46 protein-coding genes and 2 pseudogenes (2 of these 48 running past the window's edge) are annotated in these 57671 nt (G+C 51.3%); 36 read left to right on the top strand and 12 right to left on the bottom strand.

The features are described 5' to 3' along the window. Positions 1 to 271, top strand: partial view of an FISUMP domain-containing protein gene (locus BUC02_RS10880; protein ID WP_073322484.1) — the final stretch only. The gene continues 1928 nt to the left of window position 1, outside the view; 271 of the gene's 2199 nt are visible here — the last part of the coding sequence; the start codon falls outside the window, past its left edge; it ends in the stop codon at positions 269 to 271. Between the two features lie 5 nt (positions 272 to 276). Here the strand turns inward: BUC02_RS10880 and BUC02_RS10875 are convergent, their stop codons facing one another. Beyond that, on the bottom strand, positions 277 to 1830 hold the full coding sequence (locus BUC02_RS10875) for an NfeD family protein (protein ID WP_073322482.1): 1554 nt from the start codon (positions 1828 to 1830) through the stop codon (positions 277 to 279). Between the two features lie 437 nt (positions 1831 to 2267). Here BUC02_RS10875 and BUC02_RS10870 point away from each other — a divergent pair, with 437 nt between their 5' ends. Beyond that, positions 2268 to 4394, top strand: coding sequence for a pectate lyase family protein (locus BUC02_RS10870; RefSeq protein WP_254794201.1), 2127 nt, complete (start codon positions 2268 to 2270; stop codon positions 4392 to 4394). Positions 4395 to 4572: 178 nt separating this feature from the next. Here BUC02_RS10870 and rhuM read toward each other — a convergent pair. After that, positions 4573 to 4815 (bottom strand): annotated as a pseudogene (rhuM, locus tag BUC02_RS16755) (RhuM family protein); the annotation flags it as partial. A 544-nt stretch (positions 4816 to 5359) separates the two neighbouring features. Here rhuM and BUC02_RS10855 point away from each other — a divergent pair. The 5 genes from BUC02_RS10855 (at position 5360) to BUC02_RS10835 (ending at position 11938) form a co-directional block, all read left to right on the top strand. Further along, on the top strand, positions 5360 to 6253 hold the full coding sequence (locus BUC02_RS10855) for an Abi family protein (RefSeq protein ID WP_139261117.1): 894 nt from the start codon (positions 5360 to 5362) through the stop codon (positions 6251 to 6253). A 298-nt stretch (positions 6254 to 6551) separates the two neighbouring features. Continuing rightward, a complete protein-coding gene (leuA2, locus tag BUC02_RS10850) occupies positions 6552 to 8117 on the top strand; it encodes a 2-isopropylmalate synthase LeuA2 (RefSeq protein WP_073322475.1) in 1566 nt (521 codons plus the stop codon). 41 nt (positions 8118 to 8158) lie between these two features. After that, positions 8159 to 10258 (top strand): hypothetical protein, encoded by a 2100-nt coding sequence (locus BUC02_RS10845; RefSeq protein ID WP_175549841.1) that lies wholly within the window; start codon positions 8159 to 8161, stop codon positions 10256 to 10258. A 25-nt stretch (positions 10259 to 10283) separates the two neighbouring features. Then, positions 10284 to 10643: a hypothetical protein gene (locus tag BUC02_RS10840; protein ID WP_073322472.1), complete on the top strand. Its 360-nt coding sequence runs from the start codon at positions 10284 to 10286 to the stop codon at positions 10641 to 10643. Then, the gene (locus BUC02_RS10835; protein WP_073322471.1) at positions 10643 to 11938 is read left to right on the top strand and encodes a pyridoxal phosphate-dependent aminotransferase; all 1296 of its coding nucleotides are present in this window, start codon (positions 10643 to 10645) and stop codon (positions 11936 to 11938) included. Before BUC02_RS10840 ends, BUC02_RS10835 begins: the two co-directional genes overlap by 1 nt. A gap of 15 nt (positions 11939 to 11953) precedes the next feature. Here the strand turns inward: BUC02_RS10835 and BUC02_RS10830 are convergent, their stop codons facing one another. Beyond that, a complete protein-coding gene (locus tag BUC02_RS10830) occupies positions 11954 to 13093 on the bottom strand; it encodes a DegT/DnrJ/EryC1/StrS family aminotransferase (RefSeq protein WP_073322470.1) in 1140 nt (379 codons plus the stop codon). A gap of 102 nt (positions 13094 to 13195) precedes the next feature. Here BUC02_RS10830 and rpsT point away from each other — a divergent pair, with 102 nt between their 5' ends. The 7 genes and pseudogenes from rpsT (at position 13196) to BUC02_RS10795 (ending at position 20692) form a co-directional block, all read left to right on the top strand. Next, the gene (rpsT, locus tag BUC02_RS10825; RefSeq protein WP_073054952.1) at positions 13196 to 13456 is read left to right on the top strand and encodes a 30S ribosomal protein S20; all 261 of its coding nucleotides are present in this window, start codon (positions 13196 to 13198) and stop codon (positions 13454 to 13456) included. A gap of 140 nt (positions 13457 to 13596) precedes the next feature. Continuing rightward, positions 13597 to 14388 (top strand): mechanosensitive ion channel family protein, encoded by a 792-nt coding sequence (locus BUC02_RS10820; protein ID WP_254794200.1) that lies wholly within the window; start codon positions 13597 to 13599, stop codon positions 14386 to 14388. Positions 14389 to 14484: 96 nt separating this feature from the next. Further along, positions 14485 to 15048, top strand: a pseudogene (locus BUC02_RS16750) (ATP/GTP-binding protein); the annotation flags it as partial. Positions 15049 to 15467: 419 nt separating this feature from the next. After that, on the top strand, positions 15468 to 15887 hold the full coding sequence (locus tag BUC02_RS10810) for a roadblock/LC7 domain-containing protein (RefSeq protein WP_073322465.1): 420 nt from the start codon (positions 15468 to 15470) through the stop codon (positions 15885 to 15887). 22 nt (positions 15888 to 15909) lie between these two features. Further along, the gene (locus tag BUC02_RS10805; RefSeq protein ID WP_249268835.1) at positions 15910 to 16371 is read left to right on the top strand and encodes a hypothetical protein; all 462 of its coding nucleotides are present in this window, start codon (positions 15910 to 15912) and stop codon (positions 16369 to 16371) included. Positions 16372 to 16430: 59 nt separating this feature from the next. Then, a complete protein-coding gene (locus BUC02_RS10800; protein WP_254794199.1) occupies positions 16431 to 19265 on the top strand; it encodes a hypothetical protein in 2835 nt (944 codons plus the stop codon). A gap of 83 nt (positions 19266 to 19348) precedes the next feature. Next, positions 19349 to 20692: a BamA/TamA family outer membrane protein gene (locus BUC02_RS10795; protein WP_170930528.1), complete on the top strand. Its 1344-nt coding sequence runs from the start codon at positions 19349 to 19351 to the stop codon at positions 20690 to 20692. Between the two features lie 139 nt (positions 20693 to 20831). Here the strand turns inward: BUC02_RS10795 and BUC02_RS10790 are convergent, their stop codons facing one another. Beyond that, the gene (locus tag BUC02_RS10790; protein ID WP_073322462.1) at positions 20832 to 21806 is read right to left on the bottom strand and encodes a KamA family radical SAM protein; all 975 of its coding nucleotides are present in this window, start codon (positions 21804 to 21806) and stop codon (positions 20832 to 20834) included. A 41-nt stretch (positions 21807 to 21847) separates the two neighbouring features. Here BUC02_RS10790 and efp point away from each other — a divergent pair, with 41 nt between their 5' ends. Then, positions 21848 to 22432: an elongation factor P gene (efp, locus tag BUC02_RS10785; protein WP_073054959.1), complete on the top strand. Its 585-nt coding sequence runs from the start codon at positions 21848 to 21850 to the stop codon at positions 22430 to 22432. A gap of 349 nt (positions 22433 to 22781) precedes the next feature. Beyond that, positions 22782 to 24362, top strand: a complete 1581-nt coding sequence (locus BUC02_RS10780) for a carbohydrate-binding protein (protein ID WP_073322461.1) — start codon at positions 22782 to 22784, stop codon at positions 24360 to 24362. 19 nt (positions 24363 to 24381) lie between these two features. Here the strand turns inward: BUC02_RS10780 and BUC02_RS10775 are convergent, their stop codons facing one another. Next, positions 24382 to 25359, bottom strand: coding sequence for a hypothetical protein (locus BUC02_RS10775; RefSeq protein WP_073322459.1), 978 nt, complete (start codon positions 25357 to 25359; stop codon positions 24382 to 24384). 98 nt (positions 25360 to 25457) lie between these two features. Further along, the gene (locus BUC02_RS10770) at positions 25458 to 25880 is read right to left on the bottom strand and encodes a hypothetical protein (RefSeq protein ID WP_072797422.1); all 423 of its coding nucleotides are present in this window, start codon (positions 25878 to 25880) and stop codon (positions 25458 to 25460) included. Positions 25881 to 26162: 282 nt separating this feature from the next. Here BUC02_RS10770 and thiL point away from each other — a divergent pair, with 282 nt between their 5' ends. The 15 genes from thiL (at position 26163) to BUC02_RS10695 (ending at position 41416) form a co-directional block, all read left to right on the top strand. Further along, the gene (gene thiL / locus BUC02_RS10765) at positions 26163 to 27158 is read left to right on the top strand and encodes a thiamine-phosphate kinase (RefSeq protein WP_073322457.1); all 996 of its coding nucleotides are present in this window, start codon (positions 26163 to 26165) and stop codon (positions 27156 to 27158) included. Then, entirely contained in the window at positions 27155 to 29089 is a 1935-nt protein-coding gene (locus BUC02_RS10760; protein ID WP_233247879.1) for a GspE/PulE family protein, read from the top strand. Before thiL ends, BUC02_RS10760 begins: the two co-directional genes overlap by 4 nt. A 92-nt stretch (positions 29090 to 29181) precedes the next feature. Beyond that, positions 29182 to 31689, top strand: a complete 2508-nt coding sequence (locus BUC02_RS10755) for an ATP-dependent helicase (RefSeq protein WP_073322455.1) — start codon at positions 29182 to 29184, stop codon at positions 31687 to 31689. Between the two features lie 149 nt (positions 31690 to 31838). After that, positions 31839 to 32126: an Asp-tRNA(Asn)/Glu-tRNA(Gln) amidotransferase subunit GatC gene (gene gatC / locus BUC02_RS10750; protein WP_073054966.1), complete on the top strand. Its 288-nt coding sequence runs from the start codon at positions 31839 to 31841 to the stop codon at positions 32124 to 32126. Between the two features lie 24 nt (positions 32127 to 32150). Continuing rightward, entirely contained in the window at positions 32151 to 32861 is a 711-nt protein-coding gene (locus BUC02_RS10745; protein WP_073322453.1) for a 3-deoxy-manno-octulosonate cytidylyltransferase, read from the top strand. An 18-nt stretch (positions 32862 to 32879) separates the two neighbouring features. Next, a complete protein-coding gene (locus BUC02_RS10740; RefSeq protein WP_073322451.1) occupies positions 32880 to 33329 on the top strand; it encodes a ComEA family DNA-binding protein in 450 nt (149 codons plus the stop codon). A 38-nt stretch (positions 33330 to 33367) separates the two neighbouring features. Then, positions 33368 to 34282, top strand: coding sequence for a type IV pilus biogenesis protein PilM (locus BUC02_RS10735; protein ID WP_073322449.1), 915 nt, complete (start codon positions 33368 to 33370; stop codon positions 34280 to 34282). Further along, entirely contained in the window at positions 34279 to 35292 is a 1014-nt protein-coding gene (locus BUC02_RS10730) for a hypothetical protein (RefSeq protein ID WP_073322447.1), read from the top strand. Before BUC02_RS10735 ends, BUC02_RS10730 begins: the two co-directional genes overlap by 4 nt. Positions 35293 to 35298: 6 nt before the next feature. After that, positions 35299 to 35847 carry a 16S rRNA (guanine(966)-N(2))-methyltransferase RsmD gene (rsmD, locus tag BUC02_RS10725; protein WP_073322445.1) on the top strand — a complete coding sequence of 183 codons (549 nt, stop codon included), beginning with the start codon at positions 35299 to 35301 and terminating at the stop codon, positions 35845 to 35847. An 87-nt stretch (positions 35848 to 35934) separates the two neighbouring features. Next, on the top strand, positions 35935 to 36435 hold the full coding sequence (gene coaD, locus BUC02_RS10720) for a pantetheine-phosphate adenylyltransferase (RefSeq protein ID WP_073322443.1): 501 nt from the start codon (positions 35935 to 35937) through the stop codon (positions 36433 to 36435). 59 nt (positions 36436 to 36494) lie between these two features. Beyond that, entirely contained in the window at positions 36495 to 37337 is an 843-nt protein-coding gene (locus BUC02_RS10715) for a rhomboid family protein (RefSeq protein ID WP_254794198.1), read from the top strand. Continuing rightward, entirely contained in the window at positions 37337 to 38299 is a 963-nt protein-coding gene (locus BUC02_RS10710; protein WP_073322438.1) for an adenosine kinase, read from the top strand. The genes BUC02_RS10715 and BUC02_RS10710 overlap by 1 nt, the downstream gene beginning before the upstream one ends. Before the next feature lie 33 nt (positions 38300 to 38332). Then, a complete protein-coding gene (locus tag BUC02_RS10705) occupies positions 38333 to 39340 on the top strand; it encodes a hypothetical protein (RefSeq protein WP_073322431.1) in 1008 nt (335 codons plus the stop codon). A gap of 83 nt (positions 39341 to 39423) precedes the next feature. Then, a complete protein-coding gene (locus tag BUC02_RS10700) occupies positions 39424 to 39843 on the top strand; it encodes a hypothetical protein (RefSeq protein WP_139261116.1) in 420 nt (139 codons plus the stop codon). Positions 39844 to 39865: 22 nt separating this feature from the next. Further along, positions 39866 to 41416, top strand: coding sequence for a choice-of-anchor I family protein (locus BUC02_RS10695; RefSeq protein WP_073322428.1), 1551 nt, complete (start codon positions 39866 to 39868; stop codon positions 41414 to 41416). Positions 41417 to 41471: 55 nt separating this feature from the next. Here the strand turns inward: BUC02_RS10695 and BUC02_RS10690 are convergent, their stop codons facing one another. Together BUC02_RS10690 and BUC02_RS10685 are read right to left on the bottom strand one after the other, a co-directional pair. Further along, a complete protein-coding gene (locus BUC02_RS10690) occupies positions 41472 to 44126 on the bottom strand; it encodes an ATP-dependent helicase C-terminal domain-containing protein (protein WP_073322427.1) in 2655 nt (884 codons plus the stop codon). A gap of 54 nt (positions 44127 to 44180) precedes the next feature. After that, positions 44181 to 44645, bottom strand: coding sequence for a hypothetical protein (locus BUC02_RS10685; protein WP_072978211.1), 465 nt, complete (start codon positions 44643 to 44645; stop codon positions 44181 to 44183). A 128-nt stretch (positions 44646 to 44773) separates the two neighbouring features. On the opposite strand from BUC02_RS10685, the gene BUC02_RS10680 reads away from it, so the two are divergent. After that, complete coding sequence (locus BUC02_RS10680) at positions 44774 to 46069, top strand: POTRA domain-containing protein (RefSeq protein WP_254794197.1); 1296 nt, start codon at positions 44774 to 44776, stop codon at positions 46067 to 46069. Positions 46070 to 46188: 119 nt separating this feature from the next. Continuing rightward, positions 46189 to 46779, top strand: a complete 591-nt coding sequence (locus tag BUC02_RS10675; RefSeq protein WP_073054984.1) for an inorganic diphosphatase — start codon at positions 46189 to 46191, stop codon at positions 46777 to 46779. Between the two features lie 10 nt (positions 46780 to 46789). Here BUC02_RS10675 and BUC02_RS10670 read toward each other — a convergent pair whose 3' ends face one another. Further along, positions 46790 to 47665: a radical SAM protein gene (locus BUC02_RS10670; protein ID WP_073322423.1), complete on the bottom strand. Its 876-nt coding sequence runs from the start codon at positions 47663 to 47665 to the stop codon at positions 46790 to 46792. 118 nt (positions 47666 to 47783) lie between these two features. Here BUC02_RS10670 and BUC02_RS10665 point away from each other — a divergent pair, with 118 nt between their 5' ends. Together BUC02_RS10665 and BUC02_RS10660 are read left to right on the top strand one after the other, a co-directional pair. Further along, positions 47784 to 49010, top strand: a complete 1227-nt coding sequence (locus BUC02_RS10665) for a hypothetical protein (protein ID WP_073322421.1) — start codon at positions 47784 to 47786, stop codon at positions 49008 to 49010. Positions 49011 to 49021: 11 nt separating this feature from the next. Beyond that, a complete protein-coding gene (locus tag BUC02_RS10660) occupies positions 49022 to 49381 on the top strand; it encodes a hypothetical protein (RefSeq protein ID WP_139261115.1) in 360 nt (119 codons plus the stop codon). 3 nt (positions 49382 to 49384) lie between these two features. Here BUC02_RS10660 and BUC02_RS10655 read toward each other — a convergent pair whose 3' ends face one another. Both BUC02_RS10655 and BUC02_RS10650 read right to left on the bottom strand, forming a co-directional pair. Next, a complete protein-coding gene (locus BUC02_RS10655; protein ID WP_163414881.1) occupies positions 49385 to 50764 on the bottom strand; it encodes a putative bifunctional diguanylate cyclase/phosphodiesterase in 1380 nt (459 codons plus the stop codon). A 182-nt stretch (positions 50765 to 50946) separates the two neighbouring features. Continuing rightward, positions 50947 to 53247: an EAL domain-containing protein gene (locus BUC02_RS10650; protein WP_073322415.1), complete on the bottom strand. Its 2301-nt coding sequence runs from the start codon at positions 53245 to 53247 to the stop codon at positions 50947 to 50949. A 172-nt stretch (positions 53248 to 53419) separates the two neighbouring features. On the opposite strand from BUC02_RS10650, the gene smc reads away from it, so the two are divergent. After that, positions 53420 to 56974, top strand: coding sequence for a chromosome segregation protein SMC (smc, locus tag BUC02_RS10645; RefSeq protein ID WP_073322513.1), 3555 nt, complete (start codon positions 53420 to 53422; stop codon positions 56972 to 56974). Between the two features lie 177 nt (positions 56975 to 57151). Here smc and BUC02_RS10640 read toward each other — a convergent pair whose 3' ends face one another. Beyond that, positions 57152 to 57671: the final stretch of a hypothetical protein gene (locus BUC02_RS10640; protein ID WP_254794196.1), read on the bottom strand. 3248 nt of this gene lie beyond the right edge of the window; the window shows 520 of its 3768 coding nt (coding positions 3249-3768); its start codon lies off the right edge, out of view; it ends in the stop codon at positions 57152 to 57154.

The raw sequence follows: 57671 nt of genomic DNA, 5'->3' as shown, positions 1-57671 counted from the left end.
ATCTTCCCGGGATTGGGTGTCCCGCGGAGGTGGATTTGATTATTATGGTTTTACGGTTTTGCCTTCGAATATTGCAGATTGGCGTCAAGATTATACCAAGGAATGGTTCTTTGAATCGGTTCGAACTGCCCGCAATAACGCCCAAATTTGGCTGTCAAATGAATCGGAGAAAGACGCGGCGATGGTTGCTGAATTCACTATTTACAAATTTGTCCGTTTTTCGAAAACCCGGAAAAAATACGGGGCGTCAGTCCGCTGCGTGAAGGATTGACGAAACTAGCCTTCCATTTCAGCTTTAGCAACCGTCACCCAGATGTGGCCTTCTTGTACGGCGGTCACCTTGATGCGGGTGCTGGCTTCGATGATTTCGCCGTGGGTCTGCACGTCAAAAAGTTTTCCGTTAATAAGGGCCTGGCCGACCGGACGTAAGAATGTCTTTGCGATACCTTCGTCGCCGACAGAAACTTCTTGCACGGCTTCGGTAGGCGAGGCTGCGGTTTCAAGGTCGGTCTTGAGCATAGGAGTCCAGCCTTCGGGGAGTAGCGGAATCAGGTACTTGCTTGCGGCAATGGGGAACACGAGCGCTATCGCCGCGCAGGTTAGCATGTAAAGTAATCCGAACAGCCAGGGGGTGGCGTCAAAGGATTCTTCGACAGCTTCGGGAACGTAATCGGGAATGTCGGCGGGGGAGTACGACAGCGCAAGTGCCAAGATCATGCACGCGATGCCGCCTACGCCGAACAGGAACGTTCCGGGCATCACGAAGATTTCAACCAGGAACAGCGCTACGCCCGCGACGAGCAGGATGGCCGGGATGTAGCCGTCGAGCTGCGGTGCGAACTGCCCGAGGAACACGATGCCGATGAGGATGATGCCGATGATGCCGAACAGGCCGAATCCCGGCGTCTTGAATTCGATGTAGAGCGCGCCGAAACCGAGAATCAAAAGGATTCCCGCGATAGCCGCGATGGCCGAGGCGATATCTTCGCCCAAGGTGGTCTCGACTTCGCTACGGCTTTCGATGGCGAGTGCGGTCTCGAATTCGTCGCGGCTCTTGAAGGTGCCCTGCGAAAATCCGAGTTCCTGCGCTTCCTTGTCGGTCATGGTCAGGAGTTCGCCTTCCTTCACCAAGATCTTGGGTGCGCCCCAGAAGGCCTTGGCGGCGCTGTCCAAAACGGAGTACTTCTCGCCCTCGATAATGAGCATGGTGTCGCGTTCGGTCTTTTTGCCCTTGTCGAGTTTTGCGGTGAGTTCAAGGACTTCAAGTTCCGGCGTCACGAAAGAAGAACTTAGCAGCTCCGGGTAGCCGTTGCGCTGGGCAAGGTTCCTGAATTTGGCGCGCAAGGGCGACTGGATTTTTTCGCCGACGATTTGCGGAGTGCCGTCGCCGCCCTGCACGATGGGGGCGCAGTCGCCGATCGTGGTGGCTTCGAGCATGTAGAGTTTTTGGCAGGCGAGCGCGATAAGGCTACCTGCACTAATAGCCTTCTTTTTCACGAGCGCGATGGTGGTCGGGCCCTTGACGGCCATGATGGTATCGACAATGTCAAAGGCGGCATCGAGACGGCCACCGAAGGTGTTGATTTCAAAGACGATGTAGTCCGGATTTTCCTGGAGAGCGTTGTCGATGGCGCGTGCGCAAAATTCAAACATGGACGGTTCTACGTCGCCTTCGAGCTTGATCCAAACCGCATGCTTTTTAGTTTCTTGGGTGATGACCGAGTCGGTTGCCGTCTTTGTAGAATCGACCGGAGTGATTGATGTGGTGTCGGCAAAACAGAATGCTGCAAGCACCGTAAGGATTGAAAAAATACGCTCAAACAACTTCATACCTTCAATATATGAAGATTTTGGCCTAAAAAGTGCAAAATTTCGCGAAAAACTCTTTAAAATGAGTGAGGGGGAGGTTTCCCCCTGGTTCGCACTACGTTGCTCTCCACTCCCTCGCCTAGGGGCTTCGCCCTAAAACCCCAATTGTCACACGGATTGGGAATCACTAACGTGATTCCTGTTATGATAACCCAAAAGAGATAAAAATGCCGTTAGGCATTTCGAATCAGTGTGACAGTCAAGTTTTCTTTTTCAGATCGAAAAAGTCTGTAGATCGCTTGTATTGTCAAAAAATTAAGGACTTTTATATTTTTGAGAACATTCTAAATTGTAAAATCTTTAAAAATATCAAATAAATATTGAATTTTGTATTGCTTTTGTTGGGCTTTGAGTGTATATTTTGAGAAGAAATTTGAGAACATTTCCAAAAGGGATGGATGAATATGGTTTCGACAGGTTCCAAAATGGTTTCTAGAGTGGCGCTCGGTGTGGCGCTTCTCGGATTTGCCGGGGCTTATGCCCAGGTGTCGATCAACAAGGCCGAAGGCTGGCTTGAATCTGCTTTTGCCGAATGGGCTTCCGATGGTTCGGACAGCTACAATGTCTATTATACGGGCGCCGGCGCAAGCAACGTCAAGGTGGACGGTCAGCTCATTCGCAAGTACGGTTCCAAGTACCGCGTCGATGTGGTCGGGCTCAAGGCTGGTAGCTACACGCTCAAGGTGGCTTCGGTCAAGGGCGGCAAGGAAGGCGCTTCGACAACTTCGAAGTCGCTTACGGTCAAGGCTCATGATCGTGCGGGTTTCGCGTTCAGCAACAATCACGTTCCCGGCGCCTACAAGGCCGACGGTACGCTCAAGAGTGGAGCTGTTGTTCTCTACATTACGGAATCGACCAAGAATACGGTCAAGCTCGATGTAGTGACTAGCAGCAAGGGTGCTGTAACGGAATGCGTCGGCTGGCAGAATATCTTGACTGCTTACAAGAAAGGCTACGACACGCGTCCGCTGGATTTCCGCCTGATTGGTAACGTGACTGACCCCGAAGTAACCGACAAAGGCGATATCTTGGTTGACATGGGCAAAAAAGAAGGTATGTCCATGACGATTGAAGGAATCGGTAACGACGCCACGGCGAACGGCTGGGGCATCCGTGTCAAGAACGCTTTCGATGTCGAAATCCGTAACCTCGGTATCATGAACGTGAATTCCGACGAAGGCGACAACATCGGCTTGCAGCAGGACAACCAGTACGTTTGGGTGCACAACTGCGACTTTTTCTACGGTCATGCGGGTAGCGACAAGGACCAAGTCAAGGGCGACGGTGCCTTGGATTGCAAAAAATCAACCTACGTGACCTTCAGCTACAACCATTTCTGGGATAACGGCAAGTCCAATTTGCTCGGACTTTCCGAAGGCACGACCGACGGTCTCTACATTACTTATCACCACAACTGGTACGACCATTCCGACAGTCGCCATCCGCGCGTGCGCTTCTACAGCGCCCATGTGTACAATAACTACTACGATGGCGTGGCCAAATACGGCGCCGGTTCTACGAAGGGCTCTTCCGTGTTTATGGAAGCGAACTACTTCCGTAATTGCAAGTACCCGATGATGACATCTATGCAGGGAAGCGACGTGTATGCTGGCGGCACCACTCGCGATACCAAGAACAATCCGACATTCAGCAGCGAAGATGGCGGCTCTATCAAGGCTTATAACAACCACATGGAAGGTTCTTACACGTTCATTCCGTATGGTGCAAGCAAGTATGTGCTCAAGGGCTCTGAAACGGCTGCTGGCTCCATCGATACCAAGGCCGACTTTGACGCTTACGTGGTTTCTAGCCGCAACGACAAGGTTCCGAATACGGTCAAGTCTTATGCCGGTGCGAATACCTACAACAACTTCGATACCGACAATTCCGTGATGTACAGCTACACGGCGGATTCTCCGGCGCAGGCCATGGCGAATGTGCGTGCCTATGCAGGCCGCGTGCAGGGAGGTGATTTCAAGTGGACCTTTGACAACTCGGTGGATGATGCCGCCTACGAAGTGAACCAGAAGTTGAAAGATGCTCTGATGGCTTACAAGGGGAGCAACGGCGAAGTCATGGAATATGCAAGCTCCAGTTCTGTGGCGCCGGTATCCAGCAGTTCCGTGGAATCGAGCTCGTCGGAGCAGTCTTCCAGCTCTGAGGCGAAGTCTTCAAGTTCCGAAGCCAAGTCCTCTAGCTCCGAAGAGGTTTCGTCTAGTTCCGAGGCAAAGTCCTCCAGCTCTCAGGAAGAAGTGGAAAGTTCTTCGAGCGAACAATCCCAGGCGATTGCCATTAAGATGCAGGTTGCTTCTCCGATGCGCTACATTGCTAGCGAAAGCCGTCTTGAAATCAATGCGGATGTGCGCCGCCTGAACATTTTCGATGTGAATGGTCACATCGTAAAGATGTCGACCGAGGCGGTGTCGCAGTCCAGTGTGGATTTGTCCAGCCTTAAGCCTGGTGTTTACCTGGTGCGTCTAGTGGCGGGCGGCAAGGTCTACCAGCAGAAAATTGTGAAACGGTAGAGTGTCATCCTGAGCGGAGCCCATAAGGGCGAAGTCTCTTTGATCACTTAGCGCTTTAGCGCTTATGTGAGCATGATCCCCCTTGTGGGGAGAAGGATCTAAGAGTCGCATAGTTCTTGCCGCATTTTCTGAGGTGTTCGGGACGGCGAGAACTTTGTGTGGAGAGGCGCGCGGATACGTATGTGTCCGTGCGCTTTTGTATGACTCGATAACCGACAGAAATGATTACGTCAAGGTTATAGAACTTTAGTAATCTTGTTACATTTCGGCTTCCTTCATGGGCAACTTGTAAATATTCCTTACAAGTTGAGCCTTTGTCTAATTCGCCTTCTTTATATATGTTTTTGATGTGAATTGTGATGTTCTGGGGGACTTTGCCGAACAATTCCGCCATCTGTGCTTGCGTGAGCCAGACCGTCTCAAAAATTTGAAGATGTTGCTAAAAGAATGAACATAAAATCCATTTGGACTAAGCATCCGTCACGAGGTGGTTGGCACAAACCGGTAATTGGCGGAAAGAAATCTAATCAAATTTTCGTAGAATTTCTTGAAGAAAATTGGATGAAGTAATTTCTTGGAAAATTTGGGCGGACTTTTAGCCCGCCCTTTTGCGTTAGGGGGCGTCGCACCTTTGTGGCGAGACGCGTAGCGGCTCGATGAGCCGAGTGTGCTCGGCGAGCAGCACCCGACCCGGCGAGTCGGGGAACGCCCACAAAATGAACCTTGCCTTTGTAAAAAATTGAGCTTTTTGCAAACAATAGATTGCAAAATGAACGGCAAACAGCTTTATTGCTTCTAAGGCTTCTTTCAAGAATGTAGTTTTGGGAGAAAATAGGGACAACAAAGCAGCAGAGGCTCTTGACAAATGTTTTATGTTTGGCTAGATTTATTGGCAACAGTTCCCACCTCGCCTCTTAACAATGCGTACCACGGTGGGACTTCGTTTTTTATGCCGTGGAGTAAGTATGGAATACTCTAAACGGCCCATCGACATTCCTGAACAAATATCAATTTTGACTAGCCGGGGATTAGTTATTGATAGCGAATCCTTTGCACGACTGCAGTTTTCAAATATCAGCTATTTTCGATTGGCGTCTTATTGGAAACCTTTTGAAGTTGACTCAGACACGCATGATTTGGAAAAGGGAACCTCGTTAAATGACGTGCTATCCTTATACGTCTTTGATCGCGAACTGCGCGGTATCATTTTCGCGGCTATTCAAGATGTTGAAATTGCTCTCCGCACTAGGATTATTCACTACTTTTCAATGAAGCATGGTGCGTTCTGGTTTATGGACGCGTCCCTATTCTCAGATGCAGAAATATTTAACAAGTGCTTCTCAAGTCTTCAAAATGAAGTAGGACGTTCTAAAGAAGATTTTTTATTGGAACACTTTAAAAAATATGACAGTCCGTCAATGCCTCCTGTATGGAAAACCTTGGAAGTGGCTTCTTTCGGAACATTGTCCAAATTATTTTGCAACATGATGGATGTTTCCGTGAAAAAGTCCGTTGCTAAAAGTTTTGGTTTGCCTCAATATAAATATTTGGAAAGTTGGATCCGCAGTATTACTGTTTTACGCAATTGTTGTGCGCATCATGCGCGTATATGGAATAGACGTTTTCCACTCATGCCTCAACTACCAAGGCGTTTGTCTCTTGCTTGGATTGATGCTGAAATGGCCAAGCCCATGAAACTTTATGCGCAGCTTTCAACGATTCTGTATCTTGAGCAGAGCATTGTTTCGAATTCATCTATCAAAGAACAATTGCAAGTATTACTTTCAAAGCAACCTCTATCAAAATTGAAGGCAATGGGTTTTCCTGAAAATTGGAGTAAACAGGGGCTTTGGAGCTAAGTTTCTTGAAAAAAAACAAGGGGACAGGGCTCTTGCCAAAAATCCCTACTTTTATTACCTTTCTGCATATGAACATGATTCTGGATCTACGACTTATTAACCTACTAGGACGTGCTCTCGGAGCGAACGCCGGTTTTTAAGCATAGGTTCAAGACGATTTTAGAGTTTTAACCCAAGGATTTAAACCATAAGGCCCGCTCCAATGAGGATGCGGGTTCTTTTTTTAAGTCAAATTTCTATTTTTTGGACGTAAAAACGAACTTGAGCCTTGTTGGACAGGCAAGGAGATAAGGAAAAAATGAGCGAAAATACGAATGCAAGACAACCCTTCTTTTATGACGTAACACTGCGCGACGGCAACCAGGCGCTTCCGAAGCCCTGGAACAATGCGCAAAAGAAGGATGTTTATCTTCAGTTGCTCAAACTCGGCGTGCAGGGCGCCGAAGTCGGTTTCCCGGCTTCGAGCGAGATGGATTTCGAATCGTGTAAGGAACTTGCCCAGCTGACTGCCAAGATGGCCGAAGAAGGCGACGAAGTCGCAAAGCGCATCGTGGTGTCGGGCCTGGCCCGCTGCGTGGAAAGCGATATCCAGCGCTGCTGGGAAGCGGTGCAGTACGCTCCGCATCCGCGTATTCATACGTTCCTGGCTACAAGCCCGCTCTCGATGGAACATGTGCTGCACATGACGCCGGAACAGGTGAAGGAAAAGGCGGTGCATTGCGTGAAGTTTGCAAAATCGCTCGTGGGTAGCAAGGGCGACGTGGAATTCAGCGCCGAACATTTTGGCGACTGCCTCGAAAATATGGATTTCGTGATTGACGTGCTGAAGGCCGTGGTCGAAGCGGGTGCGACGACCATCAACCTGCCGAACACGGTGGAACGCTACCGCCCGTTCCTGTACGTGAATCAAATCAAGCAGGTGTACGAAGCCCTGCCGAAGGATATTACGATTTCGGTGCACTGCCACAACGACTTGGGTATGGCAACGGCTGCGACCGTCGAAAGTTTCTTCGTGGGTGCGACCCAGCTGGAAGTCGCGCTGAACGGCCTGGGTGAACGTTGCGGTAACACGAACTTCTACGAAGTCGCGGTCGCGCTGCACAACTCCGGCGTACAGACCGGCCTGCACATGGAACGCATCTATGAAACGGCCATCCTGATTTCCCAGTGGTCGGGTATCAGTATTTACAGCCGCGCCCCGCTGATCGGTGCCGAAGCGATTGTGCACCGTAGCGGCATCCACCAGGATGGCGCCTCCAAGACGAAGGACATGAAGAAGGGCGCCTACCGCCCGATCGACTACTCCATCATCGGTCGTCACCAGAACGATTCGCTCAGCTTTACAAGCCAGAGTGGCCGTACCGCCGTGTACGAAATCATCACGAAGTTCGGCTACAAGATGTCGCTCGCCGAAGCCGCCGAACTGCAGCCGATTCTGAAGGCTTGCAGCGAAAAAGAAGGCGAACTGTCTGCCGAACGCGTGCTGGATGTGTTCCGCGAACATTTCGTGAATGTGAACGGCCGTCTGGTGTTCAACAACATCGAGGTCATTCCCGACGAGAACCGCTTTATCTTCCACTTCAAGAAGGATGGCGAATCTTTGGTGAAGTCCGTGACGGCCGAGGGCCCGATCGAGGCGGCCCTCATGCTCATGCGTGAAATCGGCATGCCGGTGGAACTCGTCAAATACCGTCAGCTCGTGGTGCCTGAAAAGGACAAAATGTGGGCGGGCCGAGGCCTCAGTCGCATTGTGCTGAAGGCGAACAACGTCGAAGTCGAAGGCCGCGGTGTGTCTAGCGATACGCTCAAGGCAAACATGCGCGCCCTCTTCGGCGGCGTGAACCTGCTGTATAAAAAGCTGTAGCAGTCTTTAAAAACTCTAGGGCAATGAAAGAAGGAGGATTTGTGCTACGAGTAATACTATCTATTATGGCGGTAGCCGTGGGGGTCTTTGCTGCAGAGTGGACTGATTTTGCCGCTCAACCGGCAGAAGTTTCTTTAGGCGGGAAATCTTATTACGAGATTTCTTCGGCTAAGGAACTGGCCTGGTTCTCGAAACAGGTCGCTTCGGGCAAAACCGCAATTAATGCTGTCCTGAAAAACGATATCGTCCTTTGGGATTCGGTGTCGGGCGATACCAATTATTGGAATCCTATCGGTCCGTCTGATTCTCTTGCGTTCGAAGGTATCTTCGATGGCGCGGGCAAGACGATTTTTGGGGCGCATTCCGAGTATTCGCAAGAAAATGTGGACTCCGTCTTTAACGGGTTCTTCAGGTTTGTCGGCGAAAACGGCGTCGTCAAAAATTTCACGCTAGAAAAGAGTGTCCTTCAGGTGGAACACCTTGGCTCTGATACGGTCTACTCTTTTGATGAAATCGCGAATATGCCGCTTTTCTATCCTTTTGTCGGGAACGTGGTTGGGGAAAACCGAGGCCTTGTCGATAGTGTCCGTGTGATTGATTGTGAGGCCGTAGCGAAAGGAACCTATTCTACGGAAATTGTGAAGTCCGCTACTACGGCAGCCTCGATAATGGTGAATGCTTATACGATGTATTTATATGTGGGCGGAGTTGTTGGACACAATCGTGGTTCGGTGACTCATGCTTACGTGAAAGATTTGATTGTGCCCCCTCATGGTTCGATGATTTCGTTGTTCATGGGGGGCGTCGTGGGTGCAAACGAAGGAACCGTTTCGGAATCTCGTGTTGAAGGCGACCTGAAGGATGATTCTCCTTTGGTGCTGGGAGGCATTTGTGGCTTTAACAAGGGAACGCTTGACCATGTCAAGATGGTCGGCGATATGGAGACTGTTACTGGACTTGTTGCGGGCATTGTCGGCGAAAATCGTGGTCTTGTAGAGTGGGCGGAATATACGGGCTCTCTGGGACGTGCCGGTGACGGTGGCGTGGCGATTGGCGGCATTGCAGCCTATAATTTGGGAAAGATTTCTAAATCCTACTATGGTTCTATCGATGACTCCAAAGCGCTTCGGTTGTCTGCAAATCTTACGAATCCTGCTGGTATTGAAATTAGCCCCGCAGCCTATGCGGGTGGCATCGTGGCGAGACAGTCTGATAAAGGTGTTGTAGAGGATTGCGGTGTTCGCGCTTCATGGATTATTCTTAGATCCAATGTTTCTAACAATGTTGGCGTATATACGGGTGGCCTTGTCGGAGCCGATTCGGGTAGCGTCTATAATTCGTACGCAGTGTTTTATAAAATCTCGGATGTTGGGAACAAGGCTCCGCTTTACAATGTAATCCTAGGTGGAGAGCATGTAGGCAATCATTATGATTCCGTGATGCTGGAAAAAGCTTTTCCAGGCGATACGACTGGGCTTGAAGAGTCCCTGATGGAGTCTCCGCAATTTGCGTGGATGTTGAATACGAAGTACCAGACGGTATCTAACCGAAATATTTGGTGCCACAACGGGCGTTTCCCGGTGCTTGCCCTTGATGGTCGCAAACCTACATACGGCATTGTGCGCTATGTGAATGATATTGTGCTCGATACGGTCTATACCGATTGCAAGGGTCTTGCGGTTTGGGGCGATAGCATTTCTGACCCCAATACGGGAAAGAAGATTGGTAACTGGCTCCTCAAAAATGGTGACAAGACCCAGAATGTTGGACCGCAGTACGTGTTCTCTCGTGATACGAGCATATACACATTTGTAGAAAATGCCGACTGGCTCTTGAAAGAAAAAAGTTCCAGTTCCTCGCTGGTAGAAAGTTCGTCAAGTTCTGCGGAACCGGGGTCTTCGTCGGGAACGATTTCGGTTCAGGTGCCTTTGGCAAGTGCGTCGTTGAAATATTCAGTGGAAAGAGGTCGAATCTATCTTAGTGGTTTGACTTTTGCAGAACCGGTTGCTCTGTTTGATGTGCAGGGTAATTTGGTAAAGCGAGAAATTTCCACGGGAAGAGATTTGTCTATTGCGCTTGACCACCGAGGAATGTATATTTTGAAGTACATGGGAACAAGTTACAGGGTCTTTGTTCCTTAAACGAACAAATGCCTAGAGGTGACCGATGCTTGAACAACTGAAACGTCCTTTTAAGAAACGCTACGACAAGGTTCGCGAAAAAGCGAGCCAGTATGTCGGGCCTGTGAAGGAATCGGTGTCCAAGCTGATGGCCATGCTCCCGAAAATGGAAGCCTTTGCCGGTTTAGAAGACCAGGCTGAAGCTCCGGCCGAAGGCGCTGTCGTTGAAGGTGCCGAGGGAACCGCAAAACCCGGCCTGAAGGCGAAGTTCAAGGAATTCAAGGCCTCGCTCAAGGGGCTCTCTGATTTTCAGAAGCTGATTCTCCTCACGATTGCGGTGGTGCTCCCTGCGGGCATTTTTATTGCCGTGGTGCTCGCCGGTATTTTGCATAGACATAGAAAATAATGCTTTCTTCACGTTTGCCTAAAGATCTTTCGCCATCGCCGTTCTTTGCCGAATTGGAGCGTGCGAAGGCGAGTGCGAAAAAGGATGCTGCCGAGGGCGGGCTCCCATTTATCGACATGACGGTTTCTTCGCCTGTGAAGGCGGGTTTGCCGGTGGAGCTGGATGTCGCTGTCGATGAAGGCCGCGAGTCTTTTGGTTGCTGGAATCCGGATGCGGCGGGGTGGAAGTCGGCCCGCGAAGCGGTGGTGGAGTATTACCGCGAACGCGGGGGCAATTTTACGGCTGGTCAAATTATCCTTATGGCGAGCACCAGCGAAGCATATTCTGTTTTGTTCAAGACATTCTGCGACCCGGGCGACGTGATTTTGACGCCGATGCCCGGCTACCCGCTGCTCGATACGCTTGCGCAACTCGAACACTTGGAATGTGCGCCGTACTTTTTAAAATTGCAACGGGAGAAGAAAAAAGGTGACAGGAAAAAAGAAATATCCTTCCGCTTTGTTTTAGATTCTGACAGTTTGTTAGCTGCTCCGGAGAAAGCGAAAATCCTGCTGCTGGTCAGCCCGCATAATCCGACCGGGCATTGCGTCTCCCGCGAGGAATGGAATGCGGCGGTCCGTTTCTGCGAAGAAAACGACATGATTCTCGTGGTGGACGAAGTCTTCGGCGATTATGCGCTTACGGATAAAGTAAAGCGTACCTGGCAATACGTCATTGCGACCCCCGAAGGGGGGAAGCAATCCATTGAGGAAAAATCAAATAATCTATGGGATGCGGGCGGTAACGACTTCATCAACCTCCCGGAAGACGGACCCAAGTGCCCCATCTTCTGGCTGAACGGCTTAAGCAAGGCCGTAGGTTCCCCGCAGCTCAAGCTCGGCTGGATGGCTTTTTACGCGCCCCGCGAACGCTTTGAAGAAATCCGCGCAGCCCTCGAATTTGTAGAAGATGCCTACCTGAGTGTGTCCGCCCCGGCGCAGGCTCTCGGCTCCGCGCTCCTCAAGCAGTCCGCCGCTTACGAATCGCGCGTCAAGGAACGTCTCCTGCAAAATTGGCAGACGCTCCGCGAAGCCTTCCCCTCCAAGTACTGCCCCGAGGTTCTCGGCGGCTGGTATGCGGTGGTTCGCCTGGGTGAAAACGACGAGGAACTCACGCTCCGTCTGCTCGGCGAAAAACATGTGCTGGTGCAGCCAGGGTTCTTCTTCGATTTCGACGAAGACGGCTGGGTGGTCATCAGTTTGCTGCAAGAGCCCGCGATTTTCAAAGAAGCGGTGCAGCGAATGAAGGCGCTGTAATAGCAGATTTTAAAGCTACAGGTGAGCCTTTAGCTTTTCAATAATTTCATCTACATTGGTGAAGGCGCACACGGGCAAGCTGATGGCGTGCTCCGAGGCCCATTTTGCTCCGGTCGTCCGGTTTGCGGACCATTCTTCTGTCGTTATCATTCCGCATAAGGTGACGGGAATATTAAAGCAAGGTTGCTCTTGCAGCGGGGCGGGGTAGTGGATGCAGTAAGGAATTTCTGCGGCCTTCAATTTCTCAATAAAGCTTTCGCGGTTCTCGGCCAAAACCGTATACTGGGCGTAGGTGCACTTGCATCCGGTTTCGATTTTTTGAGGAACAATCTTCTCGCTTGCAGCCGCGGTGCTGTTGTATTCGGTAAAGTAGGCGTCGTACTTGGCCGCGTTTTGGCGCCTGACCGCAAGTTCTTCGTCCAGGTGCCTAAGCTTGACTCTAAGGACCGCCGCTTGCAGTGCGTCAAGTCGGCTGTTCATGCCGATGATTTCGTGCCGGTAACGCCCGGCGCTCCCGTGGTTTGCGATTATGCGGATTTTTTGGGCGAATTCTTCGTTTTCGGTAAATAGGGCGCCGCCGTCACCGTAACAGCCCAAGGGCTTACTCGGGTAAAAACTGGTGATGGCAATATCTCCGAATGTGCATGCCATTTGGTTGGAGCGGGCACCGAATGCCTGGGCAGAGTCCTCGATAATCCAGAGCTTGTGTTCGGTGGCGATTTCGCGCAGATCCTTGAACGGGGCGCACTGGCCGAATAGGTTCACCGCAATAATTCCCTTGGTATGCGGCCCAATCAGTTCTTTTACGCTTTCGGGGGCAATTTGCAGCGTTTCCTGGTCAATGTCGGCAAATTGGGGGGTCCCGCCGAGAAGGGCGACGCATTCTGCAGGGGCGATAAAGGTAAAATCGGGGACGATCACCTCGTCGCCAGGGCGTAAATCCATGGCCATCAGGGCGATCGTGAGGGCGTCCGTGCCGCTTGCGCAGGTTATCGTGTGGATTTTTCCGCCCAGATACTCCGAAAGTTCCTTTTCGAGAGCCTGTACCTGGGGGCCTCCTATGTAACAACCGCTGTCCAACACCTCTCGTTCGGCTTTTTCGAGTTCAAAACGATATTTTTCGCGTTGTGCAGTTAAATTTACAAAGGAAATCATGCGCCCAAAGATATAAATTTTTGCCCACCCCTTGAAAAATTTCCAATATTTACTAACTTTGAACCAACATTTTTAAGTAGGTTTTCACCCGGAGATAATAAGGTGCCTCAACACAAATCTTGCAAAAAGCGTCTGCTTCAGGCCGAAAAGGCCAATGCCATGAACCGTTCTACCCGTTCCGCTATCCGCACCGCCCTCAAGGCTGTCCGTAGCGCAACTTCTAAGGAAGAAGCCCTCAAGGCCATGCCGGCTCTGTTCAGCATGCTCGACAAGGCTGCTGCCAAGGGTCGTGCCGGTTTCTGCGCTAACCGCGTCGCTAACTACAAGGCCAAGGCCGCTAAGGTCATTAACGGTCTCGCCTAATTAATCGTTAAGTCGATTTAGTGCGAATTTGAATAAGCCGATACACTATGTGTGTCGGCTGTTCGTGTATATTCAATTTTCTATATTTGTCTATAATGATAGATTCGATTAGGCTTTTTCTAGAAACTCGTTTTGGCGGAGTGTTCGATCATTCCGTGATTCAGCGCCTGTTTATTGCGTTGCTGCTCCTGGTGGCGGCCCGTCTTCTTTTGATTTTCTTGAAGCATGTCATAAACCATGCAGAAAACCGGGGGCTCGATTCTTCGGCAAAACCGCTGGTCTATTCGTTATTCTCATACTGCATCTACATTGTTACTTTGTTGTTAGTGCTGCACGTGCTAGGCGTGAATACCGCAGGCATTGTTGCTCTTGTAGGTGCGGCGAGCTTGGCGGTGGGTCTCGCCTTGAAAGATGCCCTGGCAAACATAGCCTCGGGTCTGTTGCTGCTGTTTTTGCGCCCGTTTAAAGCCGGCGATTACATCGAATGCGGTAATATCAAGGGCAACATCGTGGGAATCGGCCTTTTTAATACCACGCTCCGTACTTTGGACGGTCTCTATGTATCTTCGCCGAATACCTCCTTGTGGGGGCAGCCGATCGTGAACTTTAGCAAGAATCCGCTCCGCAGGCTCGAAATTACGGTGGGAATCGACTATGGAGATTCTCCGGAAAAGGCGCTCGATATCATGCGCGACGTGGTGGCGGGCGAGCCCCTGTTTATGCGCAAGCCTGAACCCCAGTTCTTTGTTTCGGGCCTCGAAGACAGCGCCGTGAACGTGACTTTCAGGGCCTGGACCCGAACCCAGGACTACTTCAACTTGCGCTGGAAATATACTGCTGAAATCAAGAAACGCTTTGTTGAAGAAAAAATTACAATTCCGTTTCCGCAGCGCGTCGTCCATTTCGTGGATCGCCCCCAAGGTCCTGTTTGACCGATATTCCTGATTAGAATGCTAAAAAAGCATATTTTGTGGTCTACGAAATTATTTTTTTTATTAGATTTGAAGTAGATATATCAAGGATGTGTAATGTCTTCGATAAACTTTGCTACACGAGAAATTAGTTGTAAAGTCGTTTACTACGGACCGGGCCTTAGCGGTAAGACCACCAATTTGCAGGTGATCCACCAGAAGATGCCTCAGGACAAGCGTACCGACATGGTGTCCCTCGCGACTGAAGGTGACCGTACGCTCTTTTTTGACTTTTTGCCGCTGAACTTGGGGGATATCAAGGGGTTCAAAACAAGGTTCCAGCTTTATACTGTTCCTGGTCAGGTCTATTATAATAGTACCCGTAAGCTTGTGCTTCGTGGTGTAGACGGCATTGTTTTTGTGGCGGACTCCCAGAGGTCCCGTCAGGCCGAAAACCTGGAAAGTTTGCAGAACCTGCGCCAGAACTTGCAAGACTATGGCATGGATCTGGACGATATGCCTTTTGTGCTTCAGTACAACAAGCGCGATATGGACAATGTGTTCACGCTTGACGAACTGAATGCCGAACTTAATCCGCGCAATGTGCCTTTCTTCCCGGCTACCGCCCACAATGGTAAGGGTGTCGTGACGACGCTTAAGACGATTGCCATGCTCGTGATTGAAAAGTTTAACGTTAAGCAGGGATTCCTCCGTCAGGCGGCTGCCAATGTCGGTAATACCGGCGTTCACGATGTGTCGCTCACCAAGGAAGGTGTTTCGGTCCAGGCAACTCAGCCCGCTGCTCCGGCTCCGCATGCTGCCCAGCCTGCCGCCCCTGCACAGCCGGCATCCCCGTTCCGCATGCCTTCGTTTGCGGCAAGACCGCCTTCTGCAGCTCCTGCCCAGCCTTCGACTGCCGGCGCCGGTCTGTTCCAAAAGGGGGCTACGTCGTCGCCGTTCGGTCGCCCGCGTGCAGCAACTGCAGTACCTCGTATGCCGACCTTCGGTCGCGATGTCGCTAAGCCCGCTGCCGATGCCGATGACGAAATTGAATTGCGTCCGTACGTACCTAAGAAGAAGTAATTTAACGAGGGTGCATAATGAGCGATTTTACCATTTATTCCGATGATGCCGCCAAGGTCCAGCGTTTAATGACTGCATACCAGGCGAGCGTCAAAGCTGAATATATTGTTCTTTGCCATCGTGACGGATCCATTATTGCAGAAGTCGGTTCTTTGGGAATCGATGCAACTCCGCTTGCCGTGCTTAGCACGGCGTCTTTCGACTCTGCCCGCCAGGTGGGCATGATGCTCGGTGGCGAAAACTTCCAGGCTGTTTCTTTCAGCGGTGAATCCCGTTCCATTTACATTGCTCCTGTAGACCAGGCGCTCTTGTTGGTGCAGATTTTCCCGGGTTCCAAGCTTCCGAACCGTATCGAAGACTTTAACCGCCTGTTGGTCGAAAAACTGGTCGATGCTGTTCCTGCCTTTACGCAGAATACAAGCCGCCTGGTTCGTTAAACTTTTGATCTAGGACTGCCTTGTGACAAAACTTCCTCCGCTTCGCAATTTGCGGAAAACGACGATTGTCGTGATGGTGGTCTTTCTTGGATTTTTGATTCACCGAATTGTGGTTGCCTTGCACGGCGCCGAAACCATTTGGAATTCTGCCGATACGGAACTTTCCATGGCGCAAAGCGTTGTCTGTAGCCATATTGTGAATGGCTCTCCGTTCGGTGTCGATAGCGTGTTCGAAGAGGGCATGCGTCTTTACTACTACTCCACGGTCTCGTCGGCGTTGCAACTCGGGGACGACTCCCTAATGCATATTTGGTTTAACGGAGCCGATACGGTGCAAAAGCTTGCCTGCGATATGTCGCAGGATGTATGTCTCACGACCATTGTTCCGAATCTTTTGAAACCGGGCGAGTGGAGTGTGGACCTGGTGGCCGGGCGCAAGCTGCTTGCAACCCGCCAGTTTATCGTAGAACCTAACGAAAGGTAAGCCCCATGTCCCGGCAGTTCTGGTTGGGACTCTTTCTGTTTTCTGTACTCGCATGGGGTATGGATACGGATTCTTTGCCGGTATGGGATCCGGCCTTACTTGTCCGCGGAAATTCTTATGCTCAAAATGCGGATACTTCGGCCCGCAAGGATTCCCTTGAAACGCACGGCTACAAAATGGTCCAAGTGACTGTTGGCGATGGCGGTACGCAAGTGGATCAGGAATTGCGCCTTTCGATTACGGGGCGCTTGACCGACAGTGTGTATATTGACGCTTTGCTTTCTGATGTGGGGCGTCGTGCGGGCGACCAGACGACGGCGACTCTCCGCGAGGTGGACCAGATTTATTTTCGCGTGGAATCACCGCATTACTTTTTGCACTTGGGCGATTTGACCTGGGTGGATTCTTCGATGGGTTTCACCGGAATTTCGCGAGCGTCTCTTGGCGCCATGGGTGGAGTGCGCGGCGACTTTGGTGGCGGATACACGCAGGTGCGTGGCGTTATCGGTACTGACGAAGTGAAACATTTTATGCGGACGTTTAACGGTGTAAGTGGCCAACAATTGGGCTATTCGCTGGACGGCTCCGGCAGTTTTGTTGCGGTGGTGCCGCAGTCCGAAACCGTGTGGCTGAATGGCGTTAAACTCACGCGCGGTAAGGATTACCTGGTGAATTACGCGGGCGGCATGCTCGATTTCAAGGGCTCGGTGTTGCCGAGTTTCGATGACGAAATCCGCGTGGAGTACGACGCTTACGAAAATGACAATATCTACATGCTCAAGGGCGCTGCGGCAAACTACAGACACCCGAACCTGTATTTGGATGTGTCGGGCTTTAGACTCGAAAACGATGTAGACCGCTTAAAGCGCGGCGTGTGGACCGATGAAGATTATGCAATGCTTAAGGCAGACCGCGGTGACGATTTTGTGCGTGATGATACGTTGCCCCCTTTGAACAGGCCCGACAGGACGGAACGCATGAACGCCCGCATTCGTGTGCAACAGAATAGACAGTTCTATGCCGACTTTGAAATGGCGATGAACCGCACTGACACAAACATCGTTTCAAAGCATGTTGGCGGAAACGAGGGCAAAGCCTTCCGTTGGTATGTATCGAGTGATTCTACCCGCGACTTGGTGCATTTCCCGATTGCGATGTCGGTGTACGGAAACCGCGTGCATCAGGGCTTTGATATTCTGAAACATCCGGGGGCTGATTTGGACTGGAACCTTTACGGCCTGCGCGATAGCTGGGACTTGGCGTATAGTGATTCCGCTTTCCTGGATGACGACTTGTTGCACGATGAATTCTCGATGCGTGCGCGGTTTGCAAAAGAATGGTACGGGTCTGCGCAGTGGGGTTACCGCCGTAATGCCGGAGAAGACTGGAATTCTTCGCGTGTGCAGTTAGGCGTGCAGCACCGCAACCGGAATGCCTTGGGAGAACTCGCTTTGATTCGTGTGGCGAGTTTGCAAGAACGCGAAATGGAACGCTATCAAGGAACGGCGAATGCCGAATTCTTGCAGGGAATGGTTCGTCCGTTTGGTGCCGGCGACTTGCGTTTTACGAAAATCAATTTGGACGAAGTGGAAGACGAGGTGGTTTACGGCAAGTCTTCGAGCGGCTTAGGAATTTATTTTGACCGCGGCGAGATACGTGAAAGCGTAAGCGGGCGAATGGCCAAGCGCCGTGGCGATACCTATGGCGATGAATGGGCTGATTCCTTGTGGGCTGCCACCTGGGTGCAAGAGGCAAATTACAATAGCCGCTACTTTACCTTGGCGCACTTGCTGCAATACGAACGCATGCGCACTGATTCTTCGGAAAGCGAAAATAGCTGGCTCGCCAATTTGAATTCTCGCTTTGGTGGCGAAGAACTGGGCTGGCAGGGCAATGTGGCGTATAAATTGGGCTTGACCGAAGAACAGATTTATACAGCCGTCTACAAGGCGGTTGCGCCGGGTACGGGCGATGTGCGCTATGACAGCTTGACATCCAGTTACATTGAAGGAGTGGATAACGGCGACTTTGTGTACGAAGGCATGGGCCGCAACGATTCCGTGGGCGCCGTTCTTTCGTCAGATGCTGCATTCAATATTGAACTTCGTTTTAATCCGGGGCTTGTCTTTGGTGTGCGCGACGGATTCTTGCGCGATGTGACTTTCGGCGGTTCGTATGAGGGCGAAGGGAGCGATACTACGGGCAAAAAAATATACTTCCCGCCGGTCACGACTTCGCAACTGCACCGCATGACATCGGGCCGTATGGCGGTGGAGGGCTTGGTGGACTGGCAACATCCTTCGGGCGTTTCGCTTACGTACAAGCCGGGCGCCACATTCGATAAAAAACTTTCTTCGATTTCGTATTACGAGACCTCTTACTCGCATGAATTCGAAGCGGGCTACCGCATCAATCTGGATCATTTTGTGGGCGGCACGCTCCTGATTCAAGAAAACGAACTTTCGGCCATGCAGGAATGGAACTGGGATGTTTACGACGGAACGCTGCGCTACCGCTTTGACTTTTTGCAGGGATTCTTTGTGCAACCGCTCGGGCGTTACCGCACTGGCGAAGGGGGCGATGGCTCTGGTCGCGAAGAAGGCCTGTTTGATGCCGACCTTTGGGAAGGCGCCTTGCGTGTCGGTTACAATCGCCAGAAAAAGGTGAATTCTTATGCGAACTTCTCGGTGGTGCAAGTCAAAAGCCATGGCGACATAATCCCGTACCAGGTGATGGATGGCTACAGCGATGGCCGTACGTATCGTTTTGAATTTTCGCTCTCTGTGGATTTGAATGATTTCTTGACGATGGGTTGCAGTTACATTTTGCGGTTTGGCGACGCCGAAGAGAATATCTTCCAGAAGCTTAGCACCGAAGCGAGGGCGTACTTCTAATGCGTAATTCGGAATTCAGAGTTCGGAATTTGTTTTGTGTGCATAGCATCTGTATGGTGAAGTGCTTCCTTTTTATTGCAACAATGCTTTTCGTTGTTGTTGCATCTTCTGCTTCGGAAGGGTGCCGCATTACGGCGGTGCAGTGGGTGGGCGAGCGCGAATTGTACGAAGAATCCCAAGTGCAGGCGCTGGTGGGCAAATCCTGCGAAAGTTGGCCGCTGACGCGAGACCGCATCGTAAGCTATTATGAAAATCGGGGATTCTTGTCGGCAAAACTTTCGGGCGAACTGGATTCGGCCGGCGTGCTGACCGTTCAATTGGACCGCGGCATTCCTTGGGTGTGGGCAGATCCCGAGAACATGGATTCCTCGGGTAGCGACATCGAGGTGTTCCGCCGGCAAACGAAAATCGAACCGGGAAAACTCGTGTCACCGCTGGAATTGGAACGCTCCGACATGAAGCTTGCGAGCTTGGGCTATTACAACCGTACGGCTCCGGCTCAAATCTTCCGTGACCCGGTGCGCAACCGCATAATCCCGGTGTACCACATGCAGGCGGCTGCCGTTTCCGAGGCATATGCGTTACTCACGTATTCCAGCGAAACCGACGAGTGGGAAGGCAACGTGAATGTGGCTCTCTATAACATTCGCGGAACAGCCCGCGACTTGACTCTAGAAGGCTATACTGCAGATAATGCCCGCAGGCTAGAAGGTTCGTACAAGGAACCGTGGATTTTCGGTTCTGAATGGAACGTGTTTGCCCGTGGCTATTTCGACGAAGATTCTTCGGAACGCGATGCCTACGGCGAAATCGGAATTTCCCGCGACATCGGCTTTGACTTTACCTTGGGCGTGTTCCTCGGCATCGGTAGCAACCGAAAAACATCGACCTTTGAACTCTCTTATGTGTCGCTTGACCGATTTGTATTGCCGCGCTCGGGTACGCGATTCAACGGCTCGATTGTTTGGAATATGGACCGCCCGGATTCCTTGGACAATTACCTGAAGGCGTCAGCCAAATTCTCGCGGTACTTGCCGATTTATGGCAACTGGATAACTCGCTTTAGCGGGGCTGCCGGCGGAATATTCCCGACCGATGCGGACTTGGACCGCTTCGATTATTTCGCGCTGGGCGGCATGGATAGCTTCAAGGGCATGGACGTACGCTTTATGCGGAGCCGCGCCTACGGGTATTCCGAATTCGCGATTCTATGGCAAGATGGCTACGACTTGAGCATCGAGGCTTTCTACCAGCCGGGACTTTACCGCGCATTTGCGCCGGAACATGGCTGGAAGCGCGAACATGATTACGGCGTGGCCTTTACGCAGTACCGCGGCAACTGGAGCGTGAACCTGTATTACGCGCTACGCAACGGCGAGAATTACCTTGACGGCATTATAGGGTTCGGACTAAAAACTTTATTTTAGGTGTGAGCTATGAGCTGCGAGGTCGATCGCCTCCGGCTCCCTTTGAGTCAAAGTTTGGCAGCGCAGCTGCGATTATATAAGCTCAAAGGCACATTGTGCCGTCCTCATACCACAGAGTGCCTCTGGCACGAGCTCATTGCTAAATAGGAGTTTTACTCTTCTCGCCGGCGATTTCTCGTACGAGTTTCGGCACCAGATAGCCGGGCAGCTTGGTGCGGATTTCTGCAATCAGCTTGCGGGCTTCGTCATCAGCTACTTCGAAGTGGGCGACCCCGTTTGCGTGGTCCAGCTGGTGCAGGTAGTAGGGGAGCACACCCTGCTCAAAAAGTTTGCGGCACAAGGCGGTGAGCTTGAGGGCGTCATCGCTGATTCCCCTTAGCAGCACGCTCTGGTTCAGAAGCGTCCAACCGCTAAAGCGCAGTTGTGCAAACACGCTTGCCGATTCTTCGTCGAGTTCGTCGGCGTGGTCCACATGTGACACCAGAACGCAGCTAAACCTAGCCGGCAGTTCGCGCAGCAGTTCAAAATGCTGCATCACCAGGTCCGGGCGCATCACGGGGAGTCTCGTGTGGATGCGGAGCGTGGTGACTGAGGGGTGCATCGCAATCGCTTCAATCAGTTCGCGGAAGGCGCCGGGACCGAGAGTCAGCGGGTCGCCGCCCGAAAGAATCACTTCCCAGACGTCGGTATGGGTATCGAGCCAGTGACTCACCTGGCGCGCCACGTCGGGTGTGTTTTGGAAAGGGTAGTTCTTGCGGAAACAGAAACGGCAACGGGCACCGCAGGTGGCGGTCGAGACAATCAGGGCTCGTTGGTCGTATTTCTGGATCACGCAGTCGGATTTTCCGGCCGGTAAATCGCCTACGGGGTCGTCTACAAAGCCTTCGACCTTCTTGAGTTCGTCCTTGGTGGGCAAAATTTCGCGCAACAGGGCGGCTGGGTCGCCAGCCTTCTTGATCAGGTCGGCGTAATGCCTAGAACAAAGGAACGGAAACTTCGGGTTCAGGTCAAGGTCGGCAAGTGCGGTCGTTTTGGCAATGACTGTCGCCAAATCGGATCCCAAATAGTCCAAAAAGTCAGGGATTTGCGTAAAAACGGTAACGGGGCTTTCCATTATATTGCTAAATTTAGAATCAAAATCAACAAGAGGATAATATGGGTACTGTAAGCACCAACGAATTCCGCAAGAAACTTAAAATCATGGTTGATGGTCAGCCGTACGAAATCATCGAAAACCAGTTCGTGAAGCCGGGTAAGGGCCAGGCCTTTAACCGCGTTCGCATCAAGAACTTGGTGACCGGCCGCACCCTCGAACGCACTTGGAAGAGTGGCGATACGGTTGAAGAAGCCGACGTGACCTTCACCGAAATGACCTACCTTTACAATGACGGTTCTACTTGGTATTTCTTGAACAACGAAACTCAGGAAACTGAAGAAATCTCCAAGGAAGCTCTCAATGGCTGCGAAGTTTGGCTCCTCGACGGCGCTACTGTCGAAGTCACTTGGTGGAAGGACCCGAAGTCCGGCGCTACGCTTCCGATCGAAGTGATTCCGCCTACCTTCGTTGACCTCATGATCATCGACGCTCCTCCGGCAGTCCAGGGCAATACCAGCGGTAACGTGATGCGTGAATGCACCGTCGAAACCGGCGCCAAGGTGATGATCCCGCTCTTCATCGAGAACAACACCAAGATCCGCGTGGATACCCGCGACGGTTCTTACCTCGAAAGAGCTAAGTAATCTTTTATAAAAAACGACATTAAAAGCCTCGTCCAAGCGACGGGGCTTTTTTGTATGAGTGTCACACTGATTCGATTTTACTAACGTAAAATCAGATTTGAATTTTTTTCCCGACAAATGCGTAAGCTGAGTGTCGCGACAATACTTGTATTGTCATGACCGAAGCGAGCATTTGGTACAGGAACGAAGTGACTGTACAATTCGTGTGACGATAAACAGAATTTACTTCGTGGGATTAACTTTCTTTGTATTCATTGACAATCTGTCTATAAAATAAGGGCGCCGGGGGCGCCTTTTGTGTTTTTTTCAAGATATCTTTAAGAAGGATGTTTGAAAAAGAAGGGATGTCATGAGATTTTTAAATAAATTCTCAGGTTTCGTGCCGGCAGCATGTTTTGCTGCGGGCTTGTTGTCGTTCGGAGCAATTCAGGCGAATGCCGCTCCGGACCCGAATTTCCACATTTACATCGCATACGGCCAGTCCAACATGGGCGGCACTGCCGATGCCCAGAGCGCCGATAAGGTCGAAAATTCGCGGTTCAAGATTTTTGCGACGCAAAAGTGCTCGGGTAAGGGGCGCAACACGTTGGGTGAGGTTTATCCGGCGGTACCCTCGCTCTTTAACTGCGGCAACACGATTTCGATTGCCGACTGGTTCGGGCGCACGATGGCCGACAGCATGCCGGACGTGACCATCGGGATTATCCCGGTCGCGGTGGGTGGCGCAAGCATCAAGCTGTTCGACCAGGACCAATATGCGAGTTACCTCTCTACGGCGGAGGATTGGCTCAAGAACTACGCGAAGGAATACGCGAGCGACGGCAACGTCACCAAGACGATTATCGATATCGCGAAGAAGGCGCAACAGGTGGGCGTCATCAAGGGTTTCATCTTCCATCAGGGCGAAACCGACGGCGGCTACCCGGACTGGCCGAAAATCGTGAAGAAGACTCGCGACGATATTCTGAAGGCGCTCGATATGAGTTCCGACACGGTTCCGTTTGTAGCGGGCGAACTCCTGCGTTCGGGCTGCTGCTATTCCGACCGCGTGTCGAAACTCCCGAATACGATGGACAATACTTACTACGCGTCGTCCGAGGGCCTTGGCGGCAACGGCGTGGACCGCTACCACTTCGGTCACGATGCTTACGTGACGTTCGGCAAGCGCTATGCGGAGCAGATGCTCAAGGCAATAAACCGCGCTCCGGTGGTTCCCGAACCGCAAAAGCCTTTCAAGGGTAAGGCGTTTGAAATTCCGGGCAAAATTGAGGCGGAAGACTTCGACATTCCGGGTGTCGGCTCGGGCAATGACTCCTACAAGGAAAACGATTCCGAAGACCATGGCGGTAGCAATTACCGCGAAGGGACGGGCGTCGACATTTACAAGAAGGCGACGGGCTACATCGTGGGCTACAACCAGGAAGGCGAATGGCTCGAATACACCGTGAACGTCAAGGAAACGGGCGAATATTCCTTTTACGCGTCGGTCGCATCCGCAAACGAGACTTCGGGCTTCCAGATGTCGCTGGACGGCAAGAACATCACGGACGTAATCTCTGTCCCGAAAAACGATGGCGAAGACAACTATGACGATTATAGCAAGGTGCGCTCGACGGTGAACCTCCCTGCGGGCGAACACATATTGCGCTTTACGGTAACCGGTTCCTGGATGGACGTGGATTACTTTGTGTTCGGAGAGGATGAAGTCGTTTGCGTTGATGAATGCACAGCCTTTGTAAAGCCCGCGCTATCGCATGCGGCCGGAACCGAAAGCTACCGCATCTTCGACATGAACGGCAACTATTTGGGAAAGGTGCGAGCCTCTGGATTGCAGGAACTCCGTGCCAGCGCGAAAGCCCTCGTGAAAACTGGCGGCACGTTCATCGCAAAATCCCGCGCAGGCTCCACGACGATACGCGTGATGAAGTAATTAGCGTTCGCGCGTTCCGTTAGAGACTGAGCGATTTCCTGAACACCCGGGCGACTTCGTCCGGGTTGTCGCTTTTTAGCCAGCTGAGCGTTTCTGTGCCGCGGTAGCTCCACGCGAAGATGTTGTCGATACCTGCTTTGCGGCTTTCCTCGACGGCGATGGCTAGGTCGTTTTCGCGGCCGGCCTCGATCTGGTACGCCTTGATCCACATCTGCACGGCCTTGCCGTACTTGGCGGCGACTTCGGTCAGCTTGCGAGCAGTCTCGGCGTATTTTTCGCGGACCCATTCTTCGGTGGCACCCTTTTCCCAATACGGGTCAGATGCGACTTCGTCTACGCTTTCAAGGCCTGCAACGCGGCCCCAGTCGTCGAGCCCCGCGGGGAACCACGGCGGCAGCATGCAAACGCAGTTGCGCTTGCCGCGGGCATGAACGTCCTCGGTCATTTCCCTCAAAAAGTCAATGAGCGAATCCTCGCGGAATTTCTTCACGTCGTCGGTGAGTTCGGCGGGCATCTCGTAGCCGAACTGGGCGCGGAACTTCTCGCGACAATGCGGGCAGCGGCAGCTCCAGTTGCTAAGCCCGCCCTTCTCAAAGTAAAAATGCGGCTCGTCCCAGAAAATCGTGCTCACTTTCGTGGCGCATACGCTTTCAATCCACTTGTGCATGTAGGCGCGGAACTCCGGATGGTTCGGGCAGGCGGCCACCTTGGGCTTGCCGTCGAGCGCCACCTGGCATAAGTCGTGGTTGCGTGCAGTCAGTTCCGAATACGCTTCACCGCCAAACACGCGGCCCACGCCCCATGGGTTCACGTAGACTGTCAGACCGAGGTCTGCGGACTGGTCCACGATATCCTTCATGGTGCCGTAGTAGTATTGCTGGTCTTCTTCGCTCCAGGTGTGGAGCACCGCGTTAAAACCCGCCGCCTTGATGTCTTGCATATCGGCAAGAACATGCTTAGGCGAACGCACGCCAAAATAACTTACGCCTTTAATCATAATGGGTAATGTAGTATTTAGAATTTAGAACTTAGAGCTTAGAACTTAGAAAATGTCTAAGTTCTACCAACTAAGCTCTACCAACTGTGCCGCAGGCACTAGTTATTAGCCCATTGGGGCGATCCGCTCTTGAGCAACACCTGTTCGAGCGTGCTGTACCATTCGTCTTCACTCACGGGTTTGCGGACCCAGTAATAATTTTCGTCGCACTGGGGGAGCGGCATGTTGTCGGGCACCAGTTCCACAATCCACGATTCAGGAATGCCGTCGTGCAGGAGCTTGCTGAACTTGAGGTTCTGTTCGTGCGGGCGATCTGCGTGGTCGAGAATAATGAGTGCGGGGGACTGTCCGATAATCAGGGCCGATTCCAGGAGGTTCGTTGCGTCTTCGATGGAATTGCAAGTGTACATGGTGGAATCTTCTGCCAAATCGCCGTGCTCCAAAAGCCAACGGAAAGTCCATTGACTGAGGCGGTCTAAGCTACCGGGGGAGGACGGAGCGATGAAGAAAATGTGTCCCATGGCCTAAAAGATAGGTAATTCTCCCAAATTGTGGATAGATTTTTTCGCCTTTTTCAAAAAATATTTTTTGTCAAAAAGAAACACTCAGTTTATCAACAACTTACCGCCAAACTGTTTCTTTGAATTTTTTTTTTAATAGAAAAAGCGGGGATGATAGTGAATAAAAAAGTGGTTTATGCGGAGAGGAAATGGAAGCGTCGGCCTAGGATGGGGAGCGTAAAAAAGCCCCTCCCTCATTAAAAATTATATTTTAAAGAAAAAGCTTTTTGATGATTTAAAAAGATGTTTCCAAATCTAGGCGAATTCAATTTTATTCAGGCCCTTTTAAAAGATGCTGCCGCCTTTAAAAAAGAACCTCCCGCAACAAGAGGTTGGCTCGGCGTGGGCGATGACTGCGCCCAATTCGACGGCTGGCTCGTGACCAAGGACCTGTCGGTCGAAAATACGCATTTCAGGCTGGATTGGTCAACGCCGGAGCAGGCGGTCGAAAAACACATTGTCTCGAATGTGTCGGACATTAATTCCATGGGCGGCATTCCGCGCTTTGCGGTGCTTGGGCTTTGTATCAACAAGAATTGGTCGCCGGAAACTCGCACCCGCATGCAGGCCGCTCTTTCGCAGGGCTTTGCGCGGCGTGGAATCGCCTTGATTGGCGGCGACACCGTGGTGGGCGATGTGGGAATGTTTTCGACAACGCTCTTGGGAGCGCTCGAAAATGAAAATTCGAAACCTCTGTTGCGCTCGGCTGTAAGACCCGGTGATACATTGTATGTAAACGGGACGCTTGGCAAGTCGGGTGCGGGCCTTTGGCTTTTGATGAACCACCCCGAGGCCAAAGACGAATTCCCGACGCTGGTGGAATACCACTTGGCTCCTAAAATTTGCGAATCTGCCGGGGCTGAACTTTTGCGTTTGGGGGCGGCCGGCGCATGCATGGACATTAGCGACGGACTTTCGTCGGAGTTGAACCATTTGGCGCTTTCTTCGAACGTAGATTTGCAAATTCTTGAAAACAAACTCCCGATAGACCCCGAAGTTACGCGCTTGTGCGAAAAATATGGCCAAAATCCCCTAAATTTTGCATTAAATGGGGGTGAGGAATATCACCTGCTATTTGCAAATTCTAGCCCAAAAAGTATATTTAAAGCAAATACCCAATTGGGCGAGGTGTGTGAAATTGGATTTGCCGTAGAAAAATCTGCGGGCGACCCGGTCAACATGCTTTGCAAAAATGGAGAAAAAATGCCCGTTCAACCTCGGGCGTGGTCGCATTTATGATAAATAGCAATAAGATGAACTTGGGCCAGTTGTTGCTTCGTCAAGGCGTATTGGACGAAGACCAGTTGGCTCATGCCATGGCCGAACACAAACGTACCGGACTTATGCTCAGTAAGATTCTGGTGCGCCTTGGCATGGTGAGCGAAGAAACGCTAACGAACATCCTCGGGTCGCAGATGCAGTCTTCGACCAAGATGCGTATCGGTGAAATGCTCCTCGCTCAAGGGTACATTACGCAGGAGCAGCTAGACAAGGCGCTCGAGACGCAGAAGACGACCGGCAAGCGCCTTGGCCGTACATTGGTGGACCTGGGCTACATGCCCGAGGAACGCCTTGTTGAAATTCTTTCGAGGCAGTTCGAAGTTCCGTATGTAAAGCTCGACAATTTCAATATTGACCCGAACGCCTATACCTTCTTGCCCGAAGACATGTGCAAGCAGTACAAGGTGGTGCCGCTGTTCGTGCAGAAGGGTGAAGATGATCGTCGTCAGGTCCGCTCCGTGATGACGATTGCCATGACGGACCCGACGAACATGCGCACGATTAGCATCGTGAAGTTCAAGGTCCGTATGGACGTGGACATCGTGATGGCCTCCGAAGCGGACGTGATGAAGGCCATTGAACGCGTGTTTGCAGGTCATGGTCCTACCGAAGAGTCTCTCGCCGAACTTATCAGTGAATCTAAGGACGGTGAAGAACTTGAAACCGTGGAACGCGGTCAGGGCGGTAATGACGAACCGGAACTGACCGACGAAGAAGGCCGCCAGGTGGTGCGAATCGTGACCACGCTGATTCACGAAGCCATTGCCCGTCACGCATCCGATATTCACCTGGAACCCCAGGAGACATTCCTCAAGCTCCGCTACCGTATTGACGGCGACCTGCAGGTCATGTCTCCCATTCCTGCCCGCTTGATGCCTCAGATTCTTTCCCGTATCAAGCTTCTTTCCAAGATGGACATCGCTGAAAAGCGTAAACCCTTGGACGGTCGTTTCACGGTGCGTTACAAGGGCTCCGAGGTGGACCTTCGTGTGAGCTCCTTCCCGATATCGCTCCGTAAGCGCGGCGTTTGCGAAAAGATTGTTATGCGTATCTTGGACCCGAACTCGGGTCAGTTCCCCTTGAAGGACATGGGCTTTGACCCGCGCGTACTCAAGCAGTTTATCGATGCGATTAATGCTCCTAACGGTATTGTGCTGGTGACCGGTCCTACCGGTTCCGGTAAGTCTACCACGCTTTACGCTTCTATTCGAGAAATTTTGGATTCCACCATCAACATCTCTACGATGGAAGACCCGGTGGAATTGAATATTGATGGTGTGAACCAAGGACAGATCAACAACGCCGCTGGCTTTACCTTTGCGGCGGGCATTCGCGCCCTCTTGCGTCAGGACCCGGATGTGATTATGATCGGTGAAATGCGTGACCAAGAAACTTCGTCCATGGCTATCGAAGCAGCTTTGACTGGTCACTTGGTCTTCAGTACGCTCCATACCAACGATGCTGCCGGTGCATTCCCGCGTTTGCTCGAAATGGGTCTGGAACCGTTCCTTGTGTCTACCGCTATTAAGGGCGTGCTTGCACAACGTCTTGTGCGCCGCATTTGTAAGTATTGTAAGGAACCTGTCGAAATTTCGCAGGCCATGCGCGACGAATTCCACTTGAGTCCCGACATGCAGTTCTACCATGGTAAGGGTTGCGACAAGTGCGATGGTTCGGGCTACAAGGGGCGTTGCGGTATTTACGAATTCCTGGTGCCGAACGAAACCGTGCGTAACCTGATTATCAAGCGTTCTTCGGGCGACGTTATCAAACGCGCCGCCATGCAGGAATGCGGCATGATTACCTTGCGTATGGACGGTATCCAGAAGGCACTTGATGGACACACGACGCTCGAACAGGCTATTGGCGCCTCTACGTCGGATGACTAGTCGAAGCCCCTGATTCAAATTTAAAGGAAGACTCTCTTCGAGAGTCTTTCTTTTTTTCTATATTGCACATATGTGTATTAAAAGGGACCCCCATGGCGAATATTGTAGATAATGCTGTTTTAGATAAAGAACTGAACCCGGAACAGGCCGCGGCGGCTAAAAAGATTGATGGCCCGATGCTGATTTTGGCGGGTGCCGGTTCGGGAAAGACGCGTTGCATTACCTATAAGATTGCTCACCTCGTTTCGCAGTATCGCGTGGAACCGGACCGCATTTTGGCGGTGACTTTTACGAACAAGGCTGCGCGCGAAATGAAGTCGCGTATCCAGAAGTTACTCGACAGCAACATGAACTTTGCCTGGATGGGAACGTTCCATTCCGTGTGCTTGCGTCTTTTGAAACTTTGCCTTTCGAAACAATCCGTGCTTGATGCCTTGGGCGGCACGTGGTACGACGGCAATTTCTCGATTTACGATGACGACGACCAGAAGCGTCTCCTAAAAGAAATCATGAAGGAACAGGTGGGCGACAATTTTGAGCCCTCCGAAGTCAAGAAAATGCATGGCGCCATTTCGAAGTACAAGAACACGATTTTGTACCGTGGAAAGGTCGCTCAGCTGCAGACTCCCGATGTGGCGCAGGAATTGGCAAACTTCCCAGACGAAGAGCTGCGTGCAAAGATTTACGCCGAATACCAGAAACGCCTTAAAGAATCTAACGCCATGGACTTTGACGACTTGTTGTTCAACACGGTTTACATGCTGCAGAAGATTCCGAATTTGGCAAGCCAGTTGGCGCAGCGTTTCCGCTATGTGGTGGTGGACGAATATCAGGATACGAACGACGTTCAGTACGAACTGTTAAAATTGCTGATAAACGAAAATAAGAACGTAACGGTGGTGGGTGACGACGACCAGAGTATTTATGGCTGGCGCGGCGCAAACATCAAAATTATCCGTAACTTCCACCGCGACTTTGCGCCAGTAACGATTGTCAAGCTCGAACGCAATTATCGCTCGACCGCAAACATCGTGAAGGGCGCAGGCTCCGTGATTGCGCACAACATTCGTCCGCAAGAAATGCAGAAGAACGTGTTCTCTAAAGAAGATGCAGGCGACTTGATTCACGTGCGCCACTTTATGGACGACCGCTCCGAAGCGTCTACCATTGCAGACACGATTGCAAAAGCGGGCGAGGATTTTTATGCCAAGACTGCTGTATTCTACCGCACCAACGCGCAGTCCCGCGCCTTGGAAAAGGCGCTGAATGACCGCCGTATACCGTCGGTCATTTTTGGCGGCATGCGATTCTGGGACCGCAAAGAAATCAAGGACGTACTTGCATACTTGCGCCTGCTGGCAAACGAGCGTGACGATGCCGCCTACCTGCGCGTCATCAATACGCCGCCTCGCGCCATTGGAAAGACGACTGTCGAAAACATCTTGGAAAGAGAACGCCAAGGCGAAGGCTCCTTCTGGGATAACTTGCTTGCCGAAGTCAACAGCGGAAGCCGCTCGGCAAGCAAGCTTAAGGGCTTTACGGACTTGGTGCAGGGCTGGAAATCTTTGCTTGCCGCGGGCGAAACTCCGCTTCCGATTTTGGCCGAAAAAATCATCAATGACGTGGGTTACAAGGAATTCCTGCGCAAAGAAGACGAACTCACCGCCGACGAACGCATCGGTAACTTGGACGAAATGGTGAACGCCATCCGCGAATTCGACGAAGAACATCCGGGGGCCACACTCGACGCATTCTTGCAGGATATTTCGCTACTCACCGATGCCGACAAGAAGGTGGACAATTCCAAGGGCCAGGTGACGCTCATGACGATTCACATGGCGAAGGGCCTGGAATTCAACACCGTGCACATCGCCGGCTGCGACGAAGAAATTTTCCCGCTGATTCGCGCGTCGTCTACTCTGTCTGGCGCCGAGATGAACGAGCAGATGGAAGAAGAACGTCGCCTGTTCTACGTGGGCTGCACCCGCGCCGAAAAGAAATTGTACCTGTATCATGCGGAACGCCGATTCTTCCAAGGGAACATTCGCCCGTTTGCGCCGTCCCGTTTTCTTAAGGAACTGGATCCGTCGGTAGTCGACTTTACGCCTTGCACCGATTCTGGTTTCGGCGGCTCGGGATTCGATTTCAATCAGGACTTTGCCGGTGGCTCGTCGGGATTTTCGCGCCCGCCGCGTCCGAACATTCCGTCTTATCCGCGTAGACCGTCCGGAAGCTTTGGCGGCGGTTACGGTGGAGCTTCGTCTCGCCCGAGCAATTTTGGCTCTTACGGTTACAACCGCTCCTCGGCGATTCCGAATTCTGTCAAGAAAAATGACAAGCATATCGTTTACCGCAATCCGGTGAAGGTGGCAGCTCCGATCAAGCCGGCCGAACCTTCGGGCCCGCGCGTGGTCTACGACGAATACAGCGAGAATCCGTACCATCCGGGCGTACGCGTGCGCCACATGAAGTACGGTGTGGGCACGATTGTCAAGTGCTATGGTTCTGGCGACAATGCCCGTGTAGATGTGCGTTTCGGTAGCGACCCGACGGTCCGTACGATTATTTTGAAGTATGCGGCGCTGCAAATAGTCGGTTAACTCGGAATGCGGAATTCAGAATTCGGATTTTTAAGCTGAAAATTATAATTCCGAACTTCGAAATCTGAAATCCGAATTGATTATGCAACTCTGGGTTGCTTTTTCGCCAAAATAATTTGCTATTTTGTGGACGTAAGAAAAGAGGTTTTATGCTCGAACGTGAAGAAGTTTTGAAACTCGCGAAGCTTTCCAGGCTCGAAGTTGCCGAAGAAGATATTGAATCCGTGAAGGGTCACTTGGACAAGATGCTCAACCACCTTGAAGCTCTCAAGGCCTTGAACCTTTCCGACGTGGAACCGATGACCGCTGTCGAAAATGGTGCGACGATTCTCCGCGAAGACGTGCCTGTGCCGGGTCTCTCGCTTGAAAAGGCCTTCATGAACGCTCCGGCTGTGGAAAACGATCACTTCGCCATTCCGAAGGTCATCGGCGGCTAAATTCTCGGCTTGAAAAATTAGCCCATGGCAGTTCATTGCGTTGTGCCAGCCCGAATGGGGTCGTCCCGCTTTCCGGGCAAACCCTTGATCAAGATTGCAGGCAAAGAAATGATTGTGCGCACCCTGGAACGTGCGCTTTTGGCCGAATGTTTTGAACGCATTGTTTGTGCTACCGATTCCGAAGAAATTGCAGACGTGGTTTCTCGGGCGGGTTTTGAATTTATCTTGACTCCAGATGCGGCAACTGGTTCTGACCGCGTCGCCTTTGCGGCCCGGGCCCTCGATTTGGACCTCGTGGTGAACTTGCAGGGCGACGAACCGTTGGTGGAACCTTCTGTGCTGTGCGAAGTGGCAATGACGCTCGAAAAGCACCCTGATGAATGGGTGACGGTCGCGTGCCCCTTGAATCCTACCGAGGCGGGACTCAAGACGGTAGTCAAGGTTTTGGTAAAAGACGATTACGCGGTGGACTTTACCCGGTGGGTGGCGAATGAGGACGCTCCCCGCTGGTTCCAGCACCAGGGAATCTATGCTTATTCCAGGGTGTGCCGCGACGAATTTTCGTCTTTGCCGCAAACCGATGTCGAAAAGGAACGCTCCCTGGAGCAGATGCGGATTCTGGGCAAACGCCCTATTCGCATTGTCCAGAGCAAGTACCCGTCGATTTCGGTGGATGTCCCTTCAGACGTGAATGCGGTGGAGGAGGCGCTTAAGAAGCCCTTTGGTCGAGGATAACCAACGGAGGTTGTCCTTATGAATGCACCTGAAAAAAACGTAGTCCGATTGGCGTTCTGCCTTTTGGTCATTGGAATCATTGTCCGGGTTCTCCCGTGGGGACTCCCGTCTATCGAGCATTTTGAGGTGGGGGAGACGTTCATTGTGGCGAACGAGGCCCCCCTGGTAGTCGTTAGGGACCGTGTTGCCGTAGATAGTTCGCAAGTGTCAAAAAATGACGCTAATTCAGTAAGTCGACCTCAAAAAGAGCGAAAACCGTCAAAAAAAGTGAATTTGCCTGTCCATGTCAATACGGCCTCCCTGGACGAACTTTGCGCCCTGAATGGGGTCGGTCCGAAGCTCGCCGAGAAGATTTTGGAGGTCAGAAATGCCCTTGGAGCCTTCAAAAATGCCGAAGATTTGCAAAAAGTGCCTGGAATTGGCAAGAAAAAATTGGAAAAGCTCCTTCCAGGGGTAATTTTTGATTAGTTTTAGAGTGTAGTTTTTTTTCATAAGTCGTTGATAATATGAGTGATACGAAGATTTACATGGGTATAGAAGCAGGGGACGCTTCTCTGAAAGTTGCCCTTGTGGATGCGGCTGAACGCCGTGTTCTGAAGACGGCCGTTCTCGATACGGAAACCGCCCCCCTTGACGATGTCTATACTTTTGAAACCGTCCTCCAGGGATGGATGGAGTTCAACCAGATTGAATCTGTCGAAGCCGTTTCGGTGGCAATTCCTGCATTTAGGTCGATTATCCGCCAAATCTTTGTCCCGGCTGAAGCCACAAAGAACGTTGACGACTATGTAAAGTGGTATGTTTCGCTGATTACGAACGCTGAATCCAATGCGTATGTAATTGATTACAAAATCATGAGCGGTGACCCCGAACTCGGATACACGATTATGCTGATTGCTGTCCGTGAACAATGGGTCGATAATTTACGTAAAGGCTTCCGTAACAAGGCTTTAGCTCCTAAGGCCATGGATGTGGACGTGCTCTCGCTCATGAACCTGATGGATTATGCCGAAAATGTGTCCGAACTGACATGTATAGTCAAGGCTGACTATGCCGGTGTGACGCTCCTTTGGCTCACTAAGGACAACCTGCATGCGCTCCGCTGCGTGTCCACTCTTTCGCTGGTGAACAACACCAAGGAAGAAGCTTACCAGATTTTGGCTAGGGAAATTGCTGAACAGATTGCGGTTGCCCAACAGGAAAACGCCTCGGTCTCGACGAAGTCAATCCGTCTGTGCGGTGAAATGGCTAGCGATTTGCTGTTCGTGGAAGACGTCCGTGCTAAGTTGTCCGAATACCAGCTTTCTTTGATGGATTCTTTCTCTAACTTGAGGCTCCCGATTGAAGAAGAAGATTCTGCCGCCGTGCTTTCTTGCGCAGGTGCAATTGGGGCTGCCTTGAATGTGATGGAGGGTGTATGATTCATTTGAACTTGATTGACGCTGCCGAGCGCTTGGTCGAAGTCGAAACTGTGGCTCCGGTCAACGTCACGAGCGTCAAGGAACTGCAGAAAAAGTCTCGCAAGAAGGCTATGACGGTTCTTGTGGCCGCCCTGTTTGTGTTTGTTGCCTTCAGTTGCTTCTTGAGTGTTGCTGGCGTTCCCAAGCAGTTGCAGGGCTTGTTGCCGCCGCCTTATCTGGATTTGATTGGCGCCGAAGACCCGACCCGTTCCGCTCTTGCTATTGGTGCTGGACAGCGTACCTCCGCTGGTGGTTCGCTTGAAGCCGAAGCTGCTGCCGCTGCCGCCATGATCCGTCAGCGAGACAATGTGACGGTCAAGCAGGTCGTGGGCGAAATCAATCCGCAGGCCTTGTTCAACAACAAACGCTCGGATTACAATAGCTACTTGCCGCTCGAAAAACTTTCGTTCCAGAAGGCTTCTGTCGGCCAGTTCTTCGCATTCTTGAATACGGCAACACCTGATGACGTGGGTTTCTCGGATTGTATTTACCAGGCTCCGAACTACTTCTATGTACGCGGCGTGGCCGGTAACCCGAATTCCCAGAAGGCTTTCCTCGATCGTATGCGCGCGGTCAGTTCCGATTTCAGGACTCCGCCTCTGCCCGAAAACGCTCCGGCTACCGACATTACCGCTTTCGGTATGTACAACGTGAACAACGTGAATCTGGCTGCAGTTTCTTCGTTTGTACCGTCTTCCGAAGTGAACAACGAAATCAAGTCCATGAAGGCTTTGGCGGCAACCCAGAAGGTGCAGTTCTCCGGACTTGACAAGCCGGCGATTGAAGAATTTGGTGTGTACAAGCGCTATACGCTTAAGGCTACCACGACTGCGGACTTTGCCGAACTCAACGGCTTTGTCACTGCATTTGTGAACTCGCCGTCTCGTATCGGTATTCGTAACATCGAAATGAAACTTGCCAAGAAGGATATGTTCACGACAGTCCTTTTTGAAATGCTTGTGATAAAGTAATACCAGATGCCTATTCGCATTACGGGTGGACTGATGCGGGGAAGGAACGTTCCGTCCCCGGATACCTCCAAGACAAGACCTACAGCTTCTCGTACAAGAGAAGCTCTCTTCAATATTCTGCAGGGTGTTGAAAAATTTCGCGTGCTCGACTTGTTCGCTGGTACCGGCATTATGGGAATCGAGGCTTTGAGCCGTGGTGCTGCAAGTGTGGTGGCTGTCGAAATGGCGCATGCCCAGGCGCGACTCGTGTTGCAGGCTTATAAGGCGCTGTCCCTAGAATCTAAGCTTACTTTGTTAGAAAAAAATGCCTTGACGCTTGATAAAGAATCTCTTTGCGCAAGTGAAGGCTTTGACTTGATTTATGCGGATCCACCCTTCAAGGACTTGGATTACCCGGATCTGCGCCCCTATTGGGATTGGCTGAATCCGGGTGGCGTTGCCGTGTTCGAAGCCCCCAGCCGGAATTTACCAGCCTGGGTGAAAGAAGCTGACGAAACGGGAATGGTGCAAGTCCGCCGCTACGGCGAATCCTCGCTAGTGATCTATAGAAAGTAGACAGTAGACGGTAGGAAGTAGACAGTTTTTCTTGAATATAACTTCGTACTTCCTACTTCTCACTTCCTACTTTTCTAAATTGTAGTCATGAAGAAAATCGCCGTATTTGCAGGGTCGTTCGATCCGTTCACCCTGGGTCACCTCGATATCGTAAAGCGCGCCGCAGCGTTGTTTGACGAACTTTATGTGCTTTTGGCGGTGAATGCTTCCAAGAAATATTTGCTGACCGAATCGGCTCGAGTCGAAATTGTCAAAACGGCGGTCAAGGGAATTCCGAACGTGAAGGTGGATTGCTTTGACGGCTTGACGGTTGATTTTATGCAGTGTGTGGGAGCGAAGTTCCTGGTGCGGGGAATCCGCGGAAGTGCCGATGTGGAATATGAGCAGACCGTTGCTTGGAACAATAAGGTGCTTTACCCTGAATGCGAAACAATCTTCTTGTCGAGCGCTCCCGAACATTTGAATGTGTCCAGCACCGTGGTGCGAGAACTCTTGAAGGTGGGAATCGCCAAAACAAAGCAGGGCTGTGCAAAACTTGCGAAATACGTTCCCGCTGAAACTATACCTTTACTAACCACCAACCACTAACCACTGTCTACTTCCTACTAACCATGAGACCTTTCAGATTTCTCCCCAAAGTCCTTCGAGTGCTGCTGATTATTAACGCGGTCGTTTTTGCACTGGCGTTCATTGGCGGCAACATTCTCGGGTTGCACCTGAATTTGCCCGGCCTCGGTTATGGTAGCATTTCCGAATACATCGCTTACTTTGGAGCCTTCTGGCCGTTTGCGCCGGAGCAGGCTTGGCGCTTTGTGACCTACATGTTCGTGCATGTGGATTTTTGGCATTTCTTGTTCAACATGCTCATGCTCTGGATGTTCGGTAGCGAAGTCGCCGACATGATGGGCGCCAAGCATTTTACGGGAATGTATATCTTCTGCGGAATTTTTGCGGCGGTCTTTAGCCTGGTCATGTTCTGGCTCGGTATGACGAATGCCCCGATTATCGGTGCTTCGGGTGCCTTGATGGGAATTTTCGTGGCGTACTACAAGTTCTTCCCGAACCGCATGCTTTTGATGTTCTTCTTTTTCCCGATGCGCATCAAGTATGCCATGTGGTTCATGGTGGCAGTCGACGTGTTCATGGCGCATTCGGGAGATGGCATTGCGCACTTGGCCCACTTGGGCGGTGTCGTAGGCGGATTCCTTTACATGCACTTTTATGAACGCGGTTTTGGTAACCTTGGCAAGGCTTTCGCAAAATTCCGCGGTCCCAAGTTCAAAGTGCACCGGGGCGGCCGTTCCGAAAGCAAGCCGCGTGAAGATTCCGATGCCATCGAGGGTGAAGTTTTTTATGTGGACGAAAACAAGCGGATGGACGAAATCCTCAAGAAAGTCAATCGCGAGGGAATCAATTCGCTGAACGAGTCTGAACGTCAATTCTTACTACAGGCGAGCGAAAAGTTGCGCCGCCGCAGAGGAGGCTTCTAATGAAGAAAGTTTTAGGTATGGGCGCAGCCCTCGTTGATATTTTGGCCAATGTGGATGACGCTTGGATTGCGGCCCAGGGCGTGCAGAAGGGTGGCATGAACATGGTGGACTGGTCCCAGATGGAAAAGTTCCTGGGTGCCCTCAAGAATCCGCTGCGCGTGCCGGGTGGTTCTACCTGCAATACCATGGTCGGTCTTTCTCGCCTGGGAGGCAAGGCTGCCTTTATCTCGAAGATTGGCAACGACGAACTCGGCAACATTTTCAAGAAGCATTTGCAAGATAACGGCGTGGAATCGAAGCTCGGTCTTTCCGATGCCGCTACCGGTTGCGTCTTTAGCGCCGTGACGCCCGATGCGCAGCGCTCCATGTGGACTTACCTGGGCGCCTCCGATTTCCTGTCCAGCGACGACTTTGTACCGGCTCTTTACGATGGCGTAGGCCTGCTGTATGCCGAAGGCTACCGCGCCTTTAATGCCGACTGCTTCAAGAAGTCCTTTACTTTGGCCCGTAGCCTGGGTGTCGAAACCGCTCTCGACTTTAGCAGCTTTGGCGTGGTGGAGGCCTGCCGCAAGCTCTTTGACGAACTCTTTGCTGAAAAAATGATCGATATCATCATCGCAAACGAAGACGAAGCTTACGCCTATGCGGGAGTCAAGGAAGAAGCAGCTCTCGATGTGCTTGCCAAGAAGGCGAAAGTTGCCGTGGTGAAAATCGGCAAGCGCGGCGCCTTGATTGCCAAAGATGGCAAGGTGGTGCATGTGCAGGCGGGCCCTGCCAAGGCTATCGATACCACCGGTGCCGGCGACTTGTGGGCATCGGGATTCCTTTATGGCTACATGAACGGCTGGGATATGGAAAAATCGGGCAATTTGGGCAGCGTCGTGAGTAACGAAGTGGTCCAGGTGATGGGTGCCCAGATTCCGGAAGACGGCTGGAAGCGAATTTTAGCTACGCTTTCGTAAATTTTTGTATATATTTAAGGCTAGGAGAATATTATGTTTAAGAAAGTATGCCTAGCCGGCCTTACAGCCTTTGCGTTCTCTTTTGCCCAGGAAGAGACGGAAACCTATATTCGCAATATTTGCGATACGTTGTCCAATTCGGCGACTCCGAAGGTGGAACTCAAGCTGAATCGCGTTGAGGAATCCCTTTGGTATGGTTCCCGTGATTTGAAGAAGACTGATTCCGTTAAGGTGAATCTGCATGAAGATTATGGTTCTATCACGCCGATCATGCAGAAAATCAGTCTTAGAATTCCCTATTCTATCAATGCAGGCTGCGTAACTAGCAATTATAATCTTTTCAAGTATGGGGAATGGGACCAGAATGGCAAAAAATGGACTCTGAACGATGAAAATGACGATTACGGCTCATGGATTATAGATGTCAACCTCTATAATATTCCCGGCTTTGATTCAACCAATTCGAATAATGTCCTGGTGGTAAAAAAGGGTGGCGTCAATTCCGAGGAGCTTTCTTTCTCGGCTGAAGACTTGATGGTGTCTAGAACCTTTGAGTTCGCTTTTGATTCATGGCAGGCCATTGCTTTGGCTAGAGTGAAAAAAAGCGATGGGGGCGCTACGCTCTATTCTGGCTCGGCATTCAGGCTTGATTCTGCGGAAGCCGTTGCTGCCGCGCTTGCTTCTTTAAATAAAAGGACGGAAATTCCAGATACACTTTCTAAAATACAGGTTCAGGTTTTACGCTCGGTCTTGACTGACCCGAATAAAAAAGCGGTGAACAGTTCTTCTTCTGTGGCGGAGTCGTCTAGCAGTGTGGTGTCGAGTTCCTCTGTTGAATCCAGTTCCTCTGTGGAGCCGGCATCTTCGGAATCGTCGACAGCGATTGGCCGCTTGCAGGCAACTCCGCGTGCATTCGGTACGGCTCGCGCGGTTCGCAGGCTTGACGGTTCCGTAGTTAAGGCGGGCGAACAGCTTGTGCCCGGCGTTTACTACGTGAAGGGCTTGGATGGCCGCTGGAAAAAGCAAGTCGAATTGCCGTAAGATTTTGATCGCGTAAAATTCTTTTACGGCGAGTTCCCGGCTGCGTTTGCCGGGAACTTGTCTTTTTTTTGTATATTTACGGCATGATGCGTTTGATTAAAATTCTTGCGATTACCTTTTTGTTCTGTGGTTCAATGGCACTAGCCGAAGAACCAGCCGTAGCTTCTCAGACATCGACTGCAGAAACCGAATTGAAACAGGAACTTGCAGTGCGCGACAGCGTGATGCAGGTGCAGGGAGATGCCTGTACGCTTGAAAAAGATTCCTTGCGTTCTGTCATCGAATCGGAAAAAGCCAAAAGCGAAAATTGGGAAAAGAGCTACAATACCGTCAAGAAAGATAATGAAACTTGTGCCCAAATGCTTGTCACCTCGATTGGTATGAATGAAAAGAAGCAAGAAAAGGAGCAGGAGGATCGTAGGTCCGCTGCCATGGCGGCTTCGTCTTCGTTTTTGGGCGGTGTCGGTATCGGCCTGCTGATCATGTGGCTGATCATGAAATAATTGGATTTGTGTTGAGGAGTGAATGAATAAGATTCTTTTGAGTGCAAGCCTGCTTTTGTGCGCAGGCTTTTGTTTTGCTAAAAATGCAGTGCCCGCCGGACCGTTCCAGTGGGGGCATACGCTTAAACCGCTTTCGACGACTAAAATGTCTACGGCAGAAATTTCGGCTTATATGCCTGCCAAGAAAAAACTGTTTGTCGTAGGTGATGCTAATGTCGTCGAAGTGGTGGACTTGAGCAATCCGAGCGAAGCCAAAAAGATTTCTGAAGTACAGATTCCGGGTAATGCCTCTAGCGTGACGGTTCATGGAGACTTGGTCGCGGTCAGTATGCTTGAAGTCGAAGAATGGCGCAATGGCCAGGTACAGGTGATGCGTTACACGGACAATCTCGAAGTGCTTGGATTGTATACGGTCTGCAGCCAGCCGGACATGATCAAGTTTACGCCCGATGGCAAGAACTTGCTGGTGGCCTGCGAAGGCTCGCCGAGTACGGATTTTGCGGTAGACCCTGATGGCGGTATTGGATTCTTGACAGTTGCTAAGGCGGACGCCGAATCGTGGAAAACTGCGGAATTTGCTGTGGCCGGATTTGATCATCTCGACACGAATAGACTTAAGAATGCTGGCGTACGTGCTCCCGGAAATCAGGGCTTTTTGAAATCACTGGAACCGGAATACATTACGGTTTCTGACGATTCCAAGCTGGCGTGGGTGAGCCTGCAAGAAAATAACGCCATGGCGATCATCGATGTGCCGGCCAAGAAAATCAAGAAGGTTTTCCCGTTGGGTTTTGTAGACCATTCCAGGAATGGTTTTGCAATTGATGCCGTGAGCGACGGAAAGATTGATATTAAGAATTATTACCCGCTGCGTGGACTTCGCCAGCCTGATGGCATTGCCGCTTTTACGGCAGGCGACAGACACTTTGTGCTGACGGCAAACGAAGGTGCTCCTGTAAATGATTACAAGGCATGGACCGATGTAACGAGCGTGCAGGAACTTGTGGCGCAGGGCCGTTTGGATGAAACCGTGTTTACGGAAAAGATAACGACAGACTTGAAGGATCTTTCTGTCAGCGCGCTGGAGCGTTGCGATGAGGGTAAGTACCGCACCCATAACGGCAAGTGTCCTTACGCCTATACGTTCGGTTCTCGCTCCGTGAGCATTTTTGACGGCGAAACGGGAAAACTGCTCTGGGATTCCGGAGAAATGTTTGAACGTGTTTTGGCAAAAATTGCGCCGGAATACTTTAACTGGAATTCCAAGAAAGGCAAGGCGAAGATGGACAAGCGCAGCTCGGATAAGGGTTGCGAACCCGAGAATGTGACCGTGGGTGAGGTCGATAGACGTCGCTACGCTTTTGTAGGCTTGGAACGTACGAGCGGTGTAGCGGTGTTCGATATTACGGACCCGGAAGCGCCTAAGCTGGTGGATTACTATTTGGATCCGCTAGATCGCGGCCCCGAAGGAATTCTCTTCATTCCTGCTGAAAATAGCCCGATGAAAGGCCAAGCATTACTTGTCGTCGGCTATGAATACAGCAAGACCCTGACGATTTATACAGTGAAATAATTCGGAATTCAGAGTTCAGAATTCAGAGTTGAAAATAATTCCGAAATCCGAATTCCTAATTCTGAATTACCTGCTCGGGCCAGGGATGCTTGGGGTAGCGACCGCGCAGCTCCTTGCGGACTTCGGCATAAGTGTTTTGCCAGAATCCGGTCAAGTCCCATGTCTTTTGAATCGTCCGGAAGCTCGGTGCCAGAATGTCGTACCGGACTTTTAATTTGCCGTCGGCGATTCTGTGCTCGCCGCGGAGCTGCATCAAGTCTTCGATGCGGGCCGAAATTTCGACGAGGACGCCTTCGATGCTTTGCACGGATTTTCCATCGTCACTGACTGCGACTTCTTGATAGCTGTAGCGGGCGCGTTTGCCGTTCGGGAGCACGTAGTGGTCGGGGAATGTCTTGCCTAGCCATTGCAGCATGGACTTGCCAAAGTAATCTTCGACAATGTTCCTGTAACGGTCTTCGTTTATGTCGCGGAGCAGGAACTTGCCGTCTGCGAATTCATCGAAGATGAGTTCCATGTCTTCTTCGTTGAATTCGGGAAGGCCGTATTCCGGATAGAGCTTGGCAGCAAGACGCATTTTGATGAGCTGCGTTTGCACTGCTTCGGTCAAAAATTTACCGCTCCAGTTTTCTTTCTCGATTTTTTCGCGCCAGGCATCAACGGTAAGCTTCTTGAGTTCTTCAAGAACTTTAGGCGAAGCTTCTTGTGTGAGGATTTCTTTGCGGGAAAGTTCGGTAGTGGAGCCGTCGGCGTTTTCGGATTCGCTGATTTCGACACCGATGAATCTTTCTTGACCGCTGCGCCACAAGAGTTCGTAGCGGGTCTTGGCACTCTCGCCGCCGAGAAGTTCCTTGGCGATAGGTGCGTATAAATTAACTTTAAGTTCCGATTTGCTACCGCCGCCGGTACGGAGCATGCTGAGGGCGAGAATCGCATAAGGCGGTTCTGCAACTTGCAGGCGAATCACGTTCTGGTTGGCGAGCTTATAGGCGTTGCCGCTCGGAGTAGCAAGCCTGTCCGGGAAAGCCTTGAGAAGGCTATGCGCTATGAGGTCTGAGGTCGGTGCTTCGCACCTTTGGGGTGTGGGGCTTGCAATTTTGTCGCGGTAGTCACGCAATTGTCGGAGTGTGAACGAAACTTCTCGCGGAACATCCCTGTTCTTGGACAAAGTATCGCTTGCGAGAGTCAGAATGTCGTAGGCGACTTTTGCTTTCTGTAAGAATTCGGTGCCGGAATGAATCCAGGCGAGCGCGGCGAGGAGCAAGTCGGGAAGGTCTTCTTTGTTTTTTGCCGATGCAAGGAGCAGCGCGAGCGGAATGCTGGAAACGGGCGTGCGGATTGCCTTGAGGCCAAGTTCGGTGATGGCGCCGTCCTGAAGCATCCCGAAATTTTCAAGGAGTGCTGTCGCCGTCTTTTCGCGTGCTTCCGGAATCGCCGTCGGAAGTACTATGCCATCTGTCATCCCGGACTTGATCCGGGATCTCCTCTCCTCGCCGAGATCCTCTAACGCCGCTTTTTGCAGCAACAATTCCGAAGGCTCAATCTGCAGTACCTCGGGTACGATTCCCGTAGGCATGCGTTTTTCGGATTCTTCGCTCCAGAGGCGAATGGCGCAACCGTTTTGTGTGCGGCCGCTACGGCCGCTGCGCTGGATTGCATTCTGCATCGAAATGGGAAGCGTGCGCAGGACGTTCACCTTTTCGCTGTCGTCGTAGATGCTTACACGTTCGATGCCGCTATCGACAACGCCCGTGACGTTTGGAACGGTGATGGATGTTTCGGCGATGTTTGTCGTGAAAATCACGCGCGGGCGTTCGGTGACTTCGAAGATGCGGTCTTGCGTTTCGCGGTCTTGGCCTCCGTAGAGTTCCAGGAATTCGGCGCAGTTATTGCCTAATGCTTCGGCGGCGGCGGTGTGGCAGCGGGCGATTTCGGCTTTGCCCGGTAAGAATACCAGCGTGGTCTGCCAGATGTTGTTGCGGTAAAGCGTGCGGAGCGCCCGCACCACTTCGGCGTCAAGTCCAACGCCCGAAACAAGCGAATTCCCCGTGGCAGGCGTCTGGTTGATAATTTGCACGGGGTAGAGCGGGTGGCCGAGGCTTAAGCACTTGACGCCGAGAACCGTTTCCAGTTCGAAACGGTTCAACGCCGCCGACATCACTGCGATACGAGGCCGTTCGGCTCTATTGTTACTAAAGCAATGTGATATCGCCTCACTCTCGCCTTCACGACCAGCTTCCGCTTGGTCGCTCTGGCTCACACGCGGCCCCTCTCGTCTTTCGTCTCTCGTCTCTCGTCTAAAATACGCGAACAGCAAATCCATGTCCGCCTTGCGTTCGTGGTATTCGTCGAACACGATCCAGTCGGCGTCCAGTTTGCCGTGCAGCAATTCTTGCAGAAAGTTTCCGTAGGTCTGAAAGAGGATGCGTGTGTCGGCGCTTTTGCAACTGTCTTGCCTGAACTGGTAGCCGACGGTCTTGCCGCAAGGTTCTCCGTGGAGCTTTGCCGAGAACTGTGCCAGCGCAAGTGCCGCAATGCGGCGGGGCTGCAGTACGACCACGCGGCCTTTGCAATGCTTGCTTAAAAAGTAGGGGATAAATAGCGACTTGCCCGAGCCGGTGGGCGCTTCGATCAATAAATTGCGAGAAGCCGCTATCGCGGCTTCCAGTTTGCCTTCTTCTTCGGCGAGCGCTAAGTCTTTGTAATTCATATTGAGGCGTGAGGTCGCTCCCCTAATGGGTCGCGCTTTGCGCCGTGCTCGCTACTACCTTGGGAACTTGAGCTTTTCGCCGGTGGCAACGTCGTTGTAAGGCTTCTTGCCTTCGTGGAACTTCTGGTTAATCACCAAATTGTCGATACGGCGGCGCAGGCCCTGTTCGGTCTTGCAGAAGAAGTAAGCGACCTTGTTGGTGCCGGGCACCAGGAACATGGCGAGCTTGTACTTCTGGGACACAGCGCGGCGGAAGAACTTGAGGTCTTCTTTCTTGGGAACCACGAGGTGAGAACCTTCCTTGACTTCGCAAATCATGTCGGCATCGGCCAGCAAGGCGCGGGACTTCTGCTTGAGGGCGGCAAAGTTGGGCTCGGTGTTCTTCTTGATGGTTTCAAGGCTGAATGCACCACCGCCTTCCTTGAGAGCCTTGCGGACACCGCGGAATGCAAACACGCCGAGCACGATCAGGACAAGGGCAACAATGAATGGCCAATAGTTGGCGAGAAAATCTAACATAAAAACCTCGGGATTCTGTTTTACGCTCGCAAATATAGAAAAGTAGGCAGTAGACAGTAGACAGTAGACAGTGAAAAATAAGTGCTTGTTAAGGGAGATTTCTATATTTTCAAAAAGTGAAAGAATATGTGAAAATAGTTTGCCTTGCTTTTGGAATAGCTGCTGTTGCAGCTTTTGCTGGCGTGGATTCGTCTGTCGGTTGTCCTGAAGGCACGGTCATTTCGTCTATTCAGTACGAAGGACTGGAGCATACCAAGAAACGCGTGGTGGATCGCGAACTGTTGAATAAGGCGGGGGAGACGTTCTCTGCCGAAAAGTTTGAACTTGAAAAGCGCCGCCTGCAAGACCTGGACTTGTTTACGAGTGTCTCGGCTAGGTGTGATGGCGGAACTCTGACATACTCGTTCGTGGAAATCTTCCGCTGGATTCCGGCCCCGGCAGGTAAAACGACTGACCGCGACGGCCTGATGCTTGGCGTTGCGCTTGCGAACTTGAATGTGCTTGGCGAAGATATCCGTGCCGAAATTCAGTACCGTACGGCCCTGGATCCGCTTTTCGACAAGAATGAATATGCGGTTTATGTCAGTTCGCCTTATTTGTTCGGGCTCCCGCTCGGCTGGAATTTTGAATTCCTCGTGACCGACAGTTACGACGATATTCACGATTTTGAAGAAAAGAGCATCTTGGTGGATCTTGATTTGGACTACAAGATTTTACCGCACCTTTCGCTTTTGTGGACTGTGGCTGGCCGCGATCTGCAAGATGCAGCCTTCTTGCCGGAACTGGGAATGGGATTTGCCTTTGATTACCGCGACTCTAAGTTGGATACCCGCAAGGGAGTTTACTTTGAATACATGCTTACTCACGTAGGCGAAGGCGACGATAGCGATTCCAATTGCCTTGTTGAGGAAGGTTACAGCTGCAAGGGGATGGGGGGCGAAAACTTCTGGGAGCTCCTGACGGATGCCCGAGCCTATTATACCGTCAGTCGCTTTGTGACGGGAGCGACGGCGCTTGTGCGTTACCGCCCGGGCGATGTCGAATTCTATGATTATTTTTCGCATGGTGGCGTGAATACCTACCGGGGTCGTTATGCCGATGGCGAACGCCTGGGCGTGCATGAGGCTTTGCTCAACTTGGAAGAACGCTTTATCTTGCTAGACCGTCAGCCGGCGAGTATCGCGGGCGTGAATTTCTTCTATGGTCTGCAACTGGTGGCTGGCTTTGACGGAAGCCTGTTGTGGGATTCTGGCCGTCCTGGTTGGGAAAATTACGAAGGAGCCGTTTACGGCGGCGTTCATCTGGTGGTGCCCGCCGTGGACCGTTTGCGCTTTGAGGTGGGTTATAGCCCCGACAGGGGAGAACCCAAGTTCTTCTTTGGCATGATTGAAAAGGTTTCGACATCTCGCTGGCGCAGTAGATGACCATTTCCGACGCAAATAAAGTAAACAACCCTTTACAAATTTCTAATAAATACTAAATTAGGACTCATATTTATAATAAAAAGATAATATGGGCTCAAAGTGGGCCTTTTGGAGTATAAATGGCAATTAATTATCTGGATCTCCCGATTGGTCGCAAGTACCCGTTTGAAGTGGACTGCGTCGTGGAAATCGGTAAAGACACCAACCTCAAGTACGAATATGATGAACGCCTGCACGTGTTCCGCCTGGACCGCTGCTTGCTCAGTTCCATGAGCTACCCCTGTACTTACGGCTTTATCCCGAGCACCAAGGCCGACGATGGCGATGCTATCGATATGCTGATTTATAGCCCGGCTTCCATGATGACGGGTACGGTTTGCACTTGTCGCGTGATTGGTGCGCTTGACATGACCGACGGCGGTCGCAAGGACTATAAGGTCTTGGGCGTGCCCGTGTTCAATCCGCGCCCGATCAAGGACATTACCGACGTGGACCAGATGTTCCTGCGCATTACGCGTAACTTCTTCCAGAACTACAAGGAACTGGAAGGCAAGGACGTTCAGATTGGCGAATGGCAGAATGCCGCCTTTGCCCGCGAAAAGGTGATTGCCGCACACAAGGCCTACTTCCAGATGCAGGTTCAGGTGCCTGAAACTTGCTACCAGGAACCGGAAAGTGTCGACCACTTGCCGCCAGACGAACTGATTTAATTTTTATCAATTAAAAGCATCTTACTTTCACCGGCAATGCGTCGGTGATTTTTGTTTTGACGCTTTCCAGGAATTCCTTGGGCAAGGGTTCTATGCCCTTTAGCAAGGTGTCGCGGATAACCGTGTACAGCTGGATTTCAACAAGGTGGTCCGGATTTGCGGAATGAATAGCTGCCAGGTTTTCGATGTAGCGCTCGATTTCCTGGTCACTCGGAATTTCGCCTTGCAAGTCGCAGAGCATGGTCTGGATGCAAATCGGATAAATCTTGATCGTCTTAGTTAGGTTGTCTAAAATCTTGGATAAATGCAGGGGAGAGCGGTTCATTTTCTTGAACCATTCTTCGGTGCCGGCGTCAAGCTTTGCCCAGATTTCGCCTTCACTTGCCAGCAGGTGAGAAAGCCCAAGTTCTACCGCAGGGCTTTCGAGATGGCTAGCGTTTGTTATGAGACGCAACTTAAAAGCACCTAGCTTTGGCGTGTATTCCTCTTGAATTTTGCGCATACGCTGGCAAATTTCCGGGAATTCCTTGACGATTGTGGATTCGCCGTCGCCCGAAAGGCAAATGTCCTTGAGTTGCTTGTTCTGCTCGGGTACGTTTTCGAATGCCTTGCACTTGAAAAATTCACCCGATTCGTAGTAGTCAAGAAAATCGCGCAATTCTTGTTCCACGGCATCGATGTCGACGGGAATGCGTTTGTGGCCCTCTTGCGGACCGCTCTGGCAGTAGGCGCAAGAAAAAGAACAGTGGTGGTCGGGGTTTAAGTTGACGCCCAAAGAAAGACCGCCTGCACGACGGCTAATCACCGGGTACACCCAGGTGTTGTTTTCCCATTCGCGGGGGTGGTTGCTCCACGCTGCAATTAATGCCTTTTCCTGTTCATTCATGCGTCCAAATATAGCAATAAGCGTTATAAACTAGAACTATAACTGGCAATGCTAAATGTGAGATTCTCTCATTCCACATCACACATTACACATCACACATTTTTACTACATTTCACGTATGCAGTTTGTTTTGAAGTCCGCTTTGATTTCGCTTGTGCTTGTCGGGGTTGTTTTGGCCGACGGCATCAAACCTGACGCTTTAGCTAAAGATGGTGCCGTCACGCGTGACCGTCACCTTACCGAAATCCGCGATATTATGCGCGGTGGGCGAGGCGGCTATATCGACTTTGGATTTTATTACACGCCGAGCCGTGAGCAGTTGCCCTTGGAAAGTCAGTACGGCGAACACGACGGCTTTGCTTTCAATCATCATTTTGCGGCCTTTGGTGCAGGCGAAGTGGCTAAAAACCGCCACATGGGCGCGCTTCTCTGGTTTGACCGTTCCGGCTGGGATGGCGAAGACTTCTTCCTTTTCCCGCAGTATAACGATTTCGGCCTGCAACGCTCGGTTGTTACCTGGGGCTTGACCTTTACAGATGCCCGTATGAATTGGACACTTGCAGCCGGTATGCAGCACCAGAATCTGGAACATCGCGGCAAGATTTACCCGTACGAAAGCGACTCCCTGGCTTACAGCTGGGCTCATTTGCGCTTTAGCAAGTTGAGCGCCCAGGCGAATTTCTACCGCACCGATTGGCGTCTGTTCCGTGTTTCGCTTGACTTGGAAAGCCGCGCCATTTACGGCGGCAGAAAATCCGGCCTGCTTACGTACTTGCCGAACGTGTCGCTTTCCATGTACAATGCCGACGACGAAAACGATATCGATTCCATGCGCATTAATTGGGAACAGAATCTATACGACCAACGCCTTTATGCCGAAGTCGCGATAGACTTGAACGACACCTGGTTCCATAGTGCCTCCCTCAAGTTTTACCCGGATCCTTCCCGTATGATCGGGTTTGAAGCGACATGCTTGAACCGTGTCAGACATAAACAGCTTTCCGATGATTTCGTTGAAGAAGAAAGCGACTTGTTGTGGGGTGGTGCAATCGACTTGCTGTTTGCCCGCTTTGCCTACAATGCCGCCTACGATTACGAAAACTTCTTTGGCGCCAAGGGCACGTTCCTTGTTGAATTCAAGTTCAACCTCGCCACGATTGACGGCTGGTTGTTCAACCGCGGTGCTGCACGTAGCGCTCCGATGCAAACGGATGTCGTTAAGCAATTCGATAAGAAGGCCGGCTCCAACGAAATCACCCCGATTGGCTCTGCTAAGGGGGCTCCCAAGACTATCGAAGCCAAGGGAATTCGCTACGAAAAGGTCGGCTCTGAAGGAGGCAATTAATGAAGGGTGCAATGAAAAAGATTTCGGTGCTTGCGGTATTGATTGCCTGCTGCATTACGCTTTCGGGCTGCCTTACGCACTGGTTCCTGGATTCGACCACTCGACTCCAGATCGAAAACAAATCGTCTAAGACGGTTGTCGAAGTCGATATTCTTGCCGAAGACGGTTCTTACAGGGCATGGATTCAAGATACTCTCCGCACAGGCGAAAAGAGCCGCGTGTACGAAGAAGACTGGGTCGGAACGTTCACCTTGCGTATCAGGACTTTGGGCGCCGATTTCGACATTCAGAACTTGTCGTTTGACGGCGGAAGTGAATATATGGTTCTTTCGGATGACGAAGACGGTTCTCTACACTACGAATTCAAGTAGATCTTAAGCGACTCTGCTGTCGCAGACTTTTTCGAATTCATTTACAGCCATGGGCTTGGCAAAGAAGTAACCTTGGAAAAGGTTGCAGCCCATTTGGCTCAGCATGTTATACTGGTCTTCGGTTTCTACGCCTTCGGTAAGCGACGAAAGTCCCAAATCGCCCGAGAGCTTGAGTACGTTGCGCAAGATGATTTCTGCCTTTTGGCTGTTCTTGGAACTGCTTAGGAACTTCATGTCGATTTTCAGAACGTCAAGCGGCATGTCCTTGAGCTGGTTCAGCGAGGAATAGCCGCTGCCAAAATCATCCATCTCGACGATGAATCCCGATTCACGGAAGCGGTTCAAAATGGCCATGCGGTTTTCGACTTCGGTCATCATCACGGTTTCGGTAATTTCAATGCGCAGGCGGGATGGTTCAATCTTGAATTCTTTAATCAAGGCGTTTATTTCGGCAAAGACATCCATGAACAAGAAGTCTTTCGGCGAAATATTGATGGAAATAAACAGGTTCGATTTTTTTCCGGTCCATGTCGAAAGGATTTCGCAGGCGCTTCGCCAAATGTACTTGTCCAGGTCGGCAATCATGCCGTTTCTTTCGAAGGTGGGAATGAATGTTTCGGGTTGCAGAAAACCTTCCTTGGGGTGATCCCAGCGGATGAGCGCTTCTGCCCCGATAATTTTACCGTCGCAGTCTACGATGGGCTGTAAATAGGGGTGCACTTGTTTTTCTTCGATGGCTTTTTCGATTTGTGCTGAAATCATCTGGTCCCACATCACCTGGTCACGCATTTTGTCGTCGTAAAAGGCGATATGCTTGTTGTATTCGTTCTTGACAGAGGCGAGGGCGAGCTGTGCGCGGTCGAACATGATCGATACGTCAATGTCGCGCTCGGTAATCTTGTAGATACCCATGTGCATTAGAATGCGATGCTCGATGGATCCGTTGGAAATGACGTATCGAGTGAATCGGCGTTCAAGGTGCTGAAGGTTTGCGTCTCCGGCCGGCAGGCAAATGCCGAAGTCGTCGCCGCCGAGGCGCCCGAACACCCATTCTTTGGTGGAATTTTCGCGAAGCCAGGAGGCTACCTTTAGCAAAACGCTGTCGCCCATGTCGCTGCCGAAAATGTCGTTCACAATCTTGAAATCCTTGATGTCGAAGTATGCAATCCAGTAGTTGACATCGGGGTGCTTGGCGATGCTGTCCCTGATTTTTTCGAAAAGGGCTTCCTTGGTGTACAAGCCGGTCAATTTGTCATGGGTGACATTGTAGATTTCACGCTGACGTTTGATAACCTTTTCTTTTGCGATGGAAGCTTCTTTCTGGAGCTTTTCAATGCGTAAAATTGCTATGATGATTAAGGCGGCTGCCGTAAGGTCTAGCATTAAATAGTTTCCAACGAAAAGTTGCAAAACCAGTAGCCCGACAGCCAAAAAAAGAAACGCAAACGATAAAATCTTACTCATAGATGTTTTTTTACTTTGTTCTATGAGAAGAATATAGACTAATAAAGTAAATTCGTTTGTTATAATTTTCTGTTCTAAAGATTATTTAATTTGTTTTTAATTCAATTGGAGCGTTTTTTGTCCAATTGCTGGGTGCCTAGAAGTTTTTCATAATCTGTAACAGACATGGGCTTTGCAAAGTAATAACCCTGGAACAGATTACAACCCATTTCGTTCAATTTCTTGTATTGATCTTTGGTCTCTACGCCTTCGGTAAGCGAGAAAAGTCCTAAGTCGTTGGAAAGCCTGAGTATATTGCGCAGAATGGTTTCTGCCTTGTTGTTGTCCTGGGCCTTGCTCAAGAACTTCATGTCGATTTTCAGGACGTCGAGCGGCATGTCCTTGAGCTGGTTCAGCGAAGAGTAACCGCTTCCGAAATCGTCCATTTCTACGATGAATCCGGAATCGCGGAACTTGCTCAAGATGGCCATACGGCTTTCGGCGTCGGTCATCATCACGGTTTCGGTGATTTCGATTCGTAGGCGCGCGGGGTCAATCCCAAATTCGTCTACCAGGTTCTTGATTTCTGCGTAGACATCCATGAAGTAGAAGTCCTTGGGCGAAATATTCACCGAAATAAAGAGCTTCGCTTTTTCGTCAGTCCAAGAAGACAGAATCTCGCAGGCGCAGCGCCAAATGTACTTGTCCACGTCGGCAATCATGCCGTTCTTTTCGAATATGGGAATGAACGTGAACGGCGGGAGGAATCCTTCCTTGGGATGAATCCAGCGCACCAAGGCTTCGGCTCCGATAATAACGCCCTCGTTGTCTACGATAGGCTGTAGGTAGGGGACAATCTGACGCTGCTTAATCGCGTCGCTGAGTTCTGTCGATATCTTTTGGCCCCAAAGCACCTGGTCACGCATTTTGTCGTCGTATATGGCGATGTGCGTGTTGTATTCGTTCTTGATGCTTGTCTGGGCGAGGTGCGCTCGGTCGAACATGATTGACACGTCGATACTCGGGTCGTTTACACGGAAAATGCCCACATGCATCAGGATGTGCTGGTCGATAGTGCCGTTTGAAATGACGAATTTCGCAAGTTTGTCTTCGATTAAAGGCAAGCGGACTTGGTTTGTCGGAAAACAAATACCGAAGGCGTCTCCGCCAATACGTCCGTAAATCCAGTTGTCTCTGGCGTCTTCGCGAATCCAGTTTGCAACTCTTACAAGCACGTTGTCGCCTACATCTTTACCGAAGATGTCGTTGACCATTTTGAAATCCTTGATGTCGAAGTAGGCTATAGAATAGTCGATATCTTTTTTGTTGTCAAGGTTGCTCCTGATGGCGTTGAACAGGTGCTCCTTGGTGAACAAACCTGTGAGCTTGTCATGGGTTGCCTCGTACATTTCTTTTTGCTGCCTGAGAATATCGGCAGTGTTGTCCTGAACGGTCAAGAACGATCCGATTTTTCGGTACTTTTCGTCTGAGACAAGGTGTTTTTTTAGTGAGAAATATCGAATGTCTTTTCCGGAACCTACGGTTTGCCTGGACGACCAACTGTCCATGCCTTCGCCAAAGTCGTCGAACATGGCCGCAAGCCTGTGCTGAACGCTTTCGTAGTTATCGCTACGGATAACGAGGAGCTTGCAGCCGTTGCTATTTGCCCAGATGCAACGATCGTTGGCATCAAAGAAGTAGATGGCTTCGGGCATTTGGGAGGCGATTTTGGCAAGCATTCGGTCCAGGAGCCTGTAGGGCCTAAAGAATAGCGAAAAATAGAAAATGAACATCCCGCAAACGGCCATGGCGATCATGGAACGGTCAATGGGTGTTCTCGAGAAGATGTAGTACGATTGCCATACCCCGGCCACGACCATGGTGAAGAAAATGACGTTGTACTTTTCGGCGTAAATGCGGGGAACGCGTATGGCCTTGATGCAGAATATGAAAAGCGATACGAAGAAAGCTAGATAGACTGCAATACGGTGGAAGAATTGCCCCATGTAAGGAATGAGCCTGTAGTAGGGGGATCCGTCTACCGTGATGGCTTCCATACCGAATGCTTGCCCTAGGAAGGGGTTAAAGAAATATTGGATGATGTCCAGGGTTAAAAGCGCATAGATGACATAGCATTTCTTTTTGTTTTTTCGCCAAGATATGCTGCAATAGGCCAAGGTAAAGTCAAACAGGCAGAACGCCATCAGGTCCATGCCTATAAAGTAGATGTAACTACCGATGGTCGAAAGAAGCTGGTTGGTGGAAAGGACAATAAAGAGGTTTCCCATAATGGGAACGATGAACGAAAACAGGAGAAGGGATACGGCGTATCCGATCGACTTTTTCGATTTACGCGCAATTACTCCAAAAACCCCTAAAAGGATTATTAGCAAGACATAAATAATTGCAAACGTAAGTCTCATGGAAAATTCGTCCTTCTTTAATATAATATATCTATTAGTTAGGTAAATTTTCTTTTTTTTACGAAAAACTTACTCCAAGTTGGAATATATTGGTGGAAAAGGCGATTTTTGGCCTTTTTTGCTTTTTTTCGCCCATTTGTACGGGAAAATCATTTTTATCTTTCGCCTTGAAGTGCAGATTACAAAACTAAAGATTTTTGGCTTTAAGTCCTTTGCGCAAAGGACCGAAATCAACTTCCCGACGAAGGGTCTCACCGCCGTGGTGGGTCCGAACGGGTGCGGTAAGTCGAACATTACCGACGCTATCCGCTGGGTTCTGGGTGAACAGAAGGCTGCATCCCTCCGTATGAGCAAGATGCAGGACGTGATTTTTAGCGGTACCGAAGAACGTGCCGCCATGAGCCTTGCCGAAGTTTCCATTGTCATCGATAACAGCGACGGCACCCTGAATTCAGAATATTCCGAAGTGATTGTGACCCGCCGCGTGCACCGAGACGGTTCGGGCGAATACTTGATTAACAACCAGGAATGCCGCCTGCGCGACGTGCATGCCTTGCTTTTTGACTCGGGCCTCGGTTCCAGCACCTATTCGCAGATGAACGCCGACATGATCAAGGCGGTTCTTTCTGACAAGGCGGACGACCGCCGCGTGCTGTTCGAAGAAGCCGCCGGCGTGAGCAAGTACAAGCAGCAGCGCAAGGAAACCCGCCGCCAGCTTGAGCGCGTGCAGATGGACATGGAACGTGTGGAAGACAACCTGCGCAGCGTGCGCCGTTCCGTAAAACTGTACGAAACCCAGGCCGAAAAGGTCAACGAATTTAAGCGCCTCAGCAAGCGCCTGCGCGAACTGGACCTCTCGGTCAGTATCGACAAGTTCGAGGACATGAAAGAGGGGCTTGCTACCCTCGATACCGCGACCCGCCGTCTGAACCACGATGTGGAAAATTCGAAGACGAATGCGACGGTGTTGCAGGCAAAGATTGACGAAAAGAAACTGTTGATTGCCGAAGACGAAAACGCCTACCGCGACTTGGAACGCGAGGTGCAGAAGGCGACCATCGAGCTCAACGACTTGAATAACAGCATGGGCCGCATTCGCGATACGATTTCGAACTTGGAAGCCGCGAACGAAAAGTCCCAGGAAGAAATTGACCGCAACACGGGCAAGGTGCAGGAACTCCTTTCTGAACGCGCCCGTTTGGAAGAAGAAAATGCGGTGCTCAGTTCCGACAGCGACGTGGACGAAATGAACGCGCTGCTGGAACGCGAACGCGAAATTTTGCAGGTCATGCGCGACAAAGTGGATGACCTGCGTACCCAGTCAAGGGAACTTGCGAACGAACGCCTGCAGAAGACGAACCAGGTGAACTCCCTCAAGAGCCGTTTCGAGCGTATGGACGCTGAATCGGGCCTGTTGCAGGCGAACCTCGCCAAGTGGCGCGGCGAAATGGAACAGGTGCAGTCGCAGAAGGCGAGCGCCGAATCGGCCTTGGCTGACATTAACGCTGGCCTTGAAGCCGCCGATGCCGACCTGGAACGCCTCACGGAACAGCGCTCGACGCGCGAAGAACGGCTCGATGCCGAACGCGCCGACTTGCTCGAAGCCCAGAAGAAACTGCAGGAACTGAAGAACGAGGTGGCAAGGCTCACCTCTCGAATCGACGTTTTACAGAGCGTTGCCAATGAGGGCACCGACGCTAGCCGCTGGCTTATGGAGCATAAGGCGGACCTGGTGGGCGGGCTCCTGTCGGAACGAATTGAAGCCGCTCCCGAATATGCCGCCCAGGTGGAGGCCGCCCTCGGTGACTTGATGGATGCCGTGGTCGTTGCCTCGGACGATGCTGCCATTGCCGCGGTGGATGCCATGAAGGGCGAAAACGTAGGCAAGGCGGTGCTCGCGCTGGTGGGTGCCGGTGCAGAACCTTACTCGGGCACGCTCCAGGGCGAAGGTGTAACGGGTTGCCTTAAGGATTATGTGACTGCCGACGAACAGATTGCAGGCTGGCTCAAGGCGCTGCTTTCTCGTTACTTTGTCGTAGATGGCTTGCAGACGGCGGTGCGCCTTGCGCGAGCCATGCGCGGCGAAGACCTCTGCTTTGTGGCGCCCGAAGGCATTGTGCGTACGAGCGGCCTGATGAGCAGCGGTACGGCGACTTCCGGAACGCTCAGCCGCAAGAACGAAATTGCCGAAGCGAATAGCCTGTTGGAAGGCGTAAACCTCGAAGTGGCCCAAGCCGAAGAAGAAATTGGCCGCTTGCAGGATTTGGTCGACGAAGACACGCAGATGCTTGCCTCGTTGGTCGACGAAATCCGCGAAAAAGAAGATATGAAGCGCGGCGGAAACGCCGGCATTTCGATCCAGAATAACATTATCGCCGGTTGTGACCGCAGACTTGCGCAGTTGCAGGGCGAAATGCAGAACGCCGAATCCAAGATTCAGGCGGCAGAAGCCTCTAAGAACAGCGACCAGGAACTCATGGACGCCCAGGCTGCGCTCGAAAAGATCGAAAAAGAATATTCCCGCGTGAACGACGAACTTTCGGAACAGGACACCCTGTTCCGCGAAAAGGAAGAAGACGTTCGCGAATTGGAACGCAGTGCTCAAGACAAGACTGCAAAGCTCACGCAGAATACGAACCGTTTGAACTACATCGCCGAACAGGTGGATTTCTTGGAAAATGCGGTCCGTACGCGTAAAGAAGAAATTGAAAAGAACCAGGCCGCCATCCAGAAAAACGAGGAAGACGGCAGGGGAGTCGCCGACCAGGTGCAGAGCAAGGATTCAGCCTTGCGCGAACTGGAAAATCAGCGTGACCTGGCCCGCGAAAAGTACGAACTTGTGTCGGGCGACCTCGAAGAATGGCGCAGCGAAGTCAACCGCCTCCGCGACGACATGATCGAGAAGATGAAGGAATTGAACGACGTGGGCCGCAGGCAGGAAGCCTTGCAGGCAAACCTCGACCGCCTCACCGAACGCATCACCAACGAATACAGCGTGGACCTTGCGAACCCCGAAGACGTGGAACGCGTTGAGTATTCGCAGCCCGAAGCCGACCGTGAAATTCGCGAACTCCGCGGAAAGATCAAGGAACTGGGCCCCATCAACGTGAACGTGATGGAAGACTACGAAGACGAAAAGAAGCGTCTTCTGGAAGTCGAAGCGCAGTTCGACGACTTGGATCGCGCACGCGCCTCGCTCGACCGCACCATCACCAAGCTCGACGATATTGCCCGCAGCCGTTACCTCGATACGTTTGCGCGTATTCAGAAGAACTTCCAGTTCGTGTTCAGCAAGCTGTTCCTGAACGGCGAAACCAAGATGAGCCTTGTCGAGAAGGTAGACGAAATGGGCAAGCCCATGGATATCCTCGATGCCGACATCGAAATCAACGTGCGCCCCACGGGTAAGAAGATGCGCGGTATCAAGGCGCTTTCCGGTGGTGAACACGCCCTGACTGCAACGGCCTTGCTGTTTGCCATTTACATGGAAAAGCCGTCGCCGTACTGCGTGCTGGACGAAGTCGACGGTCCGCTTGATGACGCTAACGTGGGCCGCTTCATGGCGCTGCTCCGCGAATTCAGCAAGCAAACCTTGTTCATTGTGGTGACGCATAACAAGCGTACCATGGCCGAAGCCGATATGCTCTACGGTGTGACGCAGGAAATCAAGGGTATTTCTCGCATCGCGAGCGTGCAGCTCGCCGACGCAACCAAGTTTGCGATATAAGACCGTTCGGCTCTACATCATTCGCAAGAATGTGATATCGCCTCACTCTCGCAACCGCCCTCGGTTAACACCCGAGGGCTTTGTTGCTCACGAAAGACCGCTCGGTTCGTCCGAACTTTTCTCTTATAAAAAACATCCCCGCATTTGCGGGGATGTTTTCATGTTCTAGTACAAATTCTATTCGTGGGTCGGGCAGTTTTCACGGAAAAGGATCCATTTCTTGGAACTTTCGCAATAAGAATAAACGTCAAATTCAAATACGCAGAACCCATCATGATTCGGGTTAAACGCTTCGCAATATTCTTCTGCAGTTTCTGCTTTCTTATAACCTTGTTCTGTATTTACGTAGTATTCCGTTAGTTCGTAATACTTAAGAGTTGATGCCTCCAAATCATCACCTACGTGTTTTGGAAATTCACAGGCGTAACCTGTAGAATGTTTATCGCAATATTCTGCCACAGATTGCCACACGCTATCCAATTTGACGAAAGACTCGGTACCGACATGGCAGATTTTCTTGTCGGTTTCCGTTTGACATTCAAGACGTCCACCACAGTGAGACATACTAGAAGAATTAGACGAATTGTCAAGATACCCACCATATTTCAGATTTTCACCATTAGTTTCGCAGTACTCATCAGAAGTAATCCACTGATACATGGATGATTCATCCTTGTACGCACAGACATAGATTACG

It is taken from the genome of Fibrobacter sp. UWOV1, from assembly GCF_900142495.1.
Taxonomy (GTDB): domain Bacteria; phylum Fibrobacterota; class Fibrobacteria; order Fibrobacterales; family Fibrobacteraceae; genus Fibrobacter.
This window is presented reverse-complemented; position numbering and strand designations above follow the sequence as displayed.

Coding starts and splice junctions, on each gene's coding strand:
- BUC02_RS10665 (WP_073322421.1), top strand. CDS start 47,784: ATGCAGTTTGTTTTGAAGTCCGCTTTGATTTCGCTTGTGCTTGTCGGG.
- BUC02_RS10840 (WP_073322472.1), top strand. CDS start 10,284: ATGCTTGAACAACTGAAACGTCCTTTTAAGAAACGCTACGACAAGGTT.
- BUC02_RS10760 (WP_233247879.1), top strand. CDS start 27,155: ATGATAAATAGCAATAAGATGAACTTGGGCCAGTTGTTGCTTCGTCAA.
- BUC02_RS10695 (WP_073322428.1), top strand. CDS start 39,866: ATGAATAAGATTCTTTTGAGTGCAAGCCTGCTTTTGTGCGCAGGCTTT.
- BUC02_RS10700 (WP_139261116.1), top strand. CDS start 39,424: ATGATGCGTTTGATTAAAATTCTTGCGATTACCTTTTTGTTCTGTGGT.
- thiL (WP_073322457.1), top strand. CDS start 26,163: ATGTTTCCAAATCTAGGCGAATTCAATTTTATTCAGGCCCTTTTAAAA.
- BUC02_RS10830 (WP_073322470.1), bottom strand. CDS start 13,093: ATGATTTCCTTTGTAAATTTAACTGCACAACGCGAAAAATATCGTTTT.
- BUC02_RS10875 (WP_073322482.1), bottom strand. CDS start 1,830: ATGAAGTTGTTTGAGCGTATTTTTTCAATCCTTACGGTGCTTGCAGCA.
- BUC02_RS10755 (WP_073322455.1), top strand. CDS start 29,182: ATGGCGAATATTGTAGATAATGCTGTTTTAGATAAAGAACTGAACCCG.
- BUC02_RS10810 (WP_073322465.1), top strand. CDS start 15,468: ATGAGCGATTTTACCATTTATTCCGATGATGCCGCCAAGGTCCAGCGT.
- BUC02_RS10735 (WP_073322449.1), top strand. CDS start 33,368: ATGAGTGATACGAAGATTTACATGGGTATAGAAGCAGGGGACGCTTCT.
- rsmD (WP_073322445.1), top strand. CDS start 35,299: ATGCCTATTCGCATTACGGGTGGACTGATGCGGGGAAGGAACGTTCCG.
- BUC02_RS10740 (WP_073322451.1), top strand. CDS start 32,880: ATGAATGCACCTGAAAAAAACGTAGTCCGATTGGCGTTCTGCCTTTTG.
- BUC02_RS10685 (WP_072978211.1), bottom strand. CDS start 44,645: ATGTTAGATTTTCTCGCCAACTATTGGCCATTCATTGTTGCCCTTGTC.
- BUC02_RS10790 (WP_073322462.1), bottom strand. CDS start 21,806: ATGGAAAGCCCCGTTACCGTTTTTACGCAAATCCCTGACTTTTTGGAC.
- BUC02_RS10795 (WP_170930528.1), top strand. CDS start 19,349: ATGCTTTTCGTTGTTGTTGCATCTTCTGCTTCGGAAGGGTGCCGCATT.
- BUC02_RS10780 (WP_073322461.1), top strand. CDS start 22,782: ATGAGATTTTTAAATAAATTCTCAGGTTTCGTGCCGGCAGCATGTTTT.
- coaD (WP_073322443.1), top strand. CDS start 35,935: ATGAAGAAAATCGCCGTATTTGCAGGGTCGTTCGATCCGTTCACCCTG.
- BUC02_RS10770 (WP_072797422.1), bottom strand. CDS start 25,880: ATGGGACACATTTTCTTCATCGCTCCGTCCTCCCCCGGTAGCTTAGAC.
- BUC02_RS10855 (WP_139261117.1), top strand. CDS start 5,360: ATGGAATACTCTAAACGGCCCATCGACATTCCTGAACAAATATCAATT.
- BUC02_RS10670 (WP_073322423.1), bottom strand. CDS start 47,665: ATGAATGAACAGGAAAAGGCATTAATTGCAGCGTGGAGCAACCACCCC.
- gatC (WP_073054966.1), top strand. CDS start 31,839: ATGCTCGAACGTGAAGAAGTTTTGAAACTCGCGAAGCTTTCCAGGCTC.
- BUC02_RS10710 (WP_073322438.1), top strand. CDS start 37,337: ATGAAGAAAGTTTTAGGTATGGGCGCAGCCCTCGTTGATATTTTGGCC.
- efp (WP_073054959.1), top strand. CDS start 21,848: ATGGGTACTGTAAGCACCAACGAATTCCGCAAGAAACTTAAAATCATG.
- BUC02_RS10775 (WP_073322459.1), bottom strand. CDS start 25,359: ATGATTAAAGGCGTAAGTTATTTTGGCGTGCGTTCGCCTAAGCATGTT.
- BUC02_RS10655 (WP_163414881.1), bottom strand. CDS start 50,764: ATGCTAGACCTTACGGCAGCCGCCTTAATCATCATAGCAATTTTACGC.
- BUC02_RS10730 (WP_073322447.1), top strand. CDS start 34,279: ATGATTCATTTGAACTTGATTGACGCTGCCGAGCGCTTGGTCGAAGTC.
- leuA2 (WP_073322475.1), top strand. CDS start 6,552: ATGAGCGAAAATACGAATGCAAGACAACCCTTCTTTTATGACGTAACA.
- BUC02_RS10705 (WP_073322431.1), top strand. CDS start 38,333: ATGTTTAAGAAAGTATGCCTAGCCGGCCTTACAGCCTTTGCGTTCTCT.
- BUC02_RS10660 (WP_139261115.1), top strand. CDS start 49,022: ATGAAAAAGATTTCGGTGCTTGCGGTATTGATTGCCTGCTGCATTACG.
- BUC02_RS10745 (WP_073322453.1), top strand. CDS start 32,151: ATGGCAGTTCATTGCGTTGTGCCAGCCCGAATGGGGTCGTCCCGCTTT.
- BUC02_RS10870 (WP_254794201.1), top strand. CDS start 2,268: ATGAATATGGTTTCGACAGGTTCCAAAATGGTTTCTAGAGTGGCGCTC.
- BUC02_RS10650 (WP_073322415.1), bottom strand. CDS start 53,247: ATGAGACTTACGTTTGCAATTATTTATGTCTTGCTAATAATCCTTTTA.
- BUC02_RS10835 (WP_073322471.1), top strand. CDS start 10,643: ATGCTTTCTTCACGTTTGCCTAAAGATCTTTCGCCATCGCCGTTCTTT.
- BUC02_RS10800 (WP_254794199.1), top strand. CDS start 16,431: ATGGATACGGATTCTTTGCCGGTATGGGATCCGGCCTTACTTGTCCGC.
- BUC02_RS10690 (WP_073322427.1), bottom strand. CDS start 44,126: ATGAATTACAAAGACTTAGCGCTCGCCGAAGAAGAAGGCAAACTGGAA.
- BUC02_RS10675 (WP_073054984.1), top strand. CDS start 46,189: ATGGCAATTAATTATCTGGATCTCCCGATTGGTCGCAAGTACCCGTTT.